A 46,109-nucleotide genomic window follows, 5' to 3' on the forward strand; every position below is an offset into this window, starting at 1 on the left:
ATCAAGACGGAGTAGAAACATTAGTAGAATATAGTAATCACTGGTCATGGATTTATACATTAAATAATAATCCACAAGATAGTGATGGAACTCATATCTGGCAATGGGCTGCTAATTATCAACCAGCTCAAACAACTACAAAACCTGATACTCCTGTTGATACTAATAAACCAGCTAATTCAGTTAAAACTGGTGATGATGCTGACTTAATGTTATTAGGTGGACTTGTAGCTTTATCTGTATTAGGAACAGTTGCAGTAAGAAGAAAATATAATTAATTTAATTGGCTAAAGATTAGGTAATTTGAATAATCAGTTACCTGATCTTTTTTTGTTTAAAGATTGAAACAAAGAGGTAATAAGTTGTTAGAAAAATAACTATATACTTATATAATTAATATAAAAATTTCTTTAAAAAGTGAATGTAATAAAATGCTAAAATTAAATAATCCATATTTATACTTTATTATTAATAGTTAAAATTCCATTAGGTATTATGATTATTGTGGATTATTTATAATAAAGTAGATAAATAAGTAATCAATCAAATAGCGAATAGTAAGTTAGAAGATTTACAAATATTAGAAGCTTGATAATATGCAATGGAGATAGTATTTATCGCTTAATAACAAGTTGCAAGGGTAATAAAAAGAGAGGAACAATGATACTAACTTAGCATCATCGTTCCTTTTTAAATAAATTGATATTGTTTACAAGCATTGTATAAACCATCATCATCAATACTATCTGTTACATATGTAGCAATACTTTTTAAATATTCATCACCTTGTCCCATACAGATAGAGATTTTTGCGTGTTTAAACATTTCAACATCATTTAATGAATCACCAAAACAAACATATTCTTCAAGCTGATATTTATTTAAGAGATATTTAATACCAGTTGCTTTTGTAGCATCGGCATGAGTAATATCACAATAAGTAGATACTCCTGGTAAAACATGAATGCCACTAATTGCTTTAAAATGGACATAATTATAACCTAATGGTCCATAAGCAATCATCGCAGCTACTTTTTCGTCATGATATGTTCCAACTGGTGGGACTTGAGAATTGAAGTATTTGATGGCAGTAAGCACATTTTCATCTGGGTCTTGTGTTAAAAAACGATTTTCGGTTTTTAAAGCTAACGGAATATTATGTTTTTTGGCAGTTTCAATGCATTGTCTTACAACTTTTGGATCAATAATTAATTCTTGAATTAAGTTATAGTCTTGATCAAGAATACTTTGACCATTATTGCAAACATAGCCATCCCATTTAATTAGATCAGGGATACCAGTTCTTTTTAATGAATTTACAGAACGACCTGTAGCAACACCGATTTTATAACCATATTCATGTAATTTGTTTAATGCTTCTATTGTTGAAGGACAAACTTTATGATGATGATTATCACGTAATGTTCCATCAACGTCAAAAAATATCATTGGTTTCATAAATATACCTCATTTCGATAGTATTTTAACAAAATTAAAGGAATATGCAAAGCATATTCCAATTAATCATGATTATTAATTTCCACCAGTTGGAATAAATGGTGAAATAACTGAAGCAACAGAGCTAATTGGCATTGATTGTAACACAAGTTTACCAGGACCGGTTACAATAGTATTGAAAAATCCTTCACCACCCAATAGCTTGTTTTTAACACCTTTAACACTTTGAATTTCCATTTTACATGTTGCATCCATCATTGCTAAATATCCAGTATCAACAATCATTTGTTGACCAGGTAATAAATCATATTCAATTGCAGTACCGTCAATTTCTAAAAATACTAGACCATGACCACTGATTTTATTCATGATAAAGCCTTCACCACCAAAAAAGCCGGTACCAATTTTTTTATTGAAAAAAACTGACATTTCAATATTCTGAGTAGAAGCTAAAAATGTTGATTTTTGGATTATTATTTCATGATCAGGATCAATATTAATTGCTTTGATTGAACCTGGAAATGATGATGCAAAAGCAATCATCCCGTCATCAATAGCAGTATAGCGATTTTGAAACATTGTCTCACCACTAAACATCCGACCAAAAGCTTTTCCAAAACCACCACTAGTTGTTTCCATTTTCATAACAGGATCCATCCAGCTCATGGCCCCACTATCAGTAATCATAGTTTCACCTTTTTGTAAATGACAAATAACTACAGGTAGATTATCACCTTTAATTTCATATCTCATTATTATATTCTCCTTTTATTTATTTACAGCAATACAAACAGGGGCAGGAATTTTTAAAGTATAAACTGTTCTAACTAATTGTTCTTCCTCTTCATCGAATGTAAATAATTCTATTTCGTCATCATCTTGAGCGCCAACAATTAAATATTTATTATCAATTATATTGAAATCACGAGGACTTCTACCAGTATGAACCATATATAATAGACTGACTTTACCGGTTTCTTTATTTACCCGATATAAAACAATACTATCATGACCACGATTTGATACAAAAAGATGATTCCCAGTATCGCTTAGGCGAATTGCACTAGCACTTGAAAAGTCATGGAAATGACGAGGAGTAGTATGGATTACCTGGATTAAATTTAAATATTCATCACTATATTTAAAAACCATCAAATTATTAGCAATTTCGTTTACTAAATAAGCATAGCGACCATCTTTTGAAAAAATCATATGTCTTGGTCCGGAACCAGGAACAACGTTTAGATTATGGTTACTAGCCTCTTCAAGCTTACCATCTTCATAGGTATACATAATAACTTTATCAGCACCTAAATCAACTGCGTAAACATATTTTTTATCAGGGGTAATTCCAACACAGTGGCAATGAGGGCCTGTTTGTCGTTTTAGTAAATCAGGACCTAAACCGGTGTGATGAACAGCGTTTATTTTTTGTTTAATATAGTTGTTTTCTAATAAATAAGATGCAGTTGAACCAACATGATAATTTGCAGCAAATAAATAGCGTAAATTATCACTGACACATAAGTGAGTATATGAGCGCCCGTTGGAATTATAATTATTATTAGGGATTAATTCATCTTTGTAGATGGAAAAACTGCCAATTCCTCCACCATCATTAAATTTGCCGGCGTTTTTATAACTGAGAAATAAAGTGTTATTTTTAGTGATCATATAAGATGGGTAATCTTGAGTAACTATATGTTGCACTAATGAAAATTTTTGTGTTTTTTCGTCAAGATTGACTATATAAATTCCTTTATCATCATTTTTGCCGTAGCTAGATACATAGAATGTTAGCATTGTAAAACCTCCTTGTTATTATTTTATCATAATCTATCTAGTAAAGGGATGATATTATGTTTTTTTAATAAATATTTAGTAATATTATTATAAAAAAATGTAATAAAAAATAATTATATTAATAAATATTAGTATCTTTACCAATGTTATAAAATGTTATATAATAATTAAAATAAATTGGAGGAAGAAATTATGGATGAGAACTTATTATTGACATTACTTCATGATAATGCGCGAATGGAAGTAACTGATTTAGCAATGGCTCTAAATGAAACTGAAGATAATGTCGAAAAGACAATCAGCCAGTTAGAGAAAAATAAAGTTATCTGTGGATATCATACGATTATTAATTGGGATCGTACTAATGTAGATAATGTAATGGCAATGATTCAAATCAACGCAACACCAGAAAGAGAATATGGTTATGATCGTATCGCTAAAAAAATCTATTCTTTTCCTGAAGTAGATACAATGTACTTACTTAGTGGAAGCTTTGAATTTGTTGCAATTGTAAAGGGGCATACAATGCAAGAAGTTGCTCATTTTGTTGGGTCTAAATTAGCACCATTAGAGGGAGTTATTGGTACAGCGACGATGTTTGTTTTAAAACAATATAAAAATAATGGAATTAGTTTTGATGATAACGATAAAGATAGTGCAGAAAGGCTATTGGTAACACCATAATGGATTTTAATAAAGTATTAAATAATACTGTTAGAGAAATTCCCCCTAGTGGTATTCGTAAGTTTTTTGATTTAGCTAGTGAAATGGAAGGCGTTATTTCTTTAGGAGTTGGTGAACCTGATTTTGATACTCCTTGGAAAATTAGAGAAGCTGCAATTTATTCTATTGAACAAGGTAAAACATTTTATACGGCTAATAAAGGACTTGCAGAGTTAAGAAAAGAAATTTGTCGTTATCAAAAAAGAAGATTTAATTTAGATTATGATTATGAAAAAGAATGTGTTGTAACGGTAGGTGGTTCAGAAGCTATTGATTTAGCATTTAGAAGTTTAATTAATCCTGGTGATGAAGTTATTTTGTTACAGCCAAGCTATGTTGCTTATACACCTGGGGTTGAATTAGCTGGTGGAAAGGTTGTTAATATTGAATTGAAAGAAGATAATCAGTTTAAATTAACACCTGAATTATTAGAAGCTGCTATTACACCAAAAACTAAAGCAATTTTATTGAACTATCCAAGTAATCCTACTGGTGGATTTATGACAAGAGAGGATTATGAAAAAATAGTTCCGATTATCAAAGAACACGAAATTATTGTTATTACTGATGAGATATATGCAGAGTTATCATATGAGCAAAAATTTTGTTCAATTGCTGCTTTTCCAGAAATAAAAGATCAGGTTATTTTAGTAAGTGGTTATTCTAAAGCTTATGCAATGACTGGATGGCGACTTGGTTATGTTTTAGCTAATGAAGTTTTAACGAATGCAATGAATAAAATTCATCAATATGTAATTATGTCAGCGCCAACTGGTGCTCAATATGGAGCAATTGAAGCAATGCGTCATTGTGATAATGAAATCGAAAAAATGCGACAAGCTTATATGTTAAGAAGAAATTATATCGTTAAGGCTTTTAATGATATGGGATTGCATACTTTTACTCCACAAGGGGCTTTCTATGTTTTTCCATGTATTAAGTCAACTGGGATGACTTCAGAACAGTTTTGTGAAGAGTTATTAAAAGATCAATTAGTCGCATGTGTTCCTGGAAATGCTTTTGGCCAAGCTGGCGAGGGATATATTCGAGTATCATATGCTTATTCAATTGAACAAATAAAAGAAGCTACTTCAAGAATTAAAAAATTCTTGGATAAATTAAATAGCAAGTAAAAGGTCAATCGTTTGATTGACTTTTTTGTTAAATGTTTGTTAAGAATGTATGACTAGTTGTTAAAATATAATATAATAAGAAAATCTGGAGGTGACTTAATTGGAAAATGATAATTCCTTATTTTATAAAACAGGGTTAAATGATAAAGAAGTTAATGAAAGAATAGTTGAAGGGAAAGTAAATGGGGTTAGTAAACCTGCAAGTAAAAGTTATGGACAAATAGTTAAGGATAATGTTTGTACTTTATTTAACTTATTAAACTTTTTAATCTTTATTGCTTTGGTTTTGGTCCAGGCATGGTCAAATTTAGTTTTTATTTTAATTATTATTGCTAATATCTTAATTGGTATTTATCAGGAAGTTAAAGCAAAAAAACTAGTTGATCAATTATCAATTTTAACTAAACCAACAATTACTGTAGTTCGTAATGGGAAACCTACAGTTGTAGATATAAATGAAGTAGTTTTAGATGATGTTTTAGTATTAGAAAGTGGTAATCAAGTTTGTAATGATGCTACAGTTATTCATGGGATGATTGAAGCTAATGAATCATTATTAACTGGAGAATCAGATCCGATAAATAAAAGTGTTGGTGCTAATTTATTATCTGGTAGTAGTGTTGTATCTGGAAAATGTTATGCCAAGGTAAAAAATGTTGGTGATGATAACTATGCAACTACATTAGTTAAAGAAGCTCAACAAGTAAAAAAACAGAATTCTGAATTGATGGAATCAATGAAAAAAGTTACTAAAGTAACTACTTTTATGATTATTCCTTTAGGAATTATTTTATTTATTGAAGCATTGTGGTTACGTCAAGATGTTTTATTTGAAGCTGTTGTTTCTTCAGCAGCTGGATTATTAGGAATGCTTCCTAAAGGGTTAGTATTACTTACAAGTGTTTCTTTAGCTAATGGAGTAGCTAGATTAGCACAGAAAAAAGTATTGGTTCAAAATTTATATTCATTAGAAACACTATCACATGTTGATGTTCTTTGTTTGGATAAAACCGGAACAATAACTAACGGTAAAATGAAAGTAGAAAAAACATTTACCTTAGAAACTAATGATAGTTTTGATTTAAAAGAAGTCATGGGTTCTTATCTGAAAGCAAGTGATGATAATAATGCTACATTCCAGGCGATTGATGAGTACTTCGGTGAAAATGATACATATCAGCATACAAAAAAAATACCGTTTTCTTCACTTCGTAAATGGAGTGCTATTGAATTTAAAGACTTGGGAACAATTGTTGTAGGAGCAGCTGAAAAAATTATTCCAGGACCTTTACCTGAAGAAATTAGCAAATTGATGCTTGAAGGAATGCGAGCTATTGCTATTGGATATACTAAAGAAACAGTTAGTGATAATCAGGAACTGCCAAAATTACAACCATTAATGGCTGTTATTTTATCAGATACAATTCGTGATAGAACAAAAGAAACTTTAGCTTATTTCCATAAAGAAGGAATTGAGGCTAAAATAATTTCAGGCGACAACGTTAATACCGTTATGGCGATTGCTAAAAAGGCCGGTGTAATTAACTATGATCGTTGTATTGATATGAGCGAAGTAAGCGATGACGATATAAAAGATATAGTTACTAAATATACTGTTTTTGGAAGGGTAACACCAAGTCAAAAGAAATTAATTGTTGAAGCTTTACAAGCAGATGGACATCATGTAGCGATGACAGGTGATGGTGTTAATGACTTATTAGCTTTAAAAGAAGCTGATTGTTCAATTGCAATTGCAGATGGTAGTGATGCTTCAAAACAGATTTCACAAGTTGTTTTATTAAACTCTGATTTTACTTGTTTACCAGATGTATTATTAGAAGGTAGAAAAGTAGTTAATAACGTTACTCGTGTAGCTGGGGTATTCTTTATTAAGACTATTTATACAGTGTTATTATCTATATTCTGTGTATTAACAAATACACCATTTCCATTTATCCCATTGCAGATAACATTGATTGATTTATTAATTGAGGCAATGCCTTCATTCTTAACAATTTTTGAATCGGATACTCGAAAGATTACAGGACACTTTTTACCAAAAGTATTTTCTAAAGCAACAGGGAATGCAGTGTCTGTGGTAATTCTATTTATTTTCATTATGTTATTTGGAAGTAATTTAGGATTAGATCATTTAGAATCGGTAACATTGATGTATTATGTTTTAGTTATTATTTCAATGATTGCTGTAATTCGTTCATGTTATCCGTTTACTAAATTAAGAATTTTAATTTGTTTAATGATGGTATTTGGTTTCATCTTTGCAATTTTATTCTTTAGTGATATCTTAGACTTAGCAAGTGTATCATTGAATATTGTTTTAATGGGATTAGTTTTATCAGTTATAGGTGTAGTAATTGAACGAGGTATTTATCGATTAATTACTAATTATATGAAACAACATAATTTATAGTAAAAAAGATATCTATTTAAAGATATCTTTTTTACTGTGATTTTATATATTCTAGATATTTTAGGGCAATCATTGATTCAATTGTCATTAAACTATAAGGATGACTAGCATAGTCATTTCTAGAACTATAAGTAATATATTCATCAACATATGGAAATGTCGTATTAAGGTTAGATGTGATTAAAACAATTTTTGGCTTATTTTTCTGGTTAGTAAATGGAGTTGTCCGTGGATAAACTCGATTAAAATATGAACCAGATTCAGAAAAAATGATAATTAATGTATTTTCATCGGCATTGTTAATAAATTCTTTTTGGTTTGTAAATTTTATATGCGTAAAGATTAATTTTCCATTTGTTTGTAAGTCGTATTGTAAGTTTAAAGCGATACTTTCAGAATGCATATAACCAAAAGCCCCAACTTCTTTATATTGATAGATGTCTTTAACTAGTGCAGTGATTTGAGAGTCTAGTTTATCGGTATATAGATTTTTTAAATTATCAATGATCGAAAAAACGTATGATTGTAAAATGTTTTCGTTTTTAGATGGGGTAAAATTAAATTTATTATGGGCATATCGGTATTCTAAAGGTATTTTAATAATTTGTGACTTTAATGTATTATAATTATCTAAGCCGATTTCTTTACAAAAACGTGAAATACTAGAATTAGAAACAAAACAGTTATTAGCTAAATCACTAATCGATAGATCCTCAAGAGTATGTAAATTTTCTAAAAGATATTTAGCAATTTTATAGTTGTTTGAATCTTTTGGTTCGCTATTGATTGTAGATAATAAAATAATAACTAAATTAAACATGATCATCACCCACTTTATATAATATTTTTTGTATTATATCATGGGATTTCTTTACTTGACAATAAATATTAATCTTTTATAACTATTGTTTTAGCAATCTTATCGTGAAATGATTGTGATTGTTTATTAAAATAAGCGTAAATAATTGAGATTATAGTGATTATATAAGTAAGATATTGCCAATAAGTTGCTATTTGTGAATATCCAACTAAACCAACTAGTTTATGGATACTTGTTGCAGTGATAATGATACCTCCTTCAATCCAGGTACTTGCAATCATATCACGAATAAATAATGTTTTAGCATTTACTGGCTGATAGTCTTCAGTAACTATTTTTATTTTACATATTTTTTTACCCAGTGTTTGGCCTTTAAACAAATAACTAGGAATGACCCAGTAATAAATTATACCAACGATAAAAGCAAAAATTATTAAACCTAAACCTGTCATGAATGGATAATTAGTATATTCAAACATACGTGGTTTTAAATAATCACCATCACGAAGATAAAAAGTTATTGGAATAACTGAAATCATTTGGGTAAGATACCAGTCAATGATCATCGCTAGAAAACGACGCATTCTTGTTTCGACAATTACATTTTTTGATTGTTGACGGTTGATTTTTTTCTTTGCCATAATTTCCTCCTGATTTTAACTTAGTTAAATTATATCAAGGGCACTTTTTTTCTTTCAATTAATTTCCAAATCTTGGAAAAGACAAAAGCCCTGATTTTGCATCAGGGCTAGAAACAACAAAGATTATAAGCGATATTCTTTGTAATCTTCTAAATTTAATAATGAAGCGGCATCTTTATCACAAATAACTGTGAAATTTGGATGTAGTTTTAAGATAGTAGATGGTAATTCATCACTGATAGGAGATTCAATCATTTTTTTCAAAATCTCAGCTTTATGTTTACCATTTACGATCATTACTAAATGTTTAACACGCATTAAACTCTTAGGTCCCATTGATAAAGTAAATGGTAGATCAGGTTTTGGTGGATAAGTAGGGTTTGCTTTGTTTTTTGTAGCACGATCCATTATATATGTATAGCTATCCATTGGTGTACAGCGTGGGCAGTTACTACAAAAATGACCATCCCAACCTAAACCGATTAACATAACATCTAATTCTCCAGCTTGACGAATTTCCCAGTCATATTTTTCCCAATTTTCCATTGTAGTTGTATGAATTCTTTCATCTGGAATATTAGCATCATTGAAAAATAATTCATGCATTTCATCCCAGTTTGGTCCATATGGTTTATCTTTATATGGAGCTTCATCAAATAGATAGTATTGAACGTTTTTAAATTGTTCTTTATCTTTAATAATAGGAGCCATCATTTTATATAATGTTTTTGGTGATTCACCAGCAGTTAATGAAATGTTGACACGTTTATCTTGCATCATAGCTCCAAGTAGTATGTGCATTGCACTTTCGCTCATTTCTTTTTCAGTTTCTTCAATAATTAGTTTCATAGTACTCCTCCGTCATTGATTATTTATCATTGAGGAGATAAACACTTACACATTTGTAATTATAGTAAGAAAAATGTGAAAGTCAACTCAAAATAATAGCATTTATAAATTAATTTTTTGCTGTAAATTAGGCTAATTTTATATTTTACTACATTTTATTTTTAAATAACAAGTTATTTCTAAAATATGGAAATATATTCAAAGATTTGGAAATTTGATGAATTTTGTCAATAAAATTACTATACTTGTAGGTAAGAAAGGGGAGATATATATGAATTTCATGGATAAGTTCAACGAACTTGCCAATCGTACTTTGGTCCCTATTGCAACTAAACTGGGGAACCAAAGACATTTAGCAGCGATTCGTGATGGTATGGTTGTAGCGATCCCATTATCTATTTTAGGTGGGTTTTGCTTAATTATTTCAACACCACCATTTACACCTGATACATTACCTGATTGGGGATTTTTCAGTGACATGTTAATGGGGTGGTATAATTGGGCTCAGACCTATAAAGCTGCACTTCAAGTTCCATATAACATGACAATGGCGTTAATGGGACTATTTGTTACTTTTTCAATATCTTATCATTTGGCTAAAAGATATGAAATGCCTGGCTTAAATGCGGCTTGTGTTACTACTGCAGTCTTTTTAATTATGTCAGCACCTTCAATTTCTGCAGTACCAAGCAGTGTTATTAGTGAAGGGGCAAAAGCTTCAGATTTATTAGCTCAAGCAGGATCTTATATTCCAACAACATATTTAGATGCCAAGGGAATATTTACAGGTATTTTATGTTCTATAGGCTGTGTTGAGATAATGCGTTTATTATTGAAGAAAAATATTCGCTTTAAATTACCAGAAGGAGTACCACCAGCAATTACTTCATCATTTGATGCAATTATTCCATTATTTGCTTGTGTAATTGTTTTCTATGGTGCTTCATTAATAATTCAAAACTTAAGTGGTGAATTATTACCAAGTATGTTAATGACAATCTTAGCGCCAGCAGTTTCTGGACTAGACTCATTAGTAGGAATTTGTTTAATTACAATAATTGCTCAAGTATTCTGGTTCTTTGGATTACATGGGGCAAGTATTACGCAACCAATTAGATTACCATTTATGCAAATGTATCTAGTTGCTAATATTACAGCATTTAGTGAAGGAAATACTATTGTTCATTTCTTTACGCAACCATTCTGGTCATATGTAATTACTTTAGGTGGTGGGGGAGCAACCTTAGGATTATGTATTTTATTAACTCGTTCTAAATCTAAAGAATTAAAGACATTAGGACGTTTATCAATTGGACCAGCTATCTTTAATATTAACGAACCAATCATCTTTGGGTTACCAATGGTGTTAAATCCATTGATGATGATACCATTTATATTTGTACCAGTCGTCAATTCAATTATTGCTTACGCATTGATGGCATTGAATGTTGTAGGTAAGGGGGTAATTGAAACACCTTGGACGACACCGGCACCTCTAGGAGCAGCTTTAGGTTGTATGGATGTTAAAGCTGGAATTATGGTAATCGGATTAATATTATTAGATATGTTATTATATTACCCATTCTTTAAATTAACAGAAAAACAAAAGCTTCAAGAAGAAGCAGGAGAAACTAATTAAATCAATTGAGTTGATCAACACTTACACACATTTGACAACTGAATAGATTAAGCGAGATTTTATCTCGCTTTTTTTGCATTTAGGGAATACTTTTTATTTAAAACCGTATTTTAGGTTTTAAAATAATAGGTGATATTGGTATAAAATTATAAAAAAATACTATAATAATGATAGATAAAGGAGTGATGAAAAGATGCAGAGTTATTGGCAAGTAGTTGATCGGGATATTATAGATGTAAAAAGATATTTATTAACAGTGTGTGAAGACATTGATGAAGTACATGACCTGGTTAATCAAAGTATGGATATTTATATTTTAAAAAAGAAGATTGCTAAAAATAAAGAATTAGAGATTTTAGTTTTTACAAGAATTAAGCGTTTGATCGATCGGGCGGTTAGTTTACAGGAAATGGAATATGATCTAGTAATGATGAATCTTTTAATCGAACAACATTTTTATCCTTTACTAATTTATAAATATAAATTAGTAAATCATATTTTAGAATTAGGCGGTTTTTCAGTTGAAACATATTGTTTGTTAAGACATTTAATTAAATTTTCTCCCAAAGTTATTGAACCATTTGTTTTATCGGTATGTAAACGCCTTAATATTAATAAAGAAAAATATTATTATTTAACATGTTATATTTTACTACTAGAAAAAGAATATAAAAAGGTATACCATTATTTTAAATATATTAGTATTGATGAAAGAATAGAACGGTATTTGCCATCTTTATATAATTATAGTCCACGCTTATATCGTAAATATGCTAAGATGATGTATGTACCTTTAGAATTAATAAATGAGTAGGAGAATAATATGGGAGAAAAATTGTATTATGTTTATAAGGTGATAAAAGAAAGTCAAGAACCTATTAGTGGTAAGGATATTGTAACGGCATTAAAAGAATATGGTATTAAAGTAGATATTAAAACTGTTTATAGTTTAATTGAGAGAATTAATGATTTTTATCAATGTTTGACTGGTAAGCAATTGATAAAGACTATTAGGCGTAAGGGATTTATTGTTGCTGGTGATTATTTTGAAGATGGTGAATTACAGTTTTTAGTTGATAATGTTATATCTAATAGTAATTTAGATCAAAAAGCAGCTAATAAACTTGTTAATAAATTATTATTATTAAGTTCAAATAACCAGAAAGATCGTTTATATATTGAAAAAGGTCAGCATCAGGATTTAACATTTGATTTGTTAGTAAATCTTACAACAATTATTAAAGCTATTAATAATCAAAGAAATATTGCTTTTAAATATGTTAGTTATGATATTAGGGATAATCATTTAATAGAAGTTTATCATACTAATGGGAATTTAAATGAAGAAACTTATGTTGTATCGCCATATCAAATCATAGTACGTAATTCAATTTATTATTTAGTTGGGTATTTTAATAAACGAAAAGATAGTTTATCGGTTTATCGAATTGACCGAATGCGATTAGTTATGAATTATCGTGGGCGTTATGAAGATGTCCATGAAAGTTATGATATTATTAAAGAATTTGAAAATAATGTTAATATGTATTTTAGTAATGAACATATTGATTTAACAATAATTTTTGATCGGCAAGTAATTAGGGAGGTTGTTAGCCAGTTTGGAAAAGATATTGAAGTAAAAAAAGTGGATAAACAGCGACTGGCAGCTAAAATTTATAATGTAGCAATGTCAGATGGTTTGATCGGCTGGTTAATGATGCTTCAAGATAAAGTAGAAGTAGTTAGTCCTGAAAGTTTACGAACAAATGTTAAAAACAGGTTAAGAACAATGTTAGAGATGTATTTAAGAGAGAATTAGTGGCAATTCTCTCTTTTCTTTACATAAACTTAACATAATTAATACAGATTTTTGATATAACGCAAGTGTTAATTTGATTATTATATATGTGTCTTAAGAAAGATAAAGGAAGGGATTTAAGAATTATGAAAAGTATGAAAAAAGTATTTGGAGCATTATTAACATTAGTATTATGCTTAGGATTAGTTGGATGCGGTGGTGGATCAGGTGATTCATCAAACGGAGGCGACATTAGTGGTAAAATCACATTAAACGGTTCTACTTCAATGGAAGAATTCGTTAACGCATTATCAGAAGGAATTAAAGAACAATATCCTAATTTAACATTAGAACCACAATTCACTGGTTCAAGTGCTGGTATTGAAGCTGCTATTGATGGAACTTCTGATATTGGTAATTCATCTAGATCATTAACTGATGATGAAAAAAATCAAGGTTTAGTTGAAAATATCGTTGCAATTGATGGTATCGCTATTGTTACTCATGCAGACAATGAAATTAGTAACTTAACTACTGATCAATTAAAACAAATCTATACTGGTCAAATTACTAACTGGTCACAAGTTGGTGGACCTGATCAACAAATCGTAGTTATTGGACGTGAAGCTGGTTCAGGTACTCGTGGAGCTTTTGAAGAAATCTTAGGTATTGAAGATCAATGTAATTACGCTCAAGAGTTAAATGAAACTGGAGCAGTAATGGGACGTGTAGCTGAAACTGAAGGTGCTATTGGTTACGTATCATTCGAAGCAATCCAAGACAATGATACTGTTAAAGCTTTAACTTTAGATGACGTTGAAATCTCTACTGATACAATTAAAGATGGTTCATATACATTACAAAGACCATTCGTAATGGCAACTAAAGGTGAAGTAAGTGAACAAAGCGAACAAGTACAAGCTTTATTTGAATTCATTAATAGTGAAGCAGGACAAAAAATCGTTGAATCTTGTGGATTAGTTAGTCCAAATTAGGAGTAAGTTATGAAAAAAGACATGTTATCTATTATAAGTAATAGAAAAACAAAGTCTATGGTAGAAAAGGCAGCCGCGATAATTTTTCGTGGCTGTGCTATTGTATCTATCGTTGCTGTAGTTTCTATTACTGGTTATATGATTATTTCTGGTACTCCAGCTTTATTTGAAGTTGGTATTGCTGATATTCTTTTTAGCAGTGTGTGGGCACCAACAGCAGCTGACCCGCAATATGGTATTTTGATGATTATTTTGACATCAATTGTAGGTGTTTTTTTAGCAATTTTAATTGGGGTACCAATTGGTGTATTTACAGCAATAAATTTAGCTGAAATTGCTAACCCAAAAGTAAGAAAAATAGTTAAAGCTGCAATTGAATTACTAGCAGGGATACCATCTGTTGTATATGGGCTATTAGGTATTTTAATTGTATGTCCTTTTATGTATAAAATTGAAATGTGGATTTTTGAAGGATCTACTACTCATCAATTTACTGGTGGGGCTAACTTAATTTCGGCAATTATTGTATTGGCAATTATGATTTTGCCAACATTAATTAATATTACAGAAACAGCATTAAATACTGTTCCTGATGATTATCGTAAAAGTTCTTTGGCTTTGGGAGCAAGCCAAATCCAAACAATTTTTAAAGTTGTTTTACCTAGTGCGAAATCTGGGATTGTTTCAGCAATTGTCCTTGGGGTAGGAAGAGCTATTGGTGAAGCGATGGCAATCTTATTAGTTGCTGGTAACTCAGTTAATGCGCCATTACCATTTAATTCAGTACGTTTTTTAACAACTGGAATTGTATCAGAAATGGGGTATGCAGCTGGAACTCATCGACAAGTATTGTTTACAATCGGTTTAGTTCTATTTGTTTTCATTATGGCAATTAACTTAATCTTAACATTTATTATCAAGAAAGGAGACGAAAATGAATAGTGTAAGTATTTTCGACAAAAAAAGTCGAGTTAGTGATAAAGTCTTATATTTCTTGATTCAATTTGCAAGTGCCCTTTCAGTATTAGTATTAGTTGTTTGTATTGGCTATATCTTATATCGTGGTATACCAACTTTTGATTTTTCGTATTTAGTTAATACAACAAGTATATTAAATGATACTGTAGGAATTTTACCAAATATTATTAATACTTTATATATAGTTGTTGTAACTTTATTAGTTGCTTGTCCAATTGGAATTGGGGGCGCTATCTTCTTAAATGAATATGCTAAAAATAAAAAATTTGTTAGTGTTATTTCTTTTACTACTGAAGTTTTAGCCGGTATTCCATCAATTATTTATGGTTTGTTTGGGATGCTATTCTTTGGTGAATTATGCCGTTTAGGATTTTCAATTTTATCTGGTGCTTTTACATTAGCAATAATGATTTTACCGATCATTACAAGAAATACTCAAGTTGCTTTAGAGGCGGTTCCTAAAAGTTATCGTGAAGCTGCTTTAGGTATCGGAGCAACTAAATGGTATATGATTAGAACAGTTCTTTTACCTAGTGCAATGCCTGGTATTTTAACTGGAATTATTCTAGGTATGGGTAGAATCGTTGCTGAATCAGCAGCACTTCTATATACAGCTGGATCACTTAGTATTTTACCAACTAATGTGATTACACACTTATTTAGTTCTGGTGCAACATTAACAATTCAGCTATACTTAGAAATGGCTAAAGGAAGTTATGAAGTTGCTTTTGTAATTGCGTTAGTATTGATTGTAATTGTTTTAGGATTGAACTTCCTAGCAAAATGGATTTCAAATAAATTTGATGTAAATAAGGTGGATTAGAATGGAAAATAAAATCGAAGCAAGAAATCTAGATTTATACTATGGTGAAAAACATGCTTTAAAAAATGTTAATCTAGATATTAAAACAAATAAAATTACTGCTTTTATAGGTCCTTCAGGTTGTGGAAAGTCTACATTTTTAAAGACTTTAAATCGTATGAATGACTATGTTAAAGATGTAAAAATTACAGGAAGTGTTACTTTAGATGGTGAAGATATCTATGATAGTCGTGTTGATACTACTGTATTAAGAAAAAAAGTTGGTATGGTATTTCAACAACCAAATCCATTTCCAATGAGTATTTATGATAACATTGCTTATGGACCAAGAATTCATGGTATTAAAAATAAAAAGACATTAGATAAAATCGTTAAAGATTCATTGGAAGCTGCAGCTTTATATGATGAAGTTAAAGATCGTTTGCATACAAGTGCTTTAGGTTTATCCGGTGGGCAACAACAACGTTTATGTATTGCTAGAGCATTAGCTGTTGAACCAGAAGTAATCTTATTAGATGAACCTACTAGTGCTTTGGACCCAATTTCAACTTTGAAAATTGAAGAATTATTATTAGAATTAAAAGATAAATATACTATTGCAATTGTAACTCACAATATGCAACAAGCTAGTCGTATTGCTGATTATACTGCTTTCTTCTTGGTTGGAGAAATGGTAGAATATGGTAAGACAAAAGATGTCTTTGGTATGCCAAAAGATAAGCGAACTGAAGATTATATTACCGGAAGATTTGGATAGGAGATTAACATGTTAAGAAGTAATTTTGAAAATGATTTAAATAAATTACACGTTGATTTAGATAAAATGTGTCATTTAGTTGTTTTAGCAATTGAAAATTGTATTGTTGCTTTTAAAAGCGGTGATCGTGAACTATGTCGTGATATTATTTCAGGCGACAAAGTTATTAATGATATGGAAAGAACAATTGAAGCACGTTGTCTATCACTGATTTTAAAACAACAGCCAGTTGCTAGTGATTTAAGAAATGTTTCAACAGCATTAAAAGTAGTAACTGACTTAGAAAGAATTGGCGATCAAGGTGCTGATATTGCCGAAATCTTGTTAGATACTGATGTAACATGTCCATACAAAATGGTAGAACATATACCTAATATGGCTGCTTTAGCTAAGGAGATGGTAAAAGGTTCAGTTGAAGCTTTCCATCAATCTAGCTTAGAAAAAGCTAAAGAAATCAAGAATATGGAAGAAAAAATGAATGGACTATTTAAAGAGGTTAAGGTAGAATTAACTCAAATAGTTAATGAAACAGCAGAAAATATTGATTTAGTAATTAATTTCTTAATGATTGCTAAATATTTCGAAAGAATTGGTGATCATGCTGTTAATATTTGTGAATGGGTTGAATTTAATCAAACAGGGTCAGTAGACAATTATCGTTTGATTTAGGAGGTATAAAATGGCAGAACGTATATTTGTAATTGAAGATGATGAAAATATTCGCGAAATAATTAATTTAGCACTTGTAAGCAATGGCTATGAAGTAGTGCAATTTGATAATGCTATTGATGCATTAGCAGAAATTGATAAAAATGCACCGGATTTGGCAATCTTTGATTTAATGTTGCCAAAAATGAGTGGACTTGATGCAATTGTTAAGATTAGAGAAACTAATAATGAATTACCAATTTTAATTCTTAGTGCTAAAGATCGTGAAATTGATAAAGTAAATGGTTTAGATAGTGGTTCTGATGATTATATGACCAAACCATTTGGAATTCTTGAATTACAAGCCCGAGTACGTTCGCTGCTAAGACGGCATAAAACTAGCGATGTAATCAAAACTAAACATTTAATGGTTGATAAACAGACAAGAACTGTTAAATTAGATGGTCAAAATTTAGAACTAACTAATAAAGAATATTTATTGTTAGTATATTTAATGGATAATAAGCACCGTGTTGTAGAAAGAGAAGAATTATTAAATGAAATCTGGGGATATGATTTTATCGGTGAATCACGAGCTCTAGATGTTCATATTCGTGCTTTAAGAAGTAAATTAAAGGATGATGGTCATAAATATATCAGAACGGTTCGTAGTGTTGGATATCGTTTCTACGAGGAGGATGCTGATAGTGAATAAGACAATATTTCGCTATTTTTTAACCGTTTTATTAATTACATTAATATTATCAAGTAGTGTATCAATGGTCATTTTATCCAATCAATTACTTGAAAATACTGAGCATGATATGCTTTATGCAGTAAAACTAATAGAGTATCAATTAGATGATAAACAGGATTTAAAGGAACAAGTCGTTCCTTTAAATGACCTGGCATATAATGATAATACCCGTCTAACAATTATTGATACAGATGGCGATGTTTTAGCTGATAGTGATGAAGAATCAATTGAAGAAAATCATCGCGGTCGTGAAGAAGTTAGAGAAGCTTTAAGCGATGGGGTAGGTTATGCAACTCGTTATTCACAAACAACACATCAAAATATGCTTTATGTGGCTGTATTTAATGATGATTATATTGTTCGTTTGTCGTTACCTTATGATGGGATTTTTGATTATTTACCAGTTTTAATCAAACCACTTGGAATAGGAGCTGTAATATCGTTAGTAATTGCTTTAATATTATCAAAGCGTTTTGCTAATACGCTAACAGCACCACTTCAAGAAATTACAACTCAAGTAATGAAAATGAAAGATTATCGCGAATTAGAATTCGACGATTATAAATATGATGAATTTAATATTATTGCTTATAAATTGGAAGAACAGGCCAAAACAATTCATGATACTATGAAAACATTAAAAGAAGAACGAATTAAAATAAACGGCATTCTTGATCAAATGAAAGAAGGATTTATTTTATTAGATAGTAATTTTGATGTTTTGATGGTGAATCGTAAGGCACAAAAATTATATGGTAATACAATTAAATTAAATCGTTCAATAAAGGATTTTATCTTTGATTTTAAAATAATAAATGCTTTAGATCATTTATCTACTGAAAGACAAATAGTGGAAATTGAAAAAGAAAAAGAATTTTATAACTGCTATGTAGCTAAAGTAGATTATGGAGTAACATTACTGTTTGTTAATGTTACAGAACAACATAACTCTATGAAAATGAGACAGGAATTTTTCTCTAATGTTTCTCATGAATTAAAAACACCTATTACTTCTATACGTGGTTATAGTGAATTGCTGGAAGCTGGAGTTATCAATGATGAGGGCGCTAAAAAGAAAGCATTAGATAAAATCCATGACGAAGTTGATAATATGTCTAATTTGATTAATGACATTTTAATGATTTCTCGATTAGAAAATAAAGATATTGATGTTATTAAACATCCAGTTCATTTAATGCCGTTAGTTGATGAAATTGTTGATACAATGCAAGTTGAAATCGACAAGCGTCATTTAACAGTGACTAAAAATGTAGAAGATATAACTTATATTTCTAATCATCAGCATATGTATCAGTTATTAAGTAATTTAATAACTAATGCAATTAAATATAATGTTGAAAATGGAAGTATAACAATCGAAGCTCATCAATCTGAAACAAATATTATTATTGTAGTGAGTGATACTGGTAGAGGTATTTCTAAAATAGATCAAGGTCGAGTATTTGAAAGATTCTTTAGATGCGATCAAGGGCGCGATAAGGAAACAGGTGGTACTGGACTAGGGTTAGCTATTGTTAAACATATCGTACAATATTATCATGGTAATATTCATCTATCTAGTAAGCTTAATGAGGGGACTACATTTAAAATTGTTTTACCAATGGTTGATAAAATTCTATAATATTTAAAAAGCAATGTTCATTCATTGCTTTTTATTATAAAAATTCATCATTTCTTAATAAGTTAGTGGTATAATTATACTAATATAGAGATGAGGGATGAAAATGTATAGAATTGTAACAGATGGATCTTGTGATTTAGGTATCGATTTAACAAAGAAACTGGATGTAGATGTCGTACCATTTTATATTTCTTTAGATGGAGTTAATTATCAAAAAGAAATAGCAGAATTAGGAATTAGAGAGTTTTATCAATTTATGGTTGATAATCCTAAAGTATTTCCTAAAACTTCAATGCCATCAATTCAAGATTATTTAGATGCATTTAAACCATTAGCTGCTAAAAAGATTGATATTATTTGTATTTGTATTACAACAAAATTTTCTGGCTCATATAATTCAGCTATTAATGCTAAAGAAATTTTATTAGAAGACTATCCAGATGTAAAAATTGAAGTTATTGATGCAACTGTTAATACTGTTTTACAAGGAATGCTAGTTGAAGAAGCAGTTGCTAAGAAAAACAGTGGAGCGTCTTTTGAAGAAACAGTTGCTTTTATTAATGATATAAAAAGTACGGGACGAATCTTTTTTACAATTGGCAGTATGGATTATTTGATTCATGGTGGTCGTGTTGGTAAATTATCGGGTATTGCCGCTGGAGCATTAGGAATAAAACCATTGATTTTATTAAAAGAAGGTGAAATTTTTAATAATGGTATTACTCGTGGCCGCAAAAAATCTAAAGCTAAAGTAATGGAACAAATAATTAATTATTTACAGGAAATGAATCTTAATCTAAATGAATATCGATTTGCAGTAGGATTTGGCTACGATAAAGATGAAGGACAGGAATTTAAAGAACAGTTTATAGAAAAATTGAAAACTTATGATCCTAATTATGACTGTGATATTCCACTACGCCAGATTGGTGCAACGATTGGTGTTCATACAGGACCATATCCAATTGGTGTTGGTCTATTAAAAAAATTTAAAAATAAATAAGGGGAAAAAATCCCCTTATTTTAGGTTGAAAATTACAGTTGTTTTAAACAAATCACCATCAACGTTGATATTAAAAGTACCGTGTTGAAGTTCGGTGAAGCTTTTAGCAATCGATAAACCTAATCCACTGCCACTAGTATTTCTAGAAGTATCACCTTGAACAAATCTCTCTACTAATTTAGCTTCTGAAACTTTAATTTCATCAGCAGAAATGTTTTTAAATGAGATGCTAACCTGATTATCTTCTTTTATAATATCAATGTAAACTCGAGTATTTTCAAGAGCGTACTTACTAATATTTGTTAATAAGTTTTGGAATATTCGATATGTTTTAGAACTATCAAGATTTAAAATGATTTTTTCATCAGGATAATTAGTTTTAAAAATTAAATTTTTTGCGTTAAATTGATCTTCTAATTCAAATTTTGCTTGTTGAATTAATGCAATAATATCAACAGGAACTATATTTAACTTCACATCGCCACTATTTACTTTAGCTACCTCAAATAAATCATCGATTAAATTTTTAAGTCTTAAAGCATTACGATCTAAAGTATTAATGTATTCTCTTTGCTGTTGTTTATCAAGATCTTCATTTTTTAATAAATCAATATAAGTAATAATTGATGTTAATGGTGTTTTTAAATCATGAGATACATTAGAAATTAATTCTGTTTTCATTTTCTGTGATTTAACTTCTTCGTTAACAGCTTTTTCAAAACCGTTTTTTACATTAGTAAATTCATGTCCTAAAGAATTGAAAATACCAATATCCTGATGGACTTCGACATCAAAATCACCATTTGAAAGTCTTTTTACTGCAGTTAGTAAAACCTGATAATTTTTTTGGAAATCTTTAAATTTATTTTTCAATATATAAAATAGAATAGCTGAATAGATTAAAGTAAAGAAAATACCAAAAGTAAAAAAACAACAAATAATAGAAACAATAATACAGTTAACTACTACTATTTTAAGAATTGTTTTATTGATATCATCATTAAAATCAAAATTAGCAGCTTTATCAATTAAATGTTTTATAGTTTTTAAAATCCAGGCACAGATAGTATTTTTCTTTAAAGAATTAACAAAACCTTCTTTAAAATAAGATTTTAAGTAGAAGATTGTAAACATGGCTAAGTATAAAAGTCCCATCCAGGCAACAACATTCATAGTGGCAATAATTGCTTCACTATAATCAGTTAACCCAATAGAATTTAGTCTTGATAAATAATAGCCATTACTAAAATCAACAATTAAACTATAAATAACAACTATTATCCCAGCAAATGCTACGGCAATTAAAATAGCTAGTGGTTCGAGTTTGATTTTAGCAGGATATTTAAATATACCAATTTCTTTTTCGGTTTCATATGGATAAATTAGAATATAAATACAAACTACGACAATGGCACATAAGGCAATTGGAATAATATTTTCGATTACTAAATTAGAAGCTTCATAAGCAATAGAATCTTCAGAATCAGTAATAATATTTTGAGGGACCGCTAAATAAATAGTAAAATTACTTGGGTTATTTAAGGTCCAGTCGCTGCCATCATAATAGAGATAATCAAAATTAGATTGTTTGTAATTATTCCAGATTAATTCAAAATTTTGTTTTACGGATTTATCATTACCTAAAGAATCATATGATAATATTCCGTTTTCATCAAAGTTAAGCATTACATACCATTGATATTTGTCTTGTAAATTTTTATCGTTTTGAATATTAGCTAAATTATCATTAGTGTTTGATGAAATATTATTATTACCAGTGGCATAATAGATAATATTCTTTTTACTATCCATTCTTTCTAAATTATAAATAATATTACTTTGATAAAATGAATTAGTCGTTGTTTCATTAGCAGTAATATATTTATTAATACCTTCTTTACCAACATTATCAAGTTCAAAGCTGATTGGATAAACAGTATCTAGTATGTCATAAAGAACATAGTTTTGGTTAAAATCAACAGTTTCATTCCCATCTTTAGTTATTTGATAGCAAGAATAAACACCGATACTACTAATAAGTAAAATGATAATCGTTAAAATACTGAATAATATTTTCTTTTTATTCAATTTAATCACCTCTACATTTTTTCGATTTTATATCCAACACCCCAGACTACTTTTAAATACTGTGGATTACTTGGATTGATTTCAATTTTCTCGCGTAGATTGCGAATATGCACCATTACTGTTTCGGTATTTATAGCTGTTTCATGCCAAACATTTTCATATATTTGTTCACTTGAGTAAACCCGCCCAGGCTGTTTCATTAACAGTTCAAGAATCTTTAATTCGATTGGTGTTACTTTTATCAGTTTACCATCAACACTAACTTCTTTAGTATCAAGATCTAACTCTAGTCCACCAACAACATATTTATTGCTTTCAACAGTATTTTTATTTACCATGTCTAAATATTTATGATATCGTCTTAATTGCGAAGAAACTCTGGCTAATAGCTCCATTGGGACAAATGGTTTAGTTACATAATCGTCACCACCAATATTTAAACCAGTAATTTTATCAATATCTTCAGATTTTGCTGATAAGAAAATAATTGGAAAATCATGTTTTTCTCGTACTTTCATTGTCATTTCAATTCCATCCATTATTGGCATCATGATATCAACGATTGCTAAATGAATAGTGTTATTTTCGATAATTTCGATTCCTTCTTTGCCATTATGAGCAATATATACATTATAGTTTTGTGATTTTAGATAAATAGCAATTGCTTTAGCAATTTCAATTTCATCTTCAACTACTAAAATATTATCTTGAGTCATTTTTCTACTTCCTTTCACCTTCTATATTATAGAATGAATATATTAAGAATAGTAGAAATGATTTCCAAAGATTTTCTAAAGATTCTTTTTTTTGATATAAAAATTGTAACAAATTAAACCGATTAAAGATATAAGACCGGTAATTACAAAGACTAAAATTGTAAAGCGATAGTTTTGATTGGATAGGGCATTTCCACCAATCGTACTAGTAATTACTGATGGTATCCTAGCAAAAGTGGTTAGTAAAAGAAATGTTTTAAGCTTGATTCTTGTAAATGGTGCAATGTAGGTTAAAAGATCTTTTGGAGTGCCGGGAATAAAAAAAATAATAAAAATGATTAATTCAAGATTTTTCTCTTTTTTTAAAAAAGCAACTTCATGAAACTTTTTTAAATCAAAAAATTTTTTAACAAAATTCAAACCAAATTTTTCAATAAACCAATAGATAAAGATGCTGCCAATGATAGAACCTGTTAGACAAATTATTAATCCAGGAATTGTACCATAACAAAAGCCGGCAGCTACTTCAATAATTTCACCTGGTAGAAATACAAAAATAACTTGAATGGTCATTGCAAAAATTAACATTAATTTACCCCAATTACCAAATTTTGCTAATTTTTCTTTTAAAATAGCTGGATCATTTAAGTAGTTAGAAAATGGTTTATATAAAATTAAACAAATTAGAGCCATGGCAATGACCATAGTCAAAAAAATCAAAATATTTTTTTTATTTTCGGTAATTTTACTCATTTCTTTCACCTCGATATTAGTATAGACAACTAATCTAAAACAAAACGGGTGATTTTTCTAAAAAATAAATAAAGAAAATAGTAGATTTAATTTATATTTAATGAAATTTTGACAGAAAAAATCATTTAGATACTAATTTTGTTTACTCAAAAAGTTATTTGTTTTTAGTAGATAAGGTAAGAGGCTAAAATATTATTGTTTTATTGGACTTTTTTGAAAGAAATGTATATTAATGAAAACAATTAATTAAGTGGATTTTAAATAGTTATTTGTGACCTTTTTGGTAATGCTATGATTAGTTCATATAGTGTTGGCGATATGGCTATAGTAAATCAGTATCAATATCTAGATCAAGCAGTGGCCTTGGTTGTAGTAGGACCAATCTGGAAAATTATCTATAGTTTAGGAGTGATGATAGGAATTGGGGGTTCTGTAATTTTAAGTATTGTCAAAGGCAAAGAGGATAGTAAGAAGGGAAAAAATTTTGGCTTTGTTAATTGGAATGATAAGATTAGTAATTATTTTTTAGATGAGCCAATGTTGACACTATTTGGTGGTGAGGCAAGTTTAATGCCGTTGTCTAAACAATATTTAATACCGATTAAATTTGTTGTACCATTATTTTTGTTTAATCAAATGCTAGCGGCTTTTTTACGAAATGATAATAATCCAGGACTAGCAACAATTGCGGTATTAGCAGGTGGATCTTTAATGTTTTGGAGATTATTTCTTTGGTATGGATACGACAATTATGAGAAGGTATGGTTTATCGTTTGTTTTTTACCATTTAATATTTTTTCAATATATTATTTTATCTCTAATCTTTGATGAAACCATGAATTTCATTTTTTATTTTGGTATTAAGAGGATTAGTTATTAGTGGAATCATGATTTATTACCAGCAATTGTTGGTGGTGATAGTATCTGGTTTGCTATGTTGATAACTGAAGCAATTGTAGCAGTAATTGTTATATATTATATGCGTCGTTATACTAGAGAGCTGACTTTGCAAAATAATTAATATATTTATTTAAACAAAAAATCCACCAAATAGTGGATTTTTGTTTTTATAATAGACCCATTTCAATCATTTTAAGACCAATATCAACTGAATTATAGGCAGCACCTTTCATTAATTGATCAGCTACGATCCATAAGCTTAAAGCGTTTGGATTATCTAAATCTTTACGAACACGTCCAACATGAACTAATTCATCACCAACAAAAAGGTTAGCCATTGGATAGATTTGATTTTCAACATCATCATATAATTCAACACCAGTAGAATTTCTTAATAGTTCAAATGCTTTATCGATATCAATTGGTTTTTTTGTTTCGATATAAACTGATTCAGAATGACCACGTAAAACTGGAACACGAACACAAGTCGCATTTACTTTAATATCTTTATTGAAGATTTTTTTGGTTTCATTAACCATTTTCATTTCTTCTTTAGTGAAGTGATTATCTAAATCAAATTTATCAACTTGAGGGATACAGTTAAATGCAATAGGGAAATGCTTTTTATCGCTAGCACAAGGAAGCGTTTTAGCAATCGGTTCTTTACCATCTAATACTTCTTGAGATTGACGATATAATTCTTCCATTCCTGCTACTCCAGCACCAGATACTGCTTGATAAGTAGAAACGATGATTCGTTCAATATCAAAATATTCATTTAAACGATTTAAAGCACTAACCATTTGAATTGTAGTACAGTTTGGATTAGCGATAATTCCTTTGTGATTTCTTAAAGCTTCACCATTTACTTCAGGTACTACTAATGGAACATCAGGATCCATTCTAAAATGACTAGTATTATCGATATTAACACATCCAGCTTTTACAGCATATTCCATATATTTTTCAGAAATGCTGCCACCAGCTGACCAGAATGCTACTTCGATACCTTCAAAACTATTTTCTGTTAATTCTTCAACAATAAATTTATGTCCTTCAAATTCAATTTCTTTTCCAGCACTACGTGAAGATGCTAAAAGTTTGATACTTTCAAAAGGGAAGTTGAATTGAAAAATACATCTAAGCATTTCTCTTCCAACTGCACCTGTAGCACCGACAATTGCAACTTTATATTTTTTCATTTTAAATTACTTCCTTTCTTTTTTTCCTAAAAAAGCTTCGTGTAATAAAACCTGAGCTTTTTTTACTTCATCACGATCAATATAACATGAAATATTAATTTCTGAACAAGATGTCATTTCGACATTGATTTCGTTTTCCATTAAAGTATTATATGCTTTTTGGAACATACCGCGATTATTTTTGATTCCCACTCCAATTACCGATACTTTTCCAATATTACCGCGGACAATTGTTCGTTCAGCATTTAATTGTGATTTAAGTTCATTCATTACTTCAATAACAGCAGGAACATCTTTGTCATTGATAACTAAAGAAATATCCATTTTACCGCCACCAACTAAAGCCTGGTTAAATACGTTAACATTAACACCAGCATCAGCAATTCTCTGGAATAAATTACCAGCGCTATTGTTTGTAGCATCAACTTTTACAAGTGTGATTCTAGCTTCGTTTTGTGAACCAGTAATTCCTGATATAATTAATTGATTAAGATTTTCTTTCATAATAAGTTCATCTCCTATAACATATGTCCCTTTGATATCTTCGAATGAAGAACGGGCATGTATTGCAATATTGTGACTAGCGGCAAGCTGTACACAACGATGATTTAATACTTTAGCGCCATTTTTAGATAATTCTAGCATTTCAGCATAACTAATATAATCTAATTTTATGGCATCAGGTACGATTCTAGGATCAGCTGTATAAATACCATTGACGTCACTATAAATTTCAACTTCGCTAGCATCTACGGCTACACCGATTGCAACAGCTGATAAGTCACTGCCACCACGGCCAAGGGTAGTAATTTTACCATGAATTGAATGACCTTGGAAGCCAGGACAGAATACGACATCAGCGTAATTTAATTTTTCAATAATATCTTTTCCTTCTACCTGATTAATTGTAGCGTTATTAAAAGTCGAGTCAGTTACAATTCCTAATTCATCGTTAGTAATAGTTGCTGTTTTGTAACCAAGACTGGCCATTTCTCCTTTACATACTAAAGTAGAAATTGTTTCACCGATACTAGTTAGACGATCAATTTCTTCATCGGTTAACTGTTTAGTATTAACAATTGATAACAATGTATCAGTAGCATAAGGATCATCATAGCGACCCATTGCGGATACAACTGCAACAACTTTATTGCCGTTATTAATTTCTCGAATAATATTGTTGTACATCACTGAACGTGTTTCCCGGGAACGTGTTGATGTTCCGCCAAATTTTTGGACAATAATGTTCATTTTATCCCCTCACTTTAAAAATTGTATAATCTAAATTACCAAGACTAGTTGTCAACTTTGCTAATTCAACTTCGTGAGTGATATAGATATGATCTTGTTTTTCGGTAAAATATAATTCATAGTCTACATCGATAGGTCGGTCACAACGAAGATAATATTTTGATTTAGTGATTGGATAAATGTTTTGACAATCTTGATAATCATGGTTCCAGTACTCTTTTTGAGTTGTTTTAATAATATCACTAACAACGGCAGATGCTGTAACATAACGTCCAGCTCCTTTTCCATAGAAAATAACGTTTTCGACATAATCATTGTCGATCTCTATTACATTATATGCATCCATAACATTAGCGACTAGTTCTTTTTTATTAACTAAGGTTGCTGCAACATCTATTCCAATTCCATTATTGACTTCTTTTGCTTGAGCGATCATTTTAAAACGATAACCTAGTTTTTTAGCATAATCCATGTCTACTTTAGTTACATTTCGAATACCGCTAACAGAAATTTTATCAAAATCTATGAATTTTTTAAATCCATTTTGTGCTAAAATACAAATTTTATGTGCTGCATCGATACCATCTAAGTCTAATGATGGGTTCGCTTCAACATATCCTAAGCCATCGGCAATTGTCAATGCTTCGTTAAAATCAAGATTTTCTGTTTCCATTAATGTTAAAATAAAGTTTGTAGTACCATTTAATATTCCAATAATTTCTTTGGTATTATTAGCAATTAAACTTTCTTTTTGACCAACTAAAACAGGGATTCCGCCACCAACGCTTGCTTCATAGAAAATATGGACATTATTTTCTCTAGCGGCAGTGAAAATTTCTTTGCCATGATGAGCCAATAAAGCTTTGTTGGCAGTAACGACATGTTTACCGTTGTTGATAGCGCCAAGAATAATTTCTTTAGCAACGTTGATACCACCAATTAATTCAACAACAACATCAATTTCTTTGTCATTGATGACATCGTGAAAATCATTAGTATAAATAATTCCTTCAGGCAAATCTACTTCTTCAAGACCACAACCATATTTGATAACAACCTCTTCTTTAATTTCTTGTTCTAAGCGTTGTTTTTCATTAGTCAATATTTCGACAACTCCAAAACCAACTGTGCCTAGTCCAATTACTCCGATTTTCATTGTATTCCCCCTTATATAACAAAAATTGGCCTTTAATAAAAGGCCCTAACATTTTTGAAATTAATACTAGGACCAATTATATATCAGTAGACATAATAATGGTATGCATTATTAAAATACCAATTACATTCATGCCTATCGATAACATAATTAATCCTCCAATTCTTTGATTTATGACATAGTACCACGGTTGTATACAATAAGTCAACGATTAACGATAATAATTGAAGTAATCAAAGTAATTTTACTTATTATGTTATAATAAAGTATATGTTGACTTATATAAATAAATTGTATACAATAATTTAAATCACATAGGGGGATTCTAGGATGGAAAAAAAATATATAAGTACACGAAACCAGCAAAAAGAAATAAATTTTTATCAGGCAATTGTTCAAGGTATTGGTAGTGATGGTGGTTTATTAGTGCCGGATTTTGATTTTACAAAAATGGATCTTGAGGCATTGATGAAATTAGATTATGTTGATTTAGCGACAGAAGTTTTAAGTACTTTTGTTCCAGAAGATGGAAAAGAATTAATTCATGAAGCTTGTAAAAATGCATATGGGAAAGGATTATTTCCTAAAAATGTAGTTCCAGTAAAAAAAGCTGGCGATGTTTTTGTGGCTGAATTGTTCCATGGACAAACAGCAGCTTTTAAAGATATGGCATTATCGCTATTACCTTATTTAATGACACTTTCATTAAAACAATTAAATGAACAACGAGAAGTTATGATTTTAGCGGCAACTAGTGGGGATACTGGTAAAGCAGCTTTGGAAGGATTTAAAGATGTTCCAGGAACTTGCATTAAAGTGTTTTATCCATTAGATGGTGTTTCTATGATTCAACAGCAGCAAATGGTTAGCCAAACTGGAAATAATGTTAAAGTAATTGGGATCCATGGTAATTTTGATGATGCGCAAACTGCAGTGAAAAAAGCTTTTGGATCACAAGAATTAAAAGAAGCAAGTGATAAACATAATGTCTTTTTATCGTCAGCTAATTCAATAAATGTAGGGCGATTAATTCCACAGATTGTTTATTATTTCCATAGTTATTTTGAATTGGTGCGTAATAATGAAATTAAATTAGGGGATGAAATTAATTTCTGTGTACCTAGTGGTAACTTTGGTAATTGCTTAGCTGGATATTTTGCTAAACAAATGGGATTGCCAGTTAATAAATTTATTTGCGCTTCAAATAAAAATAATATTTTAACTGATTTCTTTACTACTGGTAAATATGATGCTAATCGTGAGTTTTATAAAACTAATGCTCCGGCAATGGATATTTTAGTTTCTAGTAATTTAGAAAGATTAGTATGGTTTATGACTAAAGATGGGGATAAAGTTCGTAGTTATATGGATAAACTTAACCAGGATGGAGTTTATGAAGTAGATAAAGAAGTTTTTGAAAAAATTAAAGATCAATTTAAAGCAGGGTGCTTAAATGAACAAGAAGTATTAGAAACTATTAAGTCTTGTTATAATGAAACGGGTTATTTATTAGATACTCATACAGCAGTTGGTTATGGAGTATTGAAAAGATATCAACATGAAAGCGGTGATGATACTAAAACAGTATTGTTAGCTACTGCTTCACCATATAAATTCCCTGAATCTGTATATAAAGCTATTTATGGTGAGGAATTAAATGTTTATGATGCAATTGATAAATTGCATGAAAAAACAGGGGTTATGATTCCTAAACCATTAGTAGGAATTAAAGATCGTGAAGTATTGCATAAACAAGCAATTGATAAAAGTGAAATCGTTGATTTTATCAAATCAGAAATAGAAGCGATGTAGGAGGTTTTTATGAAAGTAAAAGTAAAAGTGCCGGCAACAAGTGCTAATCTTGGTCCTGGTTTTGACGTTGCGGGAGTAGCTTTGACAATGTTTAATACCTTTACCTTCGAATTGATGGAAAAAGGTTTAGAAATTACTGGATGTCCGCAACAGTTTTGTAATGAAAACAACCTAACATATCAGGCTTTTAAACAAGCAGCCAAAAAATGTGATTTGGATTATCAAGGATTAAAAATTGAATGCAGTGGTGAGGTGCCATATACTCGAGGACTGGGAAGTAGTTCGACTTGTATTGTGGCTGGAATTGTAGGTGCTTTTGCATTTAAAGATAAAGCTGAAGATCGTCAAGAAATTCTTGAATTAGCGACAGCAATAGAGGGGCATCCTGATAACGTGGCTCCAGCTATTTTTGGGGGACTTACAGTTTCGGTAATGGAAGAAGAAAATGTTTTAACTTTAAATATACCGGTTAAACATGATTATCGTTTTGTGGCTTTGATACCACCATTTACTTTATCGACAGAACAATCACGTTCAGTTTTACCACAGGTTTTACCAAGAGCAGATGCTATAAAAAATGTTTCGCATTTAGCTTTAATGGTTGCCTCATTGATCAATGGTTTTGACGATGGTTTAAAACTTGGTTTTAAAGATCGTTTACATCAGCCTTATCGAGGTGACTTGATTGCGGGATATTGTGAAATCATGGATGTTTTAGAAGAAGATGAGCAAATACTAGGTGCCTATTTATCAGGGGCTGGACCAACTATTATGGCGTTGATTCGAGCAGAAGATAAGATGGGTGTTGTCAGAATAAAAGAAGAACTTGGTGATTTAATTAATGATTGGCAAGTAGTTAAATTAGAATTAGATCAGCGAGGATATACAGCAGATTATGAATAAGCATTTGATTTTTCAAATGCTTTTTAAAATGAAAAGAAATCTAACGTTTATTAGATTTCTTTTTGGTATAATCAGTTTTATCATCGGTACGACCGATTAAGTAATCAACAGTGGTTTCATGAAATGTAGCTAATTTAGCTAAGATTTCAGGATCGATGGTTCGTTCACCGCGTTCATAACGTGAATATGTTTTTTGTGATACGTTTAAATATTCAGCTAATTCTCTTTGTTTTAGATCTTTGTCTTCACGTAAATCTCTTATCCTTTTGTATCGCATAAAACCACCACCTTAGTTTATTATAGTGGTGACCGAATTGGTCTATACATTTTTAGACCTAATTGGACTATAAAAAAATATTTACTCTTCTTTATTAAATATGGAGATTAGTTTATAATAAATGCGAGGTGTGTTATGGAACAATTTTCAAGGATAGAAAGAATGGTAGGTTCATCATGGGTTGAACAACTTCAAAATAAAAAAGTAGCTGTTTTTGGACTTGGTGGCGTTGGTAGTTATGTGGTAGAAGCTTTGGCACGCGGTGGCGTTGGAGCTTTGGTTTTAGTCGATCATGACATTGTAGATATAACTAATCTTAATCGTCAGTTATATGCTTTACATTCCACGATTGGAAAAGCTAAAGTAGAAGTGGCTAAAGAACGTTGTTTAGATATTAATCCGCTACTTAAAATTACCACATATCAAAAATTTTATTTGCCTGGAAATGGTGATGAAGATATTTTTAGTGATTGTGACTTTGTTGTAGATGCCATTGATACTGTTAAGGCTAAAATAGCTTTAATTGAAGAGTGTAATCAACGAGGAATAAAAATTATTTCTTCAATGGGAACTGGTAATAAATTGGATCCTGGCAGCTTTAAAATCGATGATATATATAAAACTAACGTTTGTCCGCTCGCACGTGTAATGCGTCGTGAATTGAAAAAACGCGCTATAAAAAAATGTCCGGTTTTATATTCAACAGAAATACCGCAAAAAGTTGCTGGCAGTACACCGGGAAGTATGAGTTTTGTACCATCGGTAGCAGGATTGATGATTGCGGGTTATGTGATGAAAGAATTAGTAAAGGAGTAGATGAAATGGAAGGTATAGTAGAAATTAATAAAGATGATTATATTGATCAATGTTTAAAGATTGTAAAAGAAATGGTGACAACAGAAGATTTTAGTGATGAAATCTGGTTAGCTTTAACAAGTGAAATTATGGATACATGTGTACAAATCGGAGGCGATTATAACGAAGATAGTATTCGGTTTATAACTCAACAATATTTAGACAATAAAGGAATTCATCGCTTTAAAAAAGCGCACGGTATTTATTAATGCAACATTATTGTGAAATTCCAACATTTAAAGGAACCATGCGTGGTTTCTTTCATAAGCCAAATGTTGATAAACATCCGGTTTGTATAATTTTTCATGGTTTTACTGGTCAAAAAACAGGGACAAAATTTTCTTATGTACAATTAGCTAGAATGTTAGAAGCTAAAGGAATTGCAACTTTTAGATTTGATTTTCTTGGAAGTGGCGAAAGTGATTTGAATTTTAAGGATATGACTTTTAAAGATGAGCTTGCTTGTGCTAGAATTATTTTAGAAGAAACACTAAAAATGGAAAATTGCACAGAAGTTTATCTTTTGGGTCATTCAATGGGTGGTGCAGTTGCTAGCGAACTAGCAAAGCTATATCCTGATGTAATTAAGAAAATGGTCTTATGGGCTCCGGCATTTAATTTACCAGCGGCTCTGGATTATTTAACAGGAAAAATGGAGCCTAATCAAGAAGGGCTTTATGATCATGGTGGATTTGAAATATCTCAAGATTTTGTTGATGATATTTTAGCACGTGATTTTTATCAAAATTTAGATACATATAAAAATGATTTGTTAGTAATTCATGGAAGTGAAGATAAAACAGTTCCATATGATATTTCTAAAATTTATATTCCTAAATTTGGAAAGCAGTTGCAGTTTGTAACTATTGAAGGTGGAAATCATAATTTTGATACTATTGATCAAATTAAAGAAGTGTTAAGATTATCACTGGAATTTTTCTCTAAATAGACTATATTAGATCGCTTAGGCGATCTTTTCTTTTTATCATAAAGAAGTTATATATTTTAACTAAAAATTTAGTAAATTATAAAGACGGTATTAAGATATGTCTTAAACGTAATTTTAAATATAATAACAAAATAATAATTAAAAAACTGCTTATTTAATCATAATTTATTTAATTCCGTCATATTAAATAAGTAAAAATTTACTAAAATATCTTTACAAACAATATCAGACATTATATAATGTAAGCGTATTCGTTGAGGTTGATGTGTTTTGAAGATATTTAAGTCAGCATAAAATATCAAATCAATCAAAAACAACTGGTACTATTATAGAGAAAGGGAAAAGCATATGAAACAAAAGAGAATGACTAAAGTGTGTTCATTGGTGGCTACATTTGGTATGGTTAGTAGCATGTTTGCAACTGCTAATATTGTAAATGTGGATGCAGCTTCAATTGACACAGAATATGATTTAGTAGATTTGAACACAGGTGAAGCTACTGAAGCAGATTTAATTACTAATGGCGATTTTGAAGATAATAAAACTGGTTGGCAATTTAAAAATTCAGATGTTTTAAATTCAAAAGAAACTGCAGCTAGTGGAAATTATCATGGATTATTAAAAGAAAACCAAAATGATTCAGTATTATATCAAACACTTAAGGTAAAACCTAACACAGATTATGTTGCAAAAGCTAAAATTGCTGTTGGTAAAGTTGGTGGGCAAGTTTTCTTTAATGTAAAAGCTAACTACCTGGCAACAACAGTAAATGAGGGAACAACAGTTTCTTGTAACTCACAAGATCAAGTAGGAGTTTATCAAGAAGTAGAAATCAAATTTAATACAGGAAATTATTCTGAAATTCAACTTTGTGCTATGAAATGGGCTGATTCAGCAAGTGGACCTATTTATGAAGCACCTATTTATGTAGATGATGTTTCAATGCATGAAGTTGCTAGTTCATCTGGAGATGAAGATTATGACATCGTATGGGCTGAAGAATTTAATGAAGATGAATTAGATACAGATACTTGGGGCTATGAATTAGGATGTATTCGTGGTGTTGAACAACAACATTATGTAAAAAGCGAAGAAAATGTATTTATGCGGGATGGAAACTTAGTATTAAGAGCTACTGATCGTGCTGAAGAAGATCAATATACAAATCCTCGCGGATCAAGAAAAGTTATTTATAACTCAGGAAGTGTTCGTACTCATGGTAAACAAGAATTCTTATATGGAAGAATCGAAATGAGAGCAAAATTACCTAAAGGTCGTGGGGCATTCCCAGCATTCTGGACTTTAGGTGCAGATTTCACACTTGATGGTAAAGTTAATAAACAACAAGGATATGGATGGTCACGTTGTGGAGAAATCGATATCATGGAATTATTAGGTGGTCATGAAGGTGAAGATAGAAATAAACAAGTATGGGGTACTGCTCATTTCTATGATCCAGATATCGGTGATCAATGGGATCAAGATACTACTGGTTCAGGTGGTAAAATGTATACAAATGATACTGATTTCAATGATGATTATCATGTATTCGGTATTAACTGGTCTCCAGATAAAATTGAATGGTATGTAGATGGTGTTGTGTACAACACATTAGATTTAACTAACCCTCAATGGGGAGAATCAGCTAAAAAATGTTTCAATCGCCCACAATATATTCAATTAAATCTTGCAATGGGTGGTAACTGGCCTGGTGATACAGTACCTGGTTTAGCAGGAACTGAATTCCAAATTGATTATGTATATTATGCACAAAACGCAGAACAAAAAGCTGCTGCTGAAGAATATTATGCTTCTGCCCCTGAACTTAATGGTGTAAGCGATGTTACAATGGTTGAAGGAGATACTCCAGATCTATTAGAAGGAGTTACATCAACTAATGATACATTTGTTGATTTCTCAGTAGAAAATGAACATATGTTTAAAAATACTGGTGGATTAACTTCTGTTGATTTATTATGTACTGGTAAAGATGATGTAGCAAGTTTAGCAAATTTACCTGCTGGTAAATATAATATTCATTATACTGCAATTCCTAACGGTATCGAATATGATGATGTTAGAGGAGTAAATCGTGATACTGATTATAAATTTACTCGTAAAACAGCTATCTTAACAGTAGTTGATAGAACTTTCCCAAGTGACTTTGAATTAAATGGAGTTATTGGAAATAAATTAGAAAGTATTGCACTACCAGAAGGATGGTCATGGGTAAATCCAGAAACAGTTATTGAAAGTGAAACTGGTGAATATGAAGTACAATTTGTAAATGGATCATATTCAAAAATTGTAACTGTAACAGTAAATGCAGTTGCTGTTGATAAAACAGAATTAGAAAATACAATAAATAATGCAGTTGCAGAAGTAGGAAAAGATGCCACATACACTAAAGCTTCAAGAGCGGCTTTAGATAAAGCTATAGCTTCAGCTAGAGCAGTGTTCGAAGATACTGATGCAACAAAAGAAGAAGTTGCAAATGCTATTCAAGCATTAAATAATGCAATTGCAAACCTAGAAAAATATGTAGATGAAAAAGATGTTAATGATTTAATCGAAAAAGGTAATTCTTTAGTAGGTAAGACAGATGCTTATACAAAGGATTCATTAAATAAATTATCTGCAGCATTAGCTGATGTTAAATCAGCATTAGAATCTGGAGATAAAGAAGCAATTCAATCTGCTTATGCTAGATTAAACGAAGCTATCGCTGGATTGGTAAAAAATGATACTACAACTGATCCTGGTGTAACACCTTCAGATCCAAATTCAGGATCAAATTCATCAACTGCAGTAAAAACAGGTGATGATGCAGCGATTGGTACAGCATTATTTGTATTAACTATGTCTGCTGCAGGAGTAGTATTATTCAAAAAAAGAAAAAGATGCTAATATAAAAATATAGATATGATAGACTGCTGATAATATCATTATCTAAAATAAAAAATGTCCGGCTCAGTGCCGGCATTTTTTATGGTTATTATACAAGGTAAATATATTTATGATGGATGATATTGGGTTATAATTTATATAGAAAATATTTAATTTGAACAAAAATATTAAAAAAAAAAATTATCTTGACTACAATAAAAAATAGGGTTTATTTTAAAACTAGAAAAAGACAAAAAATCTATGAAAATAACAAGATAATTTGTAAAAATAATTGACATTGGATTATGAAGTGTTTATAATGAGAATGTTCTTATGAACCTAAGTCCCCGGTAAGGATAAAGGAGAAGAAAAAATGAGACAAACAACTATGGCTAATGCAGCCACAATCGAAAGAAAATGGTACGTAGTTGATGCTGAAGGATTAACTTTAGGACGTTTAGCATCAGAAGTAGCAAAAGTGTTAAGAGGTAAACATAAACCTACTTATACACCACATGTAGACACTGGTGATTATGTGATTATTGTAAATGCTGACAAAGTAGTAATGACTGGTAAAAAATTAGATTCAGTTAAATATTATCATCATTCAGGTTGGCTTGGTGGTTTAAAAGTTAAAACTGCACGCCAATTCAAAGAAAAAAATCCAACTGGTTGGGTTGAAGCAGCAGTAAAAGGTATGTTACCACATAATACATTAGGTAGAAAACAAGGTATGAAATTATTTGTTTATGCTGGAAGTGAACATCCACATGCAGCACAAAATCCTGAAGAGTTAAAAATCAAAGGGTAAGGGGGTAAGAGAGAACAATGGCAAATGTACAATATCGTGGAACTGGACGTAGAAAAACTTCTGTAGCTAGAGTTATTTTAACACCTGGTACAGGAAATATTACAATTAATGATAAACCAGCAAAAGATTATTTACCATCAGATGTATTATTAATGATTGTTAATCAACCATTAGAATTAACTAATACAACTAATCAATTTGATGTAAAAGTAAATGTTTATGGTGGTGGATATTCAGGACAAGCTGGAGCTATCCGTCATGGTATCTCAAGAGCATTATTAGAAGCTGGTTCTGATTATAGACCAACTTTAAAAGCTGCTGGATTCCTTACTCGTGATGCACGTGTTAAAGAACGTAAAAAATATGGTCTTAAAAAAGCAAGACGTGCTCCACAATTCTCAAAAAGATAATTTCAAACAAATACAAAAAAGATTCAAGTTTATCTTGGATCTTTTTTTGTATTTTTTAATGAAATAAGAGTGAGTTAGTTATATAATAAAATAATTAATTAAATTTTAAATGAAGAAGGTGATATTATGAATGATATGATTAAAAATAATGAATTAATTACTTTTGAAAATGGAGAATTAAAATTAGAAGTTAAAGTTAGTCATGATGATAATACTGTATGGTTAACTTTAGATCAAATGAGTGAATTATTTGATAAAAATAAATCAACTATTTCTAGACATATATCTAACATTTTTAAAGAAGGAGAATTAGATGAAATTAGTTCAGTTGCAAAAATTGCAACACAACTAAAAAGGTATGATCCTCGTACAAAAAAAGACAGAATAGCAAATGTAATTGTAAATTATTATAATTTAGATGTTATTATTTCAGTGGGTTATAGAGTAAAATCAAAAAATGGTATTCTTTTTAGAAAATGGGCTAATAATATATTGGGAGAATACTTATTAAAAGGATATGTTGTTAATGATAGACATTTTCAAGATATTGAATACATCACAAGAATACTTGCTCAATATAAAGACGCAAGTGGAAAATTACCAACGAGTGATGCTATGTTAGAGTTTTTAAAAGCTTATCAAAGAGGGTTTAAAATATTAGATGATTATGATCATCATTGTTTAGAAGTACCTGGAGGACAAAAAGATGTATATGTTATTCAATATGATGAATGTATAAAATTGATACATAATACAATGTTTGTAGATTAAGGAGATCAATTTGCAGATTCATTTAAAAGTAGTATATCAACCATATATCAAAGTTTTGGAGGAAATGACTTATATTCAACACTTGAAGACAAAGCAAGTGCATTATTATATTTTCATATAAAAAACCATAGCTTTATTGATGGCAATAAGAGGATTGGAGCAACAATATTTTTATATTTTTTAGAAAAGAACAATGCATTATATAAAGGTGGAAAAGAAAAAATTAATAATGATGCTTTAGCGACTTTAACGATACTAGTAGCAACGTCAAGACCAGAAGATAAGGATATTATGATGCAACTTATTAAGACAATTATTAAGTAAGAATAATATACCTTAGTAATGAAAAACTTTTACTACAATTAAATTTCAGAACTTTTTAGTTAATTGAAGGTATTGATTTTCTTTAGGGTTTGTTGACGTGAGAAGATTTGAGTTGTGCTAAATATGGTAGCAATAAAGCAGTAAACTAAAAATAGAGTATAAAAATAAATGATAAAATCAGTTTTTTTATCTAATGTATACTAACTAAGAGATAACAAAACGTTAATAATAATTGTTGTGAGAAAATTAGAGAAGTATTTAGACTTTGTAAGAAGTTTAGATGCTTCTTTTTTTCTTTTTAAAATAAGGGTATAATAAGAATAATTAATATTGAAAGGAGTAGTTGATTGTGGAAAATAATTTGTTAAACAATGAAGCATTAGTAAATGAAATTGCTAGTATTATCACAAATGCTAGAAATAATGTCGCAAAACAAGTAAATAATGAACTTTTAAATGCTTATTGGAATATTGGTCGTGTTATTGTTGAAGATGAATTGAAAAATAATCGTGGTGAATATGGGAAAAAACAATTACTTGCTATTTCAAAAAATCTTACTAATAAATTTGGAAAAGGTTTTTCACAATCTAATTTATATAACATGAAAATGTTCTATACGAAATATCCAATTTTCCAGTCAGTGACTGGAAAATTGAGCTGGACTCATTATTGCGAATTATTATATATATCTGATGATGACAAACGTAGTTTCTATGAAAAAGAAGCAATTAATGCAAATTGGTCAGTAAGAGAGTTAAAAAGACAAATTAGCTCTTCATTATTCGAAAGGTTGTTATTATCAAATGGGGAGACTAATAAAAAGAAGGTTCTTGAATTAGCGTTAAAATGAAATGAAATTGCCAAACCAGAAGATATAGTAAAAGATCCTTATGTTTTTGAATTTCTAGGTCTGCCAGAAAATAAACCAATGATGGAATCTGATTTGGAAGAAGCTCTTGTTAGACAAATTGAAAAGTTTCTTTTGGAACTTGGAAAAGGATTTATGTTTGTAGGAACTCAGCAAAGAGTAACGTTCGGGAATACTCATTATTATGTTGATATGGTTTTCTATAATAAGATTTTAAAATCTTATGTATTGATAGAATTAAAAACTATTAAATTAATGCCTGAAGCAGTTGGGCAACTTAATATGTACTTGAATTATTATACAGCAGAAATTAATGATGAAAATGATAATCCACCAATTGGATTGATTTTATGCACTGATAAAGGCAATGTTGATATGCAGTATGCATTAGGAGGCTTGAGTAATAATATTTTTGCTTCAAAATATGTAACATATATGCCTGATAAGGAACAATTAATTGCTCAGGTTGAAGCTGTATTATCATCTAATGATAATACAGAATAAGTGGATATAAGTTTTGTGAATGGTTATGGCAATGCGACAAGTAAGAGACAAAAAGGCATTAAAACCCTTATTTTATAAGGTTGCGGAATTCTCAAAAAGATAATTTCAAACAAATACAAAAAAAGATTCAAGTTTATCTTGGAGCTTTTTTGTATACTTTAAAATATAAGTATTAGTTAATTAGCTAATATTTATTAAAATGGAAGAATCAATTTAAATTAATTGGTTGATGTTTTTTATGCTAGAAATACTACTGTTTTAACAATCTAAAATTATTTGAATAATAGTGTGTGGTTGTATTAGATTAACAAAAGTGAGATAATTTTTTTAGATAAATTATTTATTGGGAGATGCTAATAATGAAAAGAGAATTAGGAATTGCCAGATGTGGACTAGCATGTTGTTTATGCAGTGAAAATGATCAGTGTCATGGTTGTCAGTTTGATGAATGTCCAGGTAGTGACAGTTGTGAAAATAGAATTTGTTCAATTGAAAAGGGGGTTGCACATTGTTATATGTGTAAAGAGGATTGTAAAAAAGGAATATTAAGAAAAATTAAACCATATGCATTTACTTTATTTGTAAAAAGGTATGGAGAAGATAAGTTGTTAGAGTGTTTAGAAGCAAATGAGAAAAAAGGTATCGTGTATCATCGTCAGGGAGTGTATGGTGATTATGATGATTTTGATGATGTGGAAAAATTGATAGATTTTATTATGACAGGAAAAGATTAGTTTTAAAAAAAGCGACTTGGAGGGTGGAATGATGAGTGATTTTGGTATAAATGAAATGCAGGAAATGCAAAAAAAGGTTACAAAATAAATATAAAAATATATGGGAACCAATCACACTAGAAAATGGCAAAAATAAATTATTATGGATGATAGGTAAAATAGGGGAAGTCATTGATATTATTAAAAAAAATGGTGATTTAAAAGCTTGCAGTGATACTAAGTTACGAGAAAATCTTATTGAAGAGATGGCAGATGTTCTTATGTATTATAATGATGTAATGTTATGCTATGGAATTAGTGTGGATGAACTTAAACAATCATATATAAAGAAATTTAAAAAGAATATGAAACGCTGGTAAATATTATTATAAATTGGAGATGGTTAAGTGTGATAAAATATGAAGGGAAAAATAGCTGGTGGATAATATTGATTTTTGTAATATATAATATCTTGCCACTGGTATTTATTTTATATGAAGTTTCTGATTTGTTTACAAATATTTGGTGGCTTTTGTTTTGGGTGTTTTATTATGGGCTTAATTTGATCTGGATTCCTGTTTTTGTAAGAAATAGAGTAGAATTATTTGATAATTATTTTATTTTTTATTATGGCTTTGGGAAAGAAAAAATAGTTATAAAAGATATATTAGAAATTAATAGAAGTCGTAATCCTATTGCTTCAAGTGCAAATTCATTAGATAGAATTCATATTGTGACAAAAGATAAAGATTTTTACATCTCTTTAAAGGATAATGATGATTTTATTAATGAAATAAAGCAGCGAATTATATAAAAAATATTTATATAGTTATTAATTGATAAAATTATCGTATATAAAAAATGATAAAGCATTATTGACTAATTGGAAACTTATTTTAATATTATAAAAATAAAATAGTTTAGATATTTGAAGGATATTATCGTCCTTCTTTTTATTTTATTGTTGATAGTAAAAGATTAGCTGTAGTAAAATGGTATATACTTAAATTATCAAGGAAGGTGGTCGTGATGAGCAAACAGGTATATATTGCAATTGATTTAAAATCATTTTATGCATCTGTTGAATGTGTTGAACGTGATCTTGATCCGTTAACAACGAATTTAGTAGTTGCAGATGGCAGTAAAACTGAAAAGACTATTTGCTTAGCTTTATCACCTTCATTGAAACAGTATGGCTTGCCAGGACGGGCGCGTCTTTTTGAAGTTATTCAAAAGGTAAAAGAAGTAAATATTAAAAGGCAAAGACAGATTAAAGGTCGTTGTTTTCAAGGTGAATCATATAATGATGACGAACTTAAAAATAATCCATATTTAAAGTTATCATATATTATTGCAACGCCCAGAATGGCTTTTTATTTAGAATATAGTGCTGAAATCTACAAAATTTATTTAAAATATGTGTCACCTGAAGATATTCATGTTTATTCAATTGATGAAGTATTTATTGATGCAACGCATTATCTAAAAAATCTTGATATTCATCCCAAAGATTTTGCGAAAATGATTATTCAAGATATTTATAATACATTTAAAATTACAGCAACAGCCGGAATCGGTACTAATTTATATTTATGTAAAGTGGCTATGGATATTGTTGCTAAACACATAAAACCAGATCAAGATGGGGTAAGGATTGCTTCATTAAATGAAAAGATGTATCGAAAATATTTATGGAACCATCAGCCAATAACTGATTTTTGGCGCGTTGGACGTGGCTATAAACAAAAATTACAAGAAGTAGGTTTATATACAATGGGTGATATAGCTAAATGTTCAGTCGGAAAAGCAGATGATTATTATAACGAAGAATTGCTCTATGATATGTTTGGTGTCAATGCTGAATTATTAATCGATCATGCCTGGGGTTATGAACCATGTACAATGAAAGATATAAAATCATATAAACCTAAACATAACAGTATTGGTTCTGGCCAGGTTTTAAGTTGTCCTTATGATTTTAAAAAAGGACGTTTGGTATTAAAAGAAATGCTCGATTCTTTAGCGTTAGATTTGGTTGATCGGCATTTAGTTACAGATCAAATTGTAGTAACTGTAGGGTATGATCGTGATAATTTAACTAACAATTATAGTGGAGCTTTAATGGATGATCGATATGGTAGAAAAATTCCTAAGCATGGACATGGTACAATTAATTTAGAATGTTATACTTCTTCATCAATAATTATTCGAGAAAAGGTATTAGAGTGGTATGATCAAAAAATTAATAAATCTTTGACAATTAGACGTTTTAATTTATCGGCTAATCATGTTATTGATGAAAGTACAATTGAACATCAAGAATCATTTATGCAAATGGATATGTTTACTGATTATGATCAACTCTTGCTACAAGAAAAGCAGTTGCAAGCTAAGCTTGAAAAAGAAAAAAAGCTTCAGGAAACAACATTAGCTCTTAAAAAGAAATTTGGTAAAAATGCGGTATTGAAAGGAATGAATCTAGAAGAGGGAGCGACAGGGCGCCAAAGAAATAAGACAATAGGAGGTCATAAGGCTTAAATGGCAAATAAAAATAATATTCATGATTATAGTGATATTATTGATCAACCTCATCATGTTTCAAAAGTTCATCAACCAATGACTATGTATGAAAGGGCGGCTCAGTTTGCACCGTTTGCAGCTTTAACCGGTCATAAAGATGCGATTAAAGAAACCGAACGTTTGACTACTAACAAAAAGATTTTAGACGAAAATCAAATAGAAATAATTAATCGAAAGTTACAACTAATCGTTAATAATATTCATTTACAACCAACAGTTAAGATAGTTTACTTCCAAAAAGATTTAAGAAAAACAGGAGGTAAGTATATTGAAAAAATAGAAAAAGTAAAAAAAATCGATGAATATACTAAAAAAGTAGTATTGATTGATGGAACAAAGATAAACATTGATGATATTTATATAATAGAAATTATGAAATAAATCTTAATTAAAAGAACTTTTTTAGTTCTTTTTTTTAAAGAAAATTTTTCAATATTATTAAACATATCTTTGCGTAAATTTTTGGCTAAACCACATGAAGCAACGGCACATGACGAACCTGCTAAAGCTCCAAACATTAAAGATAAACCAGCCATTAGTATTAAAATTAAACCATATTTTAATATTGAATCCAAATCAGCGCCGCTTTTTACCTGGTTTACTAGTGTTGCAATAATAAAGGGAATTAAACATTCCATTACTACTTCACCGCTAACTAAAATAGGTGTCATAATTGAAGCTCGTTTATATTCACGAATACTTTTTGCTAATACTTTTATCATTAAAATTTCCCCCTTTTCATTTTAATTAAAACATTGAAAATCATCTTTATTTAGACGATAATCATAGGCTGTTTGTAATTGTCCTCTAGAATCCTTGTAAGCATCTTTTTCAATTTGATGCAGTTTAGCCCCTAATGATTCATAGACGTGCCTTGCTCGTTTGTTGTTAATATTTGTTGTTATTTTAATTTGTTTATAATTGTATTTAAATAGTTCGCTAATAAGCATCGATAGCAAGATTTTACCATAGCCCTTATTTTGATAAGTTAATTCACATATTTTTATACCAATTTCAGCTAGTTTTGTACTACGATGAAAGTAAATCATTTCCCCAATTTTTTGTTGATCAATTTCAATAATAAGACGACATTTTTCTTTAGGGTCATTTTCTGTTTTTAATTGTTCTATTACGTCATCTAAACTTATTTTTAATCCATCATAAAATCCAGCGTGAGCCATAACGCGACCATCATTCCACCAATGATATAAAATTGTAGCATCGTCAATGGTTGCATTTCTAATAATGATATTTTGATATTGTAATTTCATAGATTCCTCCAAGTATAAAATTATTATTTTTAAATATGTAATTATTATAAAACAAAAATAGTGATTATATAGATATAATTTATATTTATAAATTAGTAAAAATAATAAGTAAAGTTTATAAAAAAAGACGAGCTGCGATTATCAACTGGATTTACGTGATAGTCACAACTCGTTGTATTTTTATAAATTAAATTGTCTAAATAAAAAAACAGCATATAAATAATAAAATATCAAGGTTAGCCAGATTATTAAAAGAGGTATAATTAAATTTTTCTCAATTATAAGAAAAATACATTTATTTGTAGCTATTTGCATATAATCCTATAGGTGATTTTGTGAAAAGAACATATCTAATAATAATGATTACAGTAATGGTATATATAGCAAGTAATCTATTTATCAAAAAAACAGAAATTCCTGTAAATAGTGAACAAACTTTAAAAAACGTTTCTATTGTTATAGACCCAGGACATGGTGGGTTGGATAATGGAGCAAGTGCCGGATCTGTAAACGAGGCAGAGCTGAATCTGGAAATATCATTTGCGTTAAAAGAGGAGCTTGAAAATCGTGGTGCTACTGTAAACCTGACCAGGGAAGATGAGCAGGATCTAACAAGACGTCATCATCATTACTCTAAACAGGATGATATGTATCTAAGAGTAAAAAAGATAGATTCATTCAACAGTGAATATCTGATCAGTGTTCATCTGAATTCAGCACCTTCAAGCAGTGTCTGGGGTTCTCAGGTGTTTTATTACAATAACAGTGAAAAAGGGAAAAGATTAGCTAATGAGATCCATGAGTCAATGAAAGAGATCACTGGAAGCAGCAAGGTTATTTCAGGGGCAGATTTTAGAGTGCTGAGAGCTACCAAAACAGTAGGAGTGCTTATAGAATGCGGGTTCATTTCCAATCCTAACGAACGGGGCCAGCTGCAAAGCAGCAGATATCATAAAAAACTGGCGGTTCAGATATGTGACGGTATAGAAAATTATCGTAATAAATACCCTGAAGATACAATTAATCAGGATGATTATAAGAAAATGCTTGAATGAGCTGAAAGCAGAAAGTCACTGCTGTTTTATATCGAAATGTTAATGTCAATATAAAATTTACCAAAAGTGTTAGTTTAATTTTCACCAGTTCTGGTTGTTATGATCATCATCCTCAATCATGGATATCTTATCCTTTGTTCGATATGACCTTCCTGT

49 protein-coding genes are annotated in these 46,109 nt (G+C 29.9%); 34 read left to right on the forward strand and 15 right to left on the reverse strand.

What is annotated here, in order from left to right; genetic code table 11:
- A partial coding sequence (locus tag B5E92_RS07570) for an LPXTG cell wall anchor domain-containing protein (protein ID WP_143357573.1) occupies window positions 1-278 on the forward strand: 278 nt, incomplete at its 5' end.
- A gap of 412 nt (window positions 279-690) precedes the next feature.
- On the opposite strand, the gene B5E92_RS07575 is transcribed toward B5E92_RS07570, so the two are convergent.
- From B5E92_RS07575 to B5E92_RS07585, 3 genes are all read right to left on the reverse strand, one after another.
- Window positions 691-1,458 (reverse strand): HAD family hydrolase, encoded by a 768-nt coding sequence (locus B5E92_RS07575; RefSeq protein WP_087300785.1) that lies wholly within the window; start codon window positions 1,456-1,458, stop codon window positions 691-693.
- A 75-nt stretch (window positions 1,459-1,533) separates the two neighbouring features.
- Entirely contained in the window at window positions 1,534-2,211 is a 678-nt protein-coding gene (locus B5E92_RS07580; protein WP_087300787.1) for a TIGR00266 family protein, read from the reverse strand.
- A gap of 15 nt (window positions 2,212-2,226) precedes the next feature.
- The gene (locus B5E92_RS07585) at window positions 2,227-3,261 is read right to left on the reverse strand and encodes a lactonase family protein (RefSeq protein ID WP_087300789.1); all 1,035 of its coding nucleotides are present in this window, start codon (window positions 3,259-3,261) and stop codon (window positions 2,227-2,229) included.
- Window positions 3,262-3,453: 192 nt separating this feature from the next.
- Between B5E92_RS07585 and B5E92_RS07590 the strand changes: the two genes are divergently transcribed.
- From B5E92_RS07590 to B5E92_RS07600, 3 genes are all read left to right on the forward strand, one after another.
- On the forward strand, window positions 3,454-3,945 hold the full coding sequence (locus B5E92_RS07590; RefSeq protein WP_087300791.1) for an Lrp/AsnC family transcriptional regulator: 492 nt from the start codon (window positions 3,454-3,456) through the stop codon (window positions 3,943-3,945).
- Window positions 3,945-5,117: an aminotransferase class I/II-fold pyridoxal phosphate-dependent enzyme gene (locus tag B5E92_RS07595; RefSeq protein WP_087300793.1), complete on the forward strand. Its 1,173-nt coding sequence runs from the start codon at window positions 3,945-3,947 to the stop codon at window positions 5,115-5,117. Before B5E92_RS07590 ends, B5E92_RS07595 begins: the two co-directional genes overlap by 1 nt.
- 100 nt (window positions 5,118-5,217) lie before the next feature.
- Window positions 5,218-7,548, forward strand: coding sequence for an HAD-IC family P-type ATPase (locus B5E92_RS07600; RefSeq protein WP_087300795.1), 2,331 nt, complete (start codon window positions 5,218-5,220; stop codon window positions 7,546-7,548).
- Between the two features lie 31 nt (window positions 7,549-7,579).
- Here the strand turns inward: B5E92_RS07600 and B5E92_RS07605 are convergent, their stop codons facing one another.
- From B5E92_RS07605 to B5E92_RS07615, 3 genes are all read right to left on the reverse strand, one after another.
- The gene (locus B5E92_RS07605) at window positions 7,580-8,368 is read right to left on the reverse strand and encodes a MurR/RpiR family transcriptional regulator (protein WP_087300797.1); all 789 of its coding nucleotides are present in this window, start codon (window positions 8,366-8,368) and stop codon (window positions 7,580-7,582) included.
- Window positions 8,369-8,436: 68 nt separating this feature from the next.
- On the reverse strand, window positions 8,437-9,009 hold the full coding sequence (locus B5E92_RS07610) for an RDD family protein (RefSeq protein ID WP_087300799.1): 573 nt from the start codon (window positions 9,007-9,009) through the stop codon (window positions 8,437-8,439).
- 123 nt (window positions 9,010-9,132) lie between these two features.
- A complete protein-coding gene (locus B5E92_RS07615; RefSeq protein WP_087300801.1) occupies window positions 9,133-9,858 on the reverse strand; it encodes a 6-phosphogluconolactonase in 726 nt (241 codons plus the stop codon).
- Between the two features lie 271 nt (window positions 9,859-10,129).
- Between B5E92_RS07615 and B5E92_RS07620 the strand changes: the two genes are divergently transcribed.
- The 11 genes from B5E92_RS07620 (at window position 10,130) to B5E92_RS07670 (ending at window position 20,898) form a co-directional block, all read left to right on the forward strand.
- Entirely contained in the window at window positions 10,130-11,497 is a 1,368-nt protein-coding gene (locus B5E92_RS07620) for a PTS sugar transporter subunit IIC (protein WP_087300803.1), read from the forward strand.
- A gap of 193 nt (window positions 11,498-11,690) precedes the next feature.
- On the forward strand, window positions 11,691-12,311 hold the full coding sequence (locus B5E92_RS07625) for a hypothetical protein (RefSeq protein WP_087300804.1): 621 nt from the start codon (window positions 11,691-11,693) through the stop codon (window positions 12,309-12,311).
- 9 nt (window positions 12,312-12,320) lie between these two features.
- Window positions 12,321-13,316, forward strand: coding sequence for a YafY family protein (locus B5E92_RS07630; protein WP_087300806.1), 996 nt, complete (start codon window positions 12,321-12,323; stop codon window positions 13,314-13,316).
- A gap of 125 nt (window positions 13,317-13,441) precedes the next feature.
- The gene (locus B5E92_RS07635) at window positions 13,442-14,290 is read left to right on the forward strand and encodes a phosphate ABC transporter substrate-binding protein (RefSeq protein ID WP_239404313.1); all 849 of its coding nucleotides are present in this window, start codon (window positions 13,442-13,444) and stop codon (window positions 14,288-14,290) included.
- A gap of 9 nt (window positions 14,291-14,299) precedes the next feature.
- The gene (pstC, locus tag B5E92_RS07640; RefSeq protein WP_087300808.1) at window positions 14,300-15,232 is read left to right on the forward strand and encodes a phosphate ABC transporter permease subunit PstC; all 933 of its coding nucleotides are present in this window, start codon (window positions 14,300-14,302) and stop codon (window positions 15,230-15,232) included.
- Window positions 15,225-16,091 carry a phosphate ABC transporter permease PstA gene (gene pstA, locus B5E92_RS07645; protein ID WP_087300810.1) on the forward strand — a complete coding sequence of 289 codons (867 nt, stop codon included), beginning with the start codon at window positions 15,225-15,227 and terminating at the stop codon, window positions 16,089-16,091. The genes pstC and pstA overlap by 8 nt, the downstream gene beginning before the upstream one ends.
- Window position 16,092: 1 nt before the next feature.
- Entirely contained in the window at window positions 16,093-16,848 is a 756-nt protein-coding gene (gene pstB, locus B5E92_RS07650; protein ID WP_087300812.1) for a phosphate ABC transporter ATP-binding protein PstB, read from the forward strand.
- A 9-nt stretch (window positions 16,849-16,857) separates the two neighbouring features.
- The gene (gene phoU / locus B5E92_RS07655) at window positions 16,858-17,517 is read left to right on the forward strand and encodes a phosphate signaling complex protein PhoU (protein WP_087300814.1); all 660 of its coding nucleotides are present in this window, start codon (window positions 16,858-16,860) and stop codon (window positions 17,515-17,517) included.
- A gap of 10 nt (window positions 17,518-17,527) precedes the next feature.
- The gene (locus B5E92_RS07660; protein ID WP_087300816.1) at window positions 17,528-18,211 is read left to right on the forward strand and encodes a response regulator transcription factor; all 684 of its coding nucleotides are present in this window, start codon (window positions 17,528-17,530) and stop codon (window positions 18,209-18,211) included.
- The gene (locus B5E92_RS07665; protein WP_239404312.1) at window positions 18,195-19,895 is read left to right on the forward strand and encodes an ATP-binding protein; all 1,701 of its coding nucleotides are present in this window, start codon (window positions 18,195-18,197) and stop codon (window positions 19,893-19,895) included. Before B5E92_RS07660 ends, B5E92_RS07665 begins: the two co-directional genes overlap by 17 nt.
- Before the next feature lie 103 nt (window positions 19,896-19,998).
- A complete protein-coding gene (locus B5E92_RS07670; RefSeq protein ID WP_087300818.1) occupies window positions 19,999-20,898 on the forward strand; it encodes a DegV family protein in 900 nt (299 codons plus the stop codon).
- 15 nt (window positions 20,899-20,913) lie between these two features.
- Here the strand turns inward: B5E92_RS07670 and B5E92_RS07675 are convergent, their stop codons facing one another.
- The 3 genes from B5E92_RS07675 to B5E92_RS07685 all read right to left on the reverse strand — a co-directional run bounded on the left by B5E92_RS07675 (window position 20,914) and on the right by B5E92_RS07685 (window position 24,455).
- Entirely contained in the window at window positions 20,914-22,986 is a 2,073-nt protein-coding gene (locus B5E92_RS07675) for a sensor histidine kinase KdpD (RefSeq protein ID WP_087300820.1), read from the reverse strand.
- Between the two features lie 11 nt (window positions 22,987-22,997).
- The gene (locus B5E92_RS07680) at window positions 22,998-23,702 is read right to left on the reverse strand and encodes a response regulator transcription factor (RefSeq protein WP_087300822.1); all 705 of its coding nucleotides are present in this window, start codon (window positions 23,700-23,702) and stop codon (window positions 22,998-23,000) included.
- Window positions 23,703-23,777: 75 nt separating this feature from the next.
- Window positions 23,778-24,455, reverse strand: a complete 678-nt coding sequence (locus B5E92_RS07685) for a TVP38/TMEM64 family protein (RefSeq protein ID WP_087300824.1) — start codon at window positions 24,453-24,455, stop codon at window positions 23,778-23,780.
- A 291-nt stretch (window positions 24,456-24,746) separates the two neighbouring features.
- Between B5E92_RS07685 and B5E92_RS07690 the strand changes: the two genes are divergently transcribed.
- Complete coding sequence (locus tag B5E92_RS07690) at window positions 24,747-25,283, forward strand: hypothetical protein (RefSeq protein WP_204245249.1); 537 nt, start codon at window positions 24,747-24,749, stop codon at window positions 25,281-25,283.
- A 239-nt stretch (window positions 25,284-25,522) separates the two neighbouring features.
- On the opposite strand, the gene B5E92_RS07695 is transcribed toward B5E92_RS07690, so the two are convergent.
- Genes B5E92_RS07695 through B5E92_RS07705 form a run of 3 tightly spaced genes read right to left on the reverse strand, consistent with a single transcriptional unit; the run spans window position 25,523 to window position 28,964 of the window.
- Entirely contained in the window at window positions 25,523-26,557 is a 1,035-nt protein-coding gene (locus tag B5E92_RS07695) for an aspartate-semialdehyde dehydrogenase (RefSeq protein ID WP_087300826.1), read from the reverse strand.
- A 6-nt stretch (window positions 26,558-26,563) separates the two neighbouring features.
- Window positions 26,564-27,808: an aspartate kinase gene (locus B5E92_RS07700; RefSeq protein ID WP_087300827.1), complete on the reverse strand. Its 1,245-nt coding sequence runs from the start codon at window positions 27,806-27,808 to the stop codon at window positions 26,564-26,566.
- A gap of 1 nt (window position 27,809) precedes the next feature.
- Window positions 27,810-28,964, reverse strand: coding sequence for a homoserine dehydrogenase (locus tag B5E92_RS07705; protein WP_087300830.1), 1,155 nt, complete (start codon window positions 28,962-28,964; stop codon window positions 27,810-27,812).
- Window positions 28,965-29,294: 330 nt separating this feature from the next.
- Between B5E92_RS07705 and thrC the strand changes: the two genes are divergently transcribed.
- Together thrC and thrB are read left to right on the forward strand one after the other, a co-directional pair.
- Window positions 29,295-30,776 (forward strand): threonine synthase, encoded by a 1,482-nt coding sequence (thrC, locus tag B5E92_RS07710; protein ID WP_087300833.1) that lies wholly within the window; start codon window positions 29,295-29,297, stop codon window positions 30,774-30,776.
- A 9-nt stretch (window positions 30,777-30,785) separates the two neighbouring features.
- Window positions 30,786-31,679, forward strand: a complete 894-nt coding sequence (thrB, locus tag B5E92_RS07715) for a homoserine kinase (protein WP_087300835.1) — start codon at window positions 30,786-30,788, stop codon at window positions 31,677-31,679.
- Window positions 31,680-31,719: 40 nt separating this feature from the next.
- On the opposite strand, the gene B5E92_RS07720 is transcribed toward thrB, so the two are convergent.
- A complete protein-coding gene (locus B5E92_RS07720; protein ID WP_087300837.1) occupies window positions 31,720-31,956 on the reverse strand; it encodes a helix-turn-helix domain-containing protein in 237 nt (78 codons plus the stop codon).
- 135 nt (window positions 31,957-32,091) lie between these two features.
- On the opposite strand from B5E92_RS07720, the gene B5E92_RS07725 reads away from it, so the two are divergent.
- The 15 genes from B5E92_RS07725 (at window position 32,092) to B5E92_RS07785 (ending at window position 44,008) form a co-directional block, all read left to right on the forward strand.
- Window positions 32,092-32,772, forward strand: a complete 681-nt coding sequence (locus tag B5E92_RS07725; protein WP_087300839.1) for a ThiF family adenylyltransferase — start codon at window positions 32,092-32,094, stop codon at window positions 32,770-32,772.
- A 5-nt stretch (window positions 32,773-32,777) separates the two neighbouring features.
- Complete coding sequence (locus B5E92_RS07730) at window positions 32,778-33,020, forward strand: hypothetical protein (protein WP_087300841.1); 243 nt, start codon at window positions 32,778-32,780, stop codon at window positions 33,018-33,020.
- Window positions 33,020-33,760 carry an alpha/beta hydrolase gene (locus tag B5E92_RS07735; protein ID WP_087300843.1) on the forward strand — a complete coding sequence of 247 codons (741 nt, stop codon included), beginning with the start codon at window positions 33,020-33,022 and terminating at the stop codon, window positions 33,758-33,760. Before B5E92_RS07730 ends, B5E92_RS07735 begins: the two co-directional genes overlap by 1 nt.
- Window positions 33,761-34,108: 348 nt before the next feature.
- The gene (locus tag B5E92_RS07740) at window positions 34,109-36,667 is read left to right on the forward strand and encodes a family 16 glycosylhydrolase (protein WP_087300845.1); all 2,559 of its coding nucleotides are present in this window, start codon (window positions 34,109-34,111) and stop codon (window positions 36,665-36,667) included.
- 352 nt (window positions 36,668-37,019) lie between these two features.
- On the forward strand, window positions 37,020-37,457 hold the full coding sequence (gene rplM / locus B5E92_RS07745; RefSeq protein WP_087300847.1) for a 50S ribosomal protein L13: 438 nt from the start codon (window positions 37,020-37,022) through the stop codon (window positions 37,455-37,457).
- A 17-nt stretch (window positions 37,458-37,474) separates the two neighbouring features.
- On the forward strand, window positions 37,475-37,867 hold the full coding sequence (gene rpsI, locus B5E92_RS07750) for a 30S ribosomal protein S9 (protein ID WP_087300849.1): 393 nt from the start codon (window positions 37,475-37,477) through the stop codon (window positions 37,865-37,867).
- Window positions 37,868-37,993: 126 nt separating this feature from the next.
- Window positions 37,994-38,638: a RhuM family protein gene (gene rhuM / locus B5E92_RS07755; RefSeq protein WP_239406424.1), complete on the forward strand. Its 645-nt coding sequence runs from the start codon at window positions 37,994-37,996 to the stop codon at window positions 38,636-38,638.
- 42 nt (window positions 38,639-38,680) lie between these two features.
- Complete coding sequence (locus B5E92_RS15820) at window positions 38,681-38,962, forward strand: type II toxin-antitoxin system death-on-curing family toxin (RefSeq protein ID WP_255376203.1); 282 nt, start codon at window positions 38,681-38,683, stop codon at window positions 38,960-38,962.
- 349 nt (window positions 38,963-39,311) lie between these two features.
- Complete coding sequence (locus B5E92_RS15825) at window positions 39,312-39,812, forward strand: DUF1016 N-terminal domain-containing protein (RefSeq protein WP_239406425.1); 501 nt, start codon at window positions 39,312-39,314, stop codon at window positions 39,810-39,812.
- Between the two features lie 24 nt (window positions 39,813-39,836).
- Window positions 39,837-40,334: a PDDEXK nuclease domain-containing protein gene (locus B5E92_RS15830; protein ID WP_255376204.1), complete on the forward strand. Its 498-nt coding sequence runs from the start codon at window positions 39,837-39,839 to the stop codon at window positions 40,332-40,334.
- A gap of 359 nt (window positions 40,335-40,693) precedes the next feature.
- A complete protein-coding gene (locus B5E92_RS07765) occupies window positions 40,694-41,068 on the forward strand; it encodes a hypothetical protein (RefSeq protein ID WP_087300851.1) in 375 nt (124 codons plus the stop codon).
- Between the two features lie 50 nt (window positions 41,069-41,118).
- Entirely contained in the window at window positions 41,119-41,427 is a 309-nt protein-coding gene (locus B5E92_RS07770) for a MazG nucleotide pyrophosphohydrolase domain-containing protein (RefSeq protein ID WP_239406427.1), read from the forward strand.
- Between the two features lie 29 nt (window positions 41,428-41,456).
- Window positions 41,457-41,861, forward strand: a complete 405-nt coding sequence (locus B5E92_RS07775; protein WP_087300854.1) for a PH domain-containing protein — start codon at window positions 41,457-41,459, stop codon at window positions 41,859-41,861.
- Between the two features lie 215 nt (window positions 41,862-42,076).
- Window positions 42,077-43,585 (forward strand): DNA methylase, encoded by a 1,509-nt coding sequence (locus B5E92_RS07780; RefSeq protein ID WP_087300857.1) that lies wholly within the window; start codon window positions 42,077-42,079, stop codon window positions 43,583-43,585.
- Window positions 43,586-44,008 (forward strand): hypothetical protein, encoded by a 423-nt coding sequence (locus B5E92_RS07785; RefSeq protein ID WP_087300860.1) that lies wholly within the window; start codon window positions 43,586-43,588, stop codon window positions 44,006-44,008.
- Here B5E92_RS07785 and B5E92_RS07790 read toward each other — a convergent pair.
- Window positions 43,984-44,349 carry a hypothetical protein gene (locus tag B5E92_RS07790; RefSeq protein WP_204215289.1) on the reverse strand — a complete coding sequence of 122 codons (366 nt, stop codon included), beginning with the start codon at window positions 44,347-44,349 and terminating at the stop codon, window positions 43,984-43,986. The two genes, B5E92_RS07785 and B5E92_RS07790, sit on opposite strands and share 25 nt — an antisense overlap.
- A gap of 21 nt (window positions 44,350-44,370) precedes the next feature.
- Window positions 44,371-44,898 (reverse strand): GNAT family N-acetyltransferase, encoded by a 528-nt coding sequence (locus B5E92_RS07795; RefSeq protein ID WP_087300863.1) that lies wholly within the window; start codon window positions 44,896-44,898, stop codon window positions 44,371-44,373.
- Window positions 44,899-45,233: 335 nt separating this feature from the next.
- Here B5E92_RS07795 and B5E92_RS07800 point away from each other — a divergent pair, with 335 nt between their 5' ends.
- On the forward strand, window positions 45,234-45,953 hold the full coding sequence (locus B5E92_RS07800; protein WP_239406428.1) for an N-acetylmuramoyl-L-alanine amidase: 720 nt from the start codon (window positions 45,234-45,236) through the stop codon (window positions 45,951-45,953).
- Window positions 45,954-46,109 lie beyond the last annotated feature (156 nt).

Source organism: Erysipelatoclostridium sp. An15 (assembly GCF_002160675.1).
Lineage (GTDB): Bacteria > Bacillota_I > Bacilli_A > Erysipelotrichales > Coprobacillaceae > Thomasclavelia > Thomasclavelia merdavium.

Coding starts and splice junctions, on each gene's coding strand:
- B5E92_RS07740 (WP_087300845.1), top strand. CDS start 34,109: ATGAAACAAAAGAGAATGACTAAAGTGTGTTCATTGGTGGCTACATTT.
- B5E92_RS07585 (WP_087300789.1), bottom strand. CDS start 3,261: ATGCTAACATTCTATGTATCTAGCTACGGCAAAAATGATGATAAAGGA.
- B5E92_RS07595 (WP_087300793.1), top strand. CDS start 3,945: ATGGATTTTAATAAAGTATTAAATAATACTGTTAGAGAAATTCCCCCT.
- B5E92_RS07700 (WP_087300827.1), bottom strand. CDS start 27,808: ATGAACATTATTGTCCAAAAATTTGGCGGAACATCAACACGTTCCCGG.
- B5E92_RS07580 (WP_087300787.1), bottom strand. CDS start 2,211: ATGAGATATGAAATTAAAGGTGATAATCTACCTGTAGTTATTTGTCAT.
- B5E92_RS07695 (WP_087300826.1), bottom strand. CDS start 26,557: ATGAAAAAATATAAAGTTGCAATTGTCGGTGCTACAGGTGCAGTTGGA.
- B5E92_RS07770 (WP_239406427.1), top strand. CDS start 41,119: ATGAAATGCAGGAAATGCAAAAAAAGGTTACAAAATAAATATAAAAAT.
- B5E92_RS07730 (WP_087300841.1), top strand. CDS start 32,778: ATGGAAGGTATAGTAGAAATTAATAAAGATGATTATATTGATCAATGT.
- B5E92_RS07660 (WP_087300816.1), top strand. CDS start 17,528: ATGGCAGAACGTATATTTGTAATTGAAGATGATGAAAATATTCGCGAA.
- thrB (WP_087300835.1), top strand. CDS start 30,786: ATGAAAGTAAAAGTAAAAGTGCCGGCAACAAGTGCTAATCTTGGTCCT.
- B5E92_RS07735 (WP_087300843.1), top strand. CDS start 33,020: ATGCAACATTATTGTGAAATTCCAACATTTAAAGGAACCATGCGTGGT.
- B5E92_RS07725 (WP_087300839.1), top strand. CDS start 32,092: ATGGAACAATTTTCAAGGATAGAAAGAATGGTAGGTTCATCATGGGTT.
- phoU (WP_087300814.1), top strand. CDS start 16,858: ATGTTAAGAAGTAATTTTGAAAATGATTTAAATAAATTACACGTTGAT.
- B5E92_RS07630 (WP_087300806.1), top strand. CDS start 12,321: ATGGGAGAAAAATTGTATTATGTTTATAAGGTGATAAAAGAAAGTCAA.
- pstC (WP_087300808.1), top strand. CDS start 14,300: ATGAAAAAAGACATGTTATCTATTATAAGTAATAGAAAAACAAAGTCT.
- B5E92_RS07665 (WP_239404312.1), top strand. CDS start 18,195: ATGCTGATAGTGAATAAGACAATATTTCGCTATTTTTTAACCGTTTTA.
- B5E92_RS07795 (WP_087300863.1), bottom strand. CDS start 44,898: ATGAAATTACAATATCAAAATATCATTATTAGAAATGCAACCATTGAC.
- B5E92_RS07790 (WP_204215289.1), bottom strand. CDS start 44,349: ATGATAAAAGTATTAGCAAAAAGTATTCGTGAATATAAACGAGCTTCA.
- B5E92_RS07780 (WP_087300857.1), top strand. CDS start 42,077: ATGAGCAAACAGGTATATATTGCAATTGATTTAAAATCATTTTATGCA.
- B5E92_RS07685 (WP_087300824.1), bottom strand. CDS start 24,455: ATGAGTAAAATTACCGAAAATAAAAAAAATATTTTGATTTTTTTGACT.
- B5E92_RS07720 (WP_087300837.1), bottom strand. CDS start 31,956: ATGCGATACAAAAGGATAAGAGATTTACGTGAAGACAAAGATCTAAAA.
- B5E92_RS07785 (WP_087300860.1), top strand. CDS start 43,586: ATGGCAAATAAAAATAATATTCATGATTATAGTGATATTATTGATCAA.
- B5E92_RS07680 (WP_087300822.1), bottom strand. CDS start 23,702: ATGACTCAAGATAATATTTTAGTAGTTGAAGATGAAATTGAAATTGCT.
- B5E92_RS07765 (WP_087300851.1), top strand. CDS start 40,694: ATGAAAAGAGAATTAGGAATTGCCAGATGTGGACTAGCATGTTGTTTA.
- B5E92_RS07575 (WP_087300785.1), bottom strand. CDS start 1,458: ATGAAACCAATGATATTTTTTGACGTTGATGGAACATTACGTGATAAT.
- B5E92_RS07625 (WP_087300804.1), top strand. CDS start 11,691: ATGCAGAGTTATTGGCAAGTAGTTGATCGGGATATTATAGATGTAAAA.
- rhuM (WP_239406424.1), top strand. CDS start 37,994: ATGAATGATATGATTAAAAATAATGAATTAATTACTTTTGAAAATGGA.
- B5E92_RS07605 (WP_087300797.1), bottom strand. CDS start 8,368: ATGTTTAATTTAGTTATTATTTTATTATCTACAATCAATAGCGAACCA.
- B5E92_RS07705 (WP_087300830.1), bottom strand. CDS start 28,964: ATGAAAATCGGAGTAATTGGACTAGGCACAGTTGGTTTTGGAGTTGTC.
- B5E92_RS07670 (WP_087300818.1), top strand. CDS start 19,999: ATGTATAGAATTGTAACAGATGGATCTTGTGATTTAGGTATCGATTTA.
- B5E92_RS07590 (WP_087300791.1), top strand. CDS start 3,454: ATGGATGAGAACTTATTATTGACATTACTTCATGATAATGCGCGAATG.
- B5E92_RS07690 (WP_204245249.1), top strand. CDS start 24,747: ATGATTAGTTCATATAGTGTTGGCGATATGGCTATAGTAAATCAGTAT.
- B5E92_RS07620 (WP_087300803.1), top strand. CDS start 10,130: ATGAATTTCATGGATAAGTTCAACGAACTTGCCAATCGTACTTTGGTC.
- pstA (WP_087300810.1), top strand. CDS start 15,225: ATGAATAGTGTAAGTATTTTCGACAAAAAAAGTCGAGTTAGTGATAAA.
- B5E92_RS07615 (WP_087300801.1), bottom strand. CDS start 9,858: ATGAAACTAATTATTGAAGAAACTGAAAAAGAAATGAGCGAAAGTGCA.
- B5E92_RS07610 (WP_087300799.1), bottom strand. CDS start 9,009: ATGGCAAAGAAAAAAATCAACCGTCAACAATCAAAAAATGTAATTGTC.
- B5E92_RS07635 (WP_239404313.1), top strand. CDS start 13,442: ATGAAAAGTATGAAAAAAGTATTTGGAGCATTATTAACATTAGTATTA.
- thrC (WP_087300833.1), top strand. CDS start 29,295: ATGGAAAAAAAATATATAAGTACACGAAACCAGCAAAAAGAAATAAAT.
- rpsI (WP_087300849.1), top strand. CDS start 37,475: ATGGCAAATGTACAATATCGTGGAACTGGACGTAGAAAAACTTCTGTA.
- rplM (WP_087300847.1), top strand. CDS start 37,020: ATGAGACAAACAACTATGGCTAATGCAGCCACAATCGAAAGAAAATGG.
- pstB (WP_087300812.1), top strand. CDS start 16,093: ATGGAAAATAAAATCGAAGCAAGAAATCTAGATTTATACTATGGTGAA.